We start from the raw sequence: 55,710 nt of genomic DNA, 5'->3' as shown, positions 1-55,710 counted from the left end.
AGCAGCGCCTCCCAGGCAGCCCACGAAGCAGGCGCCCCGGTCGCGCCATACAGCCCGGCCGAGGCCTGGCCCTCGGCGAAAGCAGCATCCTTTTCGAGCGCCGACAAGCCACGCACATAGCGGTGATAAGCCTCGGTAAAGCCGAAGCTGGCCGTCGCATGCACCCAGTCCAATAAGCGCGGATCGTTGGCGTGATAGGCGACACCATCCGGCGTGCTGCCTTCCACATGCGCGTGCATGCGCACCACGCGCGCGATCAGCTGCTCGGTCGCCGTGCGCGGCCCATACACCGTCATCATGGCCGCAAAGCCGGTGCGCCGAAGGCGTGTGAGCGGATCGCGCTGGAAGCTGCTGTGGTCCCAGACGCCCGAACGGACGGAGGGTTCGGCCAGCTCCAGCAGCACCGCCGTCACGCCGCCGATGAACAGCGCCACCGGATTGGCGAACACCCGCCAGGAGACCCCGTCCGCCGGCGTCAGGGCCGGCTCGCCGTGCGGCTGGCTGAAGTCGAAAGCCATGCCGGGCGGCGGAAGCATGAGGTCCTGGATTCGGCTCAGCATCCGTGCTGGATCGTCAGACCTGGACCTGGATATCGCCGAAGAAGCCCAGCTGCAGGCTGCTGGCGATGCGGTTCGCCACCAGGAGCGCCGGGTCGGCGTCCTCGGGACCGAAGACCTCGATCGCGGTCAGCCTGAACAGGGTCAGCCAGCGCACGAAGTGCTCCTTGCCGATGCCGCTCAAGGCCATGTGCTTGCCGAAGACGTTGCCCTGGAATTCGCCGGTGTCCAGCAGGACCTTGGTCCAGAACGCAACCATCCGCGGCATGTGCTCGTGCCAGTGGCCGGCCAGCTTTGCTTCGAACACGGGGCCGAGCACGGCGTCTTCCCTGACGCGGGAATAGAAGGTATCGACCAGCTGGACGATGCTTGAAGCCGTGATGCTCATACGAGATTCTTGGGCGTGCCGGCCGCCCAGGCGTCGATGTTTTCGACCAGCATGTCGGCCAGGGTTTGCATGGCGCCGCCGCTGGCCCAGGCCACGTGCGGGGTCAGGACGAAGTTGGGCAGCTTCAGATTCAGCAGCGGGTTCTCCGGCACGGGCGGCTCCTTGCTCAAGACGTCGAAGCCGGCGCCGGCGATCGTGCCGTTCTGCAGCGCCGCGGCCAGCGCCGCCTCGTCGACCAAGCCGCCGCGGGCGGTGTTGATCAGGATGGCGCTCTTCTTCATCGACGCCAGTTCGGCGGCGGCGATCATGTGGCGGGTCTGCTCGGTCAGCGGCAGGTGCAGGCTGATGACGTCGGAAGTCGCCAGCAGTTCGGCCAGCGGCAGCTGCAGCACATCGTCATCGCTGACGGGAGAGCGCGACGCAACCGCGATCTCCATCCCGAACGCCCGCCCGATCTGCGCCACGCGCCGCCCCAGCGCGCCATAGCCGACGATGCCGAGCCGGCTGCCGGCCAGGTCGCCGATCGGGTGGTCGAGCAGGCAGAAGCGGGTCGACTGTTCCCAGCGGCCGGCGGCGACGTCGGCCGCATAGGCGAGAAGATTGCGCCGCACCGCCAGGATCAGCCCGAAGCAGTGCTCCGGCACCGACACCACCGAGTAATTGCGGATATTGCAGACGGCGATGCCGCGTTCGCGGCAGGCGGCGAGGTCGACGTTGTCGGTCCCGGTGGCGGCCACGGCCACCAGTTTCAGATCCGGCAGCTGGGCGATCTCGGCCGCGCGCAGCGGCACCTTGTTGGTGATCGCGACCGTGGCGCCGCGCAGGCGCTCGACGACTTCGTGCTGCGCGGTGGCCGGGTAGTCCTGCCATTCGTGTTCGAAGGCGGGCGGACGGACGGTGGCGATCAGGCTGTCGCGGTCGAGGAAGACGATCTTGTGCATGGCGGTCCCAAAAACGAAGCAGACCACTATTGTATCGGCGGATCGAGAAACCGTAGCGAGCGGCGGCAGTTTCGTCCGAGAAGCGCAGCCGTACTTACGGTACGGCGAGCATCGCAGGGCGAAAATGCAACGCGCAGCAGGTTTATCGACCGCCCACCACAAAAAAAAGACAGGCCGTGGCCTGTCTTTCGGAGGTGATGGGGCTTGAGCCGCGTGGGCTTAGTGTGCTGCTGCCGCGTCGGCTTTCTTGTCTGCGTGGTCCACGGCCTTGTCGGCAGCAGCCTCCGCTTTGGCCTTCTCGGCCTTCTTGTGTGCTTTTGCCTTGGTCTTGGCGGCGTCGGCCTTGGCGACGGCGACGTCCGACTTGGCTTCGGCTTCTTTCTTCTCTACCTTGGCATCGGCCTTGGCTGCTGCCTTGGTTTCCTTGGCCTCGGCTTTGGCCATGTCCTTGTCTGCTTTTGCATCGGCCTTGGCGGCATGCGCCGTTGCCGGGGCCGGCGACGTTGCGGTCGACTGGGCGGCAAATGCCGAGGTAGCAAACAGACCGGCGATCAGGGTAGCGACGATTTTGCTCATGGCGATGTTTCCTTCAGTTTGTCGTTGATATGGTGGGACATTCCCGGTGTTACTGGTCCCTCAACGCGCCTGTTCGCCGGTCAGTTGACGCGCTTTTACATGTTCTTACAAATAGCTATCACTGCGCCGTCCGCGCGCCGGCAAGCTGGGCGATCGCCGCTAGCGTGGTCTGCGCCGCGTTCAGGCCCAGGAGGTAATCCTTGTCGCTGAAGGTGGCCACCAGGTCGGTCGGCTGGTGCCAGTGCGGATTCCAGCCGGCGCCGATCTGCTGGCCGCGCTCGTTTTCACGCAGCGAGATCGAGGGCACCAGGTCCATGAACGGGGTCGAGTCCGTGTTGGTCATGTGCGGGCCGACCGAGGCGGGGTAGTCCGAAGCGTACTTGTCGTTCGCGGCGCGGAAGGTCCAGGCCAGCTTCTGGGCCCCTTCGGCTTGCCTGGCATTCGCCTGGAACTCGATGTTGACGTCGGCTTCGCGGCGCTGTTCGGGCAGGGGGCTGGTGACCGTCTTGCCGTTCGCGTCGAGGTGCGCCACCGGCATGCCGTGGTCGAACATCATCATGTCGTGCTGGATCATGCCCAGCCAGCGCGGTTCCGGATAGCGGCCGGAGCCCTTCGGCGACTCGATCTCCTGCAGGTCCTTGCGCTGGCTGACGTAGGCCGCGGCGCCGTTCAGCCCGGTCTCTTCGTTGTTCCACAATGCGAAGCGGATGCTGCGCCCGGTCGTCACGCCGGATGCGTTCAGGATGCGCGCCAGTTCCATCACCAGCGCGGTGCCGGACGCGTCGTCGTTGGCGGCCTCGCCATAGCCCATGCCGTCCATGTGGGCGGCGACGATGTACATCTCTTCGGGATGGGTGTTGCCGACCTTGGTGCAGTAGACCTCTTCGCGCGGGCCGCCTTTCGGATCGGGCTGCTCGGCGTTCAGGGCGCGCAGGCGCTCGTCCGGCTGGCTCATGGGGTTCTCGTTGACGCCGGTTGGCGCGCGGGTGCCGAACAGGGTGCTGCCGCCCTGGCCGGACGGACCGCCGCGGCCACCTCCGGTACCTGCCGGGCGCGGGCTGCCGGGCGGACGCGGCGCGGGCGGCGTGTATTCATAGCGGATACGCTCGGTGGCGCAGCCGTAGGACTTCAGCTGGGCCTCGATCCAGTCGATCGCCTTGCGGTTGCGCTCGGTGCCCTGGCGGCGGTCGCCGAAGCGTGCCAGGTTGCGGATGGTGTCCTTGTAGCGGTTCAGGTCGAGCTGGGAGACCAGTTGGGCCACGGGATCGGTGGCCGGCGTAGCAGTCTGAGCGGACGCAGGGACGGCCAGGGCGGCCGCGAAGAAGAGGGAAGGGATGAGCAGGGCGGACGGTTTCACATGAGCTCTCGATCGGGTGCGAAATGGAAGCCAACTATATGCCACGCGCACGATTGATGCATATTTGACAGTGGAAATTATTCCACGGATACTCATTCGGCATTTCCAATTAACCAACAAAATCCATAAACCGTGAAGACCACTTCCATCGCCATCCTGTCCGCGGCCGCGCTGGCCGCGTCCACGCATGCCGCACCGACCGCCCCGGCCGTCAAACCCGCGCCGCCCGCGTCGCAGGCCGTGCAGATCGAGGCCTCCCACCTGTCGCACGACGTCAAGGTGCTCGCCTCTGACGAGTTCGAGGGCCGCGGCCCGAACACCCCGGGCGAAGCCAAGACCGTCGCCTATCTCGTCAACCAGTTCGAAGCGGCCGGCCTCAAGCCGGGGGGCGACCTGGTCGACGGCAAGCGCGGCTGGACCCAGGACGTGCCGCTGGGGCGTTTCGAGATCAAGGGCCCGGTGACGGTGAGCGTCAAGGGCGGAGGCAAGGAAGACGCGCTGACCCAGGGCGAGCAGATCTCCGTGCGCGCAGCGATGACGGGCGCGAAGAGCGTCGAGTTCAAGGATGCGCCGCTGGTCTTCGTCGGCTACGGTGTCACCGCGCCGGAGCGCAAGTGGGACGACTTCAAGGGCCAGGACCTGAAAGGCAAGCTGGCCGTGGTCCTGATCAACGACCCGGACTTCGACATCGGCAAGGGCGAGTTCGGCGGCAAGGCCATGACCTATTACGGCCGCTGGACCTATAAATTCGAGGAGCTGGCCCGCCGCGGCGCGCTCGGCACCCTGATCGTGCACGAGACCGCGCCGGCCTCCTACGGCTGGGCGACGGTGAAAAACTCGAACACCAACGTCATGTACGACGTGGTGCGCAAGAACCCGCTGGAGGCGCACGCGCCGGTCGAAGCCTGGATCCAGCGCGACCTGGCGGTCGACCTGTTCAAGCGCGCCGGCCTGGACTTCGACAAGCTGAAGAAATCGGCGCAAGCGCGCAGCTTCAAGCCGGTCGAGCTGACGGGCGTGTCGATGTCGGGCAAGTATGCGGTCGACGCCCAGACCATCGTCTCGAAGAACGTACTCGCCGTGCGCGAGGGCAGCCAGCATCCGGACCAGTACGTGGTCTACAGCGCCCACTGGGACCATCTCGGCATCGGCCTGCCCGACGCCAAGGGCGACCGCATCTACAACGGCGCGGTCGACAACGCGACCGGCATCGCGGCCCTGCTGGAACTGGCGCGCGTGTACGCGGCCGCGCCGGCGCCGCAGCGCAGCGTGGTCTTCCTGGCCGTGACCGCCGAAGAGAAGGGCCTGCTGGGCTCCGAATACTATGCCTCGAACCCGGTGTATCCGCTGGCGAAGACGGTCGGCGTAATCAACATGGACGCCCTCAGCCCCTACGGCCGCGCGCGCGACTTCACGATCTCGGGCAGCGCCAAGCTGGACCTGCTGGACCGCCTGGTGGCGAAGGCCAAGCTGGCGAAGCTGAGCTATTCGCCGGACCCGAAACCGGAAGCCGGCCACTTCTTCCGTTCCGACCACTTCCCCTTCGCCAAGCGCGGCGTGCCGGCGATTTCCTTCGGTTCGGGCGAGCATTGGGAGCAGGGTGGCGTCGCCGCCGGCAAGAAGGAGTCCGACCGCTACGTCAAGGAGAACTACCACCAGCCCTCCGATGAATGGCATGCGGAGTGGACCTTCGAGGGCATGACGCGCGACCTGGGCATTCTGTACGCGGTAGGCCGCGAGCTGGCCGACTCGAACGCCTGGCCGAACTGGAGCAAGGATTCGGAATTCCGGGCTGCGCGCGATCAGAGCTCATCCGAGCGGAAGTAACTGCTCAGTTGAGCAGAAAGTGAGCGGGGCGCGCGACGGTTAGCTGCCGTACAGTCGCGCCCGCGGCATCGCCGTACATTGGCAACATTGCTGCTGATGTACAGGTGATGCCATGCCCGACGCACTCAAGGAATACAAGGCCAAGCGGAATTTTTCGATCACGTCGGAACCCGCGGAAGGCGGCGACGCCAGCACCGGCGCGCTGACCTTCGTGATCCAGAAGCACTGGGCCACCAGGCTGCACTACGATTTCCGTCTCGAACTCGACGGCACCATGAAGAGCTGGGCCGTGCCGAAAGGCCCCAGTTTCGACAGCCATGACAAACGCATGGCGATCCACGTCGAGGACCACCCGATCTCCTATTCCGATTTCGAAGGCACGATCCCGCCCAAGCAATATGGCGCGGGCGAGGTCATCGTCTGGGACAAGGGCACCTGGGAGCCGATCGGCGACCCTCGCAAGGGCTATGCCAAGGGCGAGATCAAGTTCGAGATCCATGGCCACAAGATGCACGGCCGCTGGGTGCTGGTGCGCCTGCGCGGCCATGAGGACGACAAGCAGGAGCCCTGGCTGCTGATCAAGGAAAACGACGAGTACATGCGCCCGGCCTCCGAGTTTTCGGTGGTCGACGAGATGCCGGACAGCGTCAAGGACTTGCCGATGCCGGGTGCGCCCGGGGATCGGGCGGCGGCACGGGCCAAGGTGGCCGAGTTGAAGGCGGAGGCCAAGTCTGCCAAAAAGCCAGCCGCCAAAGCGGCTGCCAAGACTGCCGCCGCCAAGCCGGCTGCGAAGACGGCGAAACGCGGCGCCATGCCCGAGGGCGCAGTAAAAGCCGAGCTGCCGAAAACGCTGAGCGCCGAGCTGGCGACCCTGGTCGACGCGCCGCCCGAACGTCCCGAGGAATGGATCTTCGAGATCAAGTTCGACGGCTACCGCATGCTGACCCGGGTCGCTGACAAGGGCAAGGACATCCGCCTGATCACCCGCAACGGCAACGACTGGACCGACAAGCTGCGCCCGCTGCAGGAAGAGATCAAGCGCATGAAGCTGCCGGACGGCTGGTACGACGGCGAGATCGTGGTCCACGACGAGAACGGCAAGCCGAACTTCAACCTGCTGCAGCTGGCCTTCGACGGCTCCAACCGCGCGCAAATCGTTTATTTCGTTTTCGACGCGCCCTACATGAAGGGCTACGACCTGCGCGAGGTGCGCCTGGATCAGCGCCGTCCACTGCTCGAGGAAGTCCTGGCGGCGAAGCCGTCCGACACCGTGCGCTTCTCTTCCGAATTCGGCACCGACCCCAGCCAGCTGGTGGTGGCCGCCTGCCAGATCGGGCTGGAAGGCGTGATCGGCAAGCGCCGCGACTCGCGCTACGTGACGCGCCGCTCGCCCGAGTGGATCAAGCTGAAGTGCGGGATGCGCCAGGAGTTCGTGATCGGCGGCTGGACCGACCCGCATGGCGCGCGCACCGGCATCGGCTCGCTGCTGCTCGGTTACTACGACGAGCAGGGCGTGCTGCGCTACGCCGGCAATTGCGGTAGCGGCTTCAACGGCGCCTCGCTGCGCCACATGCGCGAGACGCTGGAAGCCATCGCGACCGAGGAGAACCCCTTCCCGCCGCGCGCGGTGCCCGGCCGCGGCAACCACTGGGTCAAGCCCAACCTGGTGGCCGAGGTCAGTTTTTCGGAATGGACCGCCACCAATTCGATCCGCCACCCCGTGTTCCAAGGCCTGCGCAAGGACAAGCCGGCCAAAAGCGTGGTGCGCGAACAGGCCAGACACGTGCAGGAAAATGGGAAGGAGCGGGCAAGCATGAAACCCGAGGAGCAGGCGGCAGACAGCAAGCCGGCGCCGCGCAAGCGCGCCAGTGCCGCGCCGGCGAAGGCAGCGAAGGCATCGAGCAAGGCAGCGAAAGCCGCGCCGGCGGCCAGCGGTTTGCCGCCAACGTTCAAAGTCACCCACGGCGAACGCGTGATGGACAAGGAGAGCGGCGTCACGAAGCTCGAACTGGTCGAGTACTACGCGCTGGTCGGCGAGCTGATGATGGAACACCTGAAGGGCCGCCCGGTCTCGCTGGTGCGCGCGCCCGAGGGCGTGGGCGGTGAGCTGTTCTTCCAGAAGCACGTGGTCGATCCGCGCAAGATGCCGGGCGTGGGCCAGCTGGACCAGGCCCTCGATCCGGACCACCCGCGCATGACGCGCATCGACAGCGTCGAAGGCATCCTGTCCTGCGCCCAGTGGAACGTGGTCGAGATCCACAGCCAGAACGCGGTCGAAAAGCGCTACGACACACCGGACCGCTTCGTGTTCGACCTCGACCCGGGCGAGGGCATCACCTTCGCCCAGGTGCAGGAAGGGACCCAGCTGGTGCGCGCCTTCCTGCAGGAGCTGGGCCTGAATCCCTTCCTCAAGACCAGCGGCGGCAAGGGCCTGCACGTGGTGGTGCCGCTCAAGCCCAAGCTGGACTGGGACACCGTGAAGGACTTCTCGCATGCCATCGTGACCCACCTGGCGAAGACCCTGCCGGAGCGCTTCTCGGACAAGAGCGGCGCCAAGAACCGCGTGGGCCGCATCTTCATCGACTACCTGCGCAACGGGCGCGGCGCGACCACGGTCGCGGCCTGGTCCGCGCGCACCCGGCCGGGGCTGGGGATATCGGTGCCGGTGCGTTGGGAAGAGCTGATGGACCTGAGGTCAGGGGCGCACTGGACCGTGCGCACCGTCGGGGAGCGGCTGGCGATCGGCAATTCGCCGTGGGAGGATTACGAGGATAGCGCGGTCACGCTGACCAAAGCGATGAAGGCCTTGGGATTCAAGGCCAAGTAGCGCCGTTCACGGCTTGGGCGGCGGGGTCGGATTGATTTCCTGCGACCAGACGACGGACGCAATCTTCCAGCCGGAGTCAAGCCGCACCAGCTGCCAGCTCTCCTTGCCCCAGTTGCTGCGGTGGCTCCCCTCCATGAAGGTGTAGTCGAACCAGACCTGGGCAACGTCGCCATCGGTCTCGATACGCAGGTTCGAGAAGGTCTCCTCGACCGGCGCCGGATCCTTGACGATCATGTCGATGAACCGGCGCGGCGTGCTGGTGAAGTACTTGAAGGGGCGCTTCATCTCGGGTTTGGGGCGGCTTGCGTAGAGCATCTCGATGGAGGCGTCGGTCGTCACGCCGGCCCAGGTGATGTCCTCCTTCATGAACAGCTGCAGGAAGGCTTCCTTGTCCTTCTTGATGAGGGAGGTCCGGAAGCTCTCGACCACGGCCTCGATCTGCTTCCTGCTGTGCGCGGGATCGTCGGCGCGGGCCATCTGCGGCGCGGACAGGCACAGGCCGGCGGCCAGGAACAACATGGGAATTGCTGCTTTCATCGCGTCTCCTTGGTGGTATGCCGCGACGATAAGGCCGCTGTGCACGGCCTGTCCAAGGAGATGCGTTCAGCCGTGCATGGTTCACGGCAAAACGGTTTGACGCGCGGGCCTGCGCTTCACGAGGGCTGGCGGGCCCCGGCCTGGTCGTGGGTTTCGGCCTCCGCCTCCTTGTGGTTGCGGATAATCGCGCGCACGTTCATCGCACACAGCCCCGCCTGCAGCGCGATCAGGGCCCAGGCTCCGTCATGCACGCCCCAGGCAATCCACATGAGGTTCGACACAATGAAGGTATAGAAGCCGAGGATCCGGCGCCGCGCATGGCGGGCGCCGACCAGGAAGGCGGCGCACAGCGTGACCGCCATGGCCGGCCATTGCAGCAGGTCGAGCAAAGTATCCAAATCCACTCAGGCCGCCTTCCTGCGCCTGGCCGGAGCCTTGGTTGCGGCAGCGGTCTTGGCGGCGGCCTTTTTGGCCGGGGCTTTGGCCGCAGCCTTCTTGACAGCCGGCTTCTTGGCCGCAGTGGCGCGCGTATGGACGGTGCCATGCGAAGACGTCGACTTGCGCGCACGCGGCGGCGGGGCGTCCGAGGCATCGTCGTCCTCGTCGCTGGAAGGCTTGCGCGACTTGCGCGGCGGCGGATCGTCGTCGTCATCGTCGTCGCGGTCCGCATGCGCGGGCGCCGCTTTCTTGCCCAGGCTGGCCTGCAGCAGCGAGACCAGGTCGATGACGTTGGATTTCTTCGGCTTGTCCTGCTCCGGTTCCGGCTCCGTGATGGTCTTGGTCTGGTTGGCCTTGATCTTCTTCTTGATCATGGCCATCACGTCTTCGCGGTAGGTGTCGTGGTACTGCTGCGGCTTCCAGTTCTCGCTCATGCCTTCGACGAGGGCCTTGGCCATCTGCAGTTCCTTGGCCGTCACCATGGCCGCCTTGGAGTGCTCGCCCGGAATCTTGAGTTCGTCGGTCGGGCGGATCTCGTCCGGGTAGCGCAGGGTGATGAGGACGATGGCATCGTCGACACAGACCAGCGCCGCCAGGTGCTGCTTGACGCGGATGACGACGTTGGCGATGCCGATCTTGCCGACCTCGCGCAGGGTCTCGCGCAGCAGCGCATAGACCTTGTCGCCGCCCTTGCCGGGGGCGAGATAGTAGGGCTGCTCGTAGTAGAGCAGCGGCACCTGGTCGGCCTCGACGAAGGCCAGGATGTCGATGGTCTGGGTCGCTTCCGGGTTGGCGCGGCGCAGGTCCTCGTCGGACAGCACCACGTATTCGTCGGTCGCGTATTCATAGCCCTTGATGATGTCGTCCCAGGAGACTTCCTTGCCGGTGTTCTTGTTGTAGCGCTTGAAGCCGATCGGCGCGAAGTCGCGCCGGTCGAGCATGTGCAGGTCCAGCGAGTGTTCGCTGGTTGCCGGATACAGCTCGACCGGAATATGGACCAGTCCGAAACTGATTGCGCCCTTCCACATGCTCCTTGCCATTGTCACGCTCCTTTAAAATTATTCCCCGACCGAACCCGTAATCGGAAGAACGACACCCGTCACGTAGCCCGAGCACACGCTCGACGCCAGGTAGACGTAGGCCGGCGACAGCTCTTCCGGCTGCGCCGGGCGGCCGAAGGTGGTCTGCTGGCCGAACTTGGTGATGTCTTCCGGCGACTGGTCGGCCGGGTTCAGCGGCGTCCACACCGGGCCCGGGGCCACGCAGTTCACGCGGATGCCCTTGTCGAGCAGGTTGGCCGCCAGCGACATGGTGAAGGCGTGGATCGCGCCCTTGGTGGTCGAATAGTCGAGCAGCTTCTTCGAGCCCTTCAGGCCCGTCACCGAACCCGTGTTCACGATCGCGGCGCCGCGCTTCATGTAGGGCAGGCAGGCCTTGGCCATGTGGAAGTAGCCGTAGATATTAGTGCGCATGGTCTCGTCGAAGCGGTCTTCGGTCAGGTCCAGCAGCGATTCCGCGTGCTCCTGGAAGGCGGCGTTGTTGACCAGGACGTCCAGGCGGCCGAACTTCGCGACGATCTGGTCGACGGCCTGCTGGCAGAACTCCATGTCCTTGACGTCGCCGGCGACGGTCACGCATTGGCGGCCTTCGGCCTCGATGTAGCGCTGGGTCTCGGCGGCGTCCTCGTGCTCGTTCAGGTAGAGGATGGCGACGTCGGCGCCTTCGCGCGCGAACAGGATCGCGACCGCGCGGCCGATGCCGGAGTCGCCGCCGGTGACGATCGCCACCTGGCCTTCGAGCTTGCCGCTGCCCTTGTAGCCCTCGGCCATGAACTTGGGCTTGAGCTCCATCTGGGCTTCCAGGCCGGGCTTGGCCAGGTGCTGAGCCGGGAAGTCGCCCGAGGGTTGCTGGACGCCGGTCTGGGCGGCGCCGCCCTGATCGCCGCCTCCGCCGCTGCCCTGATCGCCCTTCTGCATGCTGGCGTCGTGCTGGTCCTGGCGGTTCTGGATTGCTTTCTGCTTGTTCGCTACATCGTCCTGGTTGGCCATGCCGATCTCCTTGTCCTAAGCGTGTTACCCGATCCCGCAGTATTCACGCCGCAGCGCGTTCGCTACCGTGCGCTTCCACACACAGCGCCGCATTTGCTGGCCGCGCTAAGTGCTTTGTGGCAAACTTCCGCCTGTAACAGGCCTCATTGAACGGCTATACCAGGAGCGCAGATGTCGCAGCAGGAGTCGCAGCAGGACCAGCAGGACGCAGGATGGACGGGGATCTACGTCAGCCCGATGGCGCAAAGGCGCGCCGGCTTCGACCAGGCCTGCGGCCCGCTGTTCGCGCAACTGCACCTGGCCGACAGCCTCGATGCCGCCGCCAGCCTGCTGGCACAGGCGCCGGCCGGGCTGCTGGTGATCGACCTCGAACGCTTCGAGCCCAGCATCGACCTGGACGCGCTGGGCGGCCTGCTGGCGCGCCGCGGCGGCGAGCCGGTGCTGCTGCTGTGCCCCTTCGCGAACGCGCGCTGGCTGCCGCTGCTGAATGCCTGGGGCCCGGCGGCCTACGCGATGACGCCGATCGAGCCGGCGCGCCTGCAGGCCACGGTTCAGCACTGCCTGGAGGCGCCCGCCGGCTGCGCCCCCGCTGCCGATGCGGATGCGCTGCGCGCACTGCTGGCCTTGCGCGCACGCGTGCAGGCCGCGCTCGACGGACCGGATGAAGAACAGAGCCTGGCCGAACGCCTGTGCCAGGCCCTGCTGGCGTGGCCCGGCGTGCTGCACGCCGCCATGTTCCGCATGAAGCCGGACGGCGACCTGCGGCTCGAGGCCGAGCAGGGCAGGGACCACGCGGCCGGTCTGCGCCTGGCCACCCTCCTGCAGCGCAGCGAGCGCCTGCTGCAGGCGCCGCTGCGCCACGCCTTCCCCGGGCTGCTGGCCGCCGCCACCGGCGAGCTGGCGCTGCTCGACAGCCTGGAGCAGGCCGGGGAGCCGGAGCTGGCGCAGCAGCTGAGCGCCCACGGCGTGGTGCAGGCGCTGGGAATCCCGCTGCCGGCCGACGGTCCGGGCGCCCCGCGCGGCGCGCTGTCGCTGCTGCTCGACAGTGAAGCTGCGCTGGCGCCGGAAGCCCTGGCCACGCTCGCCGATTGTGCCGCGCTGGCTGCGCTGGGCCTGCGCATGGACGACATGAACCTTGAAGCCGAACAGCTGCTGGCGCGCCTGACCTATGTGTCGACCACGGACGCCCTGACCGGCGTCGCCAACCGCCGCCACGGCGAGGAGCTGCTCGAGCGCGAAGTGAAGCGCGCGCGCCGCTATCGTGCGCCGCTGGCCCTGCTGTCCTTCGACATCGACCGCTTCAAGGCCATCAACGACACGTACGGCCATCCGGTCGGCGACGTTGCCCTGCGCACCGTGGCCGACTGCGTGCGTGCGCTGCTGCGCTCGAGCGACGTGCTGGTGCGCTCGGGCGGCGAGGAATTCCATGTGATCGCGCCGCACACCAGCGCGATCGACGGCCTCAGGATGGCCGAAAAGATCCGCCACGCGGTCGAGCGGGCGGAGATTCCCGGCTGCGACCATGTCACGGTCAGCCTCGGCGTGGCCCAGTTGGGCGAACAGGAAAGCGCCGACTCGCTGGTCCAGCGCGTCGAAACCGCGATGGCGCGCGCCAAGCGGGCAGGGCGCAACTGCGTCGAACTGGCGATGCAATGATGCTCGCCTGGGTGAAGGGCTACCGCCGCGCGTGGCTGGCGGGGGATCTGGCGGCGGGCGCCGTGGTCGCCATGATGATGATCCCGCAAGGCATGGCCTACGCGCTGGTGGCGGGGCTGCCGCCGGTCGCGGGCATCTACGCCAGCATCCTGCCTCTGCTCCTGTACGCGCTGTTCGGCACCAGCAGCAGCCAGTCGGTGGGGCCGATGGCGATCATTTCGCTGATGACCGCCTCAAGCCTGGCGCCGCTAGCGGTCCCGGGCACGGCGCTGTACGCCACGCTGGCCGGCCAGCTGGCTCTGTTGTCCGGCCTGGTGCTGCTGGCCTGCGGCTTGCTGCGGCTGGGCTTCCTCGCCAATTTCTTCTCGCGTCCGGTCATGAACGGCTTCACGATCGGTTCCTCGATCCTGATCGCCTGGGACCAGCTGGGCACCCTGCTGGGGGCGGCGCCGCCGCACTGGCACGGACCGAGCGCCGCGCTGGGCCTGGGCGCGCTGGCGCTGCTGATGCTGGCGCGCCGCCACGGCGCCGCGCTGCTGCGGCGCTGTGGGCTGCCGCCGTCCGCCGCCGACATTGGCGCGCGCCTGGCGCCGATGCTGCTGGTGCTCGGCGCGATCGTGCTGGTGGCCCTGCTCGGCCTGGACCGGATGGGCGTGCGGATCATCGGCCCGGTACCCGCCGGCCTGCCGCACCTGAACCTGGCGACGTCGGCCCCGCACTGGCAGCAGCTGCTCAAGCCGGCGCTGCTGATCGGCTTCATGTGCTTCCTGCTCTCGATGTCCGGCGCGCAGGCGCTGGCCGCCAAAAAGGGAGAGAAGCTGCAGACGAACGCCGAGCTGGTGGGTCTGGGCGCGGCCAACATCGGCAGCTTCCTGAGCGGCGCCTTTCCCGTCACCGCCAGCCTGTCGCGCTCCGCCGTGAATTTCTCGGCCGGCGCCAACTCCCAGCTCGCCGGCATCGTGACGGCGCTGCTGCTGGGCGCGGCCCTGGTGCTGCCGACCGGCTGGCTGGCGCTGCTGCCGCTGCCGGTGCTGTCCGCCACCATCATCGTTGCCGTGCTGGGGATGCTGGAAGCGTCGACCCTGCGCACCGCCTGGCGCTACGACCGCGCCGACGCGCTGGCGCTGCTGGCCACCGCCGGCGGCGTGCTGCTGATGGGCGTCGAGGCCGGGGTCGTGGTCGGCCTGCTGCTGTCGATGGGGGCGATGATCTGGCGCGAGAGCCGGCCGCATATCGCGGTGCTGGGCCGGATCGCCGGCACCGAGCATTTCCGCAACGTCGACCGCTACGAGACCGAGACCCGCAGCGGCGTGTTGCTGCTGCGCGTCGATGCCGGACTCTTTTTCGGCAACGTCGAGGCGGTCAACGCCCGCGTCGAGGAAGAGCTGGGGCATCACGAAGGCGTGCGCGAGCTGGTTCTGGTGCTGTCGGCCGTGAACGCGATCGATACCTCGGCGCTGTTCGGCCTGCTGGAGCTGAACGCGGCCCTCGCGCAGCGCGGCGTGCGTCTGCACCTGGCCGAGGTCAAGGGGCCGGTGATGGACCGTCTCAAACAGTCGACCCTGCTCGAGCGCCTGAGCGGCCAGGTCTTCCTCAGCACGGCGAATGCGTGGAATGCTTTAAGCGTCAAGGATTATTGATTGTCAGGCCGACACGGCTGTGGCAATATGATTTGTATCAATACTTCCGGGGGGGAGTCATGTTTAACCGAACCAGCCTGAGCTTGTTGTCGTCCGCGTTTTTCTGCTGCCTCTGCGCCACCCCCGCGCTGCGTTGAGCTTCCCATGCTGTCCCGCATATCGCACAAGCCCGGCATCAAAGCCGGGCTGCTGGCGCTTGCCATCCTCGATGCATACCCGACATGGGCAGGCGATGGCCTGAGCGTGACCGGCCGTATCGCATTTGGCGGCGTCAACCGGCTGGAGGCGCCCGATCCGCTGCTGCTCACCGCCGCCAACTCGGCCGCGATCAGCCTGGTCGGCTATGGCATGGGCGCGAATGCCGACGACGCCAATTTGAACTACGCGCGCCATGACTGGGTGTCGCGCGCATGGCTCGGCAACCTCGACCTGCGCTACGAAGGCGCCACGATGAACGGGGTGGTCCGCGTCAAGGCCTGGTACGACGACGGCCTGCGGCATGATGCCCGGCCCTGGGGCAATTCGATCAGCCGCTACGCCGCTGGACAGCCTCTGGGCGATGCCGGCACGGACAAGCTGGGCCGCTTTTCCGGCGTGGCCCTGGGCGAAGCCTGGCTCGAGCGCAGCATGGCGCCCGGCGGCAACAGCCTGCTGCTGCGCGCCGGCCGCCAGCTGACGCCCTGGAGCGAGCGCGGACCGGCGCTGGAAGCCATGGCGCCGCGCGACTTTCCGGCGTCGCGGCGCGCCGGCAGCCTGCCCCAGGAGACGCGGGTAGCGGCCCCGATGCTGTTCGCGCGCGCAGGCCTGGCGCCCGGCTGGGCGCTGGAAGGCTTCGTGCAGGCTTTCCGGCCCAGCGCGATCGATACCTGCGGCACCTATTGGGCGATCAGCGACTACGCTGCGGACGGTTGCAATGCCGTGATGGCCGGTCCTCCAGGGGGCCTGAGCGATCGTGCACGGATGGCCCAGGGGGCGTTCATGCAGCGCCTGCCGACAGTGAAGCCGGACGCACCGAACCGTGGCCTGGCGCTGTTCTGGCAAGCGGACGGCGATACCGAATTCGGCGTCTACCATGCGCGTTATGGCTGGCGCATGCCCATGCCGAGCCTGCGGCGCTCGACGCGCGTCGGCGCGCCCCTGATCGCGGGCGACCCGGGCGGCCTGAACATGCGCTTCTTTACCGAGTACGTGAGCAACGCAAGCCTGACGGCCTTCACCGCCAGCCACCGTGCCGGCGCCACTACCTACGGCGCCGAACTGTCCTGGCGCGAGCGCATCCCTTTCATGCTGTCGCCGGCCGACGTGCTGCCGCCTTTCCTGAACCCGAGCATACCGGCGATGCTGCGCACCAGCGTCGACGCGGTGCCGCCGGGCGGCATCTTCCCGGGTTACGACCTGTATTCGATGGCCCAGCTTCAGCTGAGCGTGCAGCACCGCTGGGAAGCCTTCGGCGTGCCGCTGACCGGGCTGGTGGAACTGATGGGCAAGCACACGCCGGGCCTGCCGGACCAGAACGTGCGGCGCTATGGCCGCGCCGACGTGTTCGGCCCGGGTCCGGTGAACGGCGTCTGCACGGTAATGACGGGCGACGCGGCGCGCCAGTGCAGCCAGCGCGGCTACCAGACCGCCAACTCATGGAGCTACCGCCTGCGCCTCGACGCGCGCCTGCCCGAGTTTGCACCTGGCCTGGCAACCAAGCTGACGGCCGGCTTCGGCCATGAGGTGAAGGGCTGGTCCGGCGATTTCGCCATCAACGAGGGCCGGCGCATGCTGTCGGCCGGCTGCCAGTTCGAATACCGCAAACGCTACTTCGCCGACCTGCAGTACGTCGGCATCTGGGGCGGCGACTACAACCCGACCTCCGACCGCGACACCCTGGCGCTGTCTGCCGGCGTGCGCTTTTAAGGTCCGCCGGCCGCACCGCCCTGGTGCGCTTTCCCTTTCGGGTGCAGCGCGCAGGCGCCAGGCGCCCCTGATTGCCATGGCACGCATCCTGCTAAACAGGAGGTATGCGCGATTCCTCCCTTTCCACTCCCGTCTTCCAGCCGCCGCCGGCGCCGCCCTGGCGCGCCAGCCTGGACCTGGGCTTCACCTGCGACGGTGAGTTCACGCGGCTCGCAAGCCGTGCGCATGCCGGACCGCTGCGCGTGCAGAAGGCGCTGTATCCGGAAGGGCCGCGCACCTGCCACGTGATCCTCGTGCACCCGCCCGGCGGCGTGGTAGGCGGCGACCGCCTGGAGATCGATGTCCGGCTGGGCGGCAGCAGCAGGGTCTTCGCCACCACGCCCGGCGCCGCCAAGTGGTACCGCGCGCAGGACCGCCTGTCGCGCCAGGACGTTCGCCTGCGGATAGCCGACGGCGCCGCGCTCGAATGGCTGCCCCAGGAAAGCATCTTCTACGACGGCGCCGGCGTCGAGCTCGAACACGAGGTCGAGCTGGGCGAGGGCGCCGCCTATATCGGCAGCGAGATCCTGTGCTTCGGCCGGCGCGCGATGGGCGAGCGCTTCGTGCGCGGGCAGGTTGCCCAGCGCACCCGCATCCGCCAGGCCGGCCGCCTGGTCTGGCATGAGCAGGGCCGGCTCGATGCCGCCGGCCTGGACAGCCCGCTGGGCTTGAACGGGCAGAGCGTGTGCGCGACCTTGCTCGCGGTCGGCAAGCCGCTGCCGGCGGCGGTCGCGGCCGCGCTGCGCGGCGGTGTCCCGGGCCTGGCCCTGAGCCAGGTGAAATCGGTGCTGGTGGCGCGCCACCTGGGCGACGACAGCGAAACCGCGCGCGCCGCCATGCTGCGCGTGTGGCAGGCGGTGCGGCCGCACCTGCTGGGCCTCGACGGCCGCCCGCCGCGCATCTGGAACACCTAGGAGCCGACCATGGACCTGACGCCCCGCGAAAAAGACAAGCTGCTGATCTTCACCGCCGCCCTGCTGGCCGAGCGCCGCCGCGCACGCGGGCTGAAACTGAACTATCCGGAAGCCGTGGCGCTCATCAGCGCCGCGATCATGGAAGGTGCGCGCGACGGCCGCAGCGTCGCCGCGCTGATGAGCGAGGGCGCCACCATCCTGGGCCGCGACGACGTGATGGAAGGTGTGCCGGAGATGATCCCGGAGATCCAGGTCGAAGCCACCTTCCCGGACGGCAGCAAGCTGGTCACCGTCCACCAGCCCATCGTTTGAATGGAGACCGCATGATCCCCGGCGAATACTTTCTGGAAGAGGGCGAGATCGTTCTGAATGCCGGCCGCCGCACGCATGTGCTGACGGTGGCGAACGCCGGCGACCGTCCGATCCAGGTCGGCTCGCACTATCACTTCTACGAGGTCAATACGGCCCTGCGCTTCGAACGCGAGGCGGCGCTCGGCATGCGCCTGAACATCGCAGCCGGCACCGCGGTACGCTTCGAGCCGGGCCAGCAGCGCACCGTGGAGCTGGTCGAACTGGCCGGCGCGCGGGTGGCGGTCGGCTTCCAGGGCCGCGTGAACGGTCCGCTGCCCGGGCAGGAGGCGTCCGCATGACGAGCATCTCGCGCCAGGCCTATGCCGACATGCTCGGCCCGACCACGGGAGACCGCATCCGCCTGGCCGACACCGGCCTGCTGATCGAGATCGAACGCGACTTTGCCGTATACGGCGAAGAGGTCAAATTCGGCGGCGGCAAGGTGATCCGCGACGGCATGGGCCAGTCGCAGCTGCCGCACGCGCAGGTCATGGACACGGTCATCACGAACGCCGTGATCGTCGACCACTGGGGCATCGTCAAGGGCGACATCGGCATCAAGGACGGCCTGGTCGCCGGCGTCGGCAAGGCCGGCAATCCGGACATCCAGCCCGGTGTGACCCTGGCCATCGGCGGCGCCACCGAGATCGTCGCCGGCGAAGGCATGATCGTCACCGCCGGCGGCGTCGACACCCACATCCATTTCATCTGCCCGCAGCAGATCGAGGAAGCGCTGGCCTCCGGCATCACCACCATGCTGGGCGGCGGCACCGGGCCGGCGGTCGGCACCGCGGCGACCACTTGCACGCCCGGCCCCTGGCACATCCACGCCATGCTGGCGGCCGCCGACGCCTTCCCGATGAATCTCGGTTTCTTCGGCAAGGGCAACGTCAGCCGTCCGCGCCCGCTGGAAGAGCAGATCGAGGCCGGCGCGGTGGGCCTGAAACTGCACGAGGACTGGGGCAGCACCCCGGCCGCGATCGACAACTGCCTGGCGGTGGCCGAGCGCATGGACGTGCAGGTGGCCCTGCATTCGGACACCCTGAACGAGGCCGGCTTCCTGGAGTCCACGCTGGCGGCGTTCAAGGACCGCACCATCCACACCTTCCACACGGAAGGCGCGGGCGGCGGCCATGCGCCGGACATCATCGCCGCCGTCGGCCAGGCCAACGTGCTGCCCTCGTCGACCAATCCGACCCGTCCGTATACCGTCAACACGCTGGACGAGCACCTCGACATGCTGATGGTCTGCCACCACCTGGACGCCGCCATCGCCGAGGACGTGGCCTTTGCCGAATCGCGCATCCGCCGCGAGACCATCGCCGCCGAGGACATCCTGCACGACCTCGGTGCGATCTCGATGATGTCCTCCGATTCCCAGGCCATGGGCCGGGTCGGCGAAACCATCCTGCGCACTTGGCAGACCGCGCACAAGATGAAGGCGCAGCGCGGCCCGCTGGAAGGCGACTCGGACCGGAACGACAACGCGCGGGTGAAACGTTACGTGGCCAAGTACACGATCAACCCGGCCATCACGCACGGCATCGCGCATGCGGTCGGCTCCATCGAAGCCGGCAAGATCGCCGACCTGGTGCTGTGGCGGCCCGCCTTCTTCGGCGCCAAGCCCTCGATGGTCATCAAGGGCGGCATGATCGCGGCCAGCCTGATGGGCGACCCGAACGCTTCGATCCCGACCCCGCAGCCGGTGCACTGGCGGCCGATGTTCGGCGCCTACGCCGGCGGGCTGAAGAAATCCTTCACCTTCGTGTCCCAGGCCGCCTACGACGACGGCATCGCCGCGCGGCTCGGCCTGGCGAAGACCGTGATGCCGGTGCGCGGCACGCGCGGCCTGCGCAAGCACGACATGATCCACAACGGCGCCACCCCGCACATGGAGGTGGATCCGGAGACCTATGAAGTGCGGGCCGACGGCCGCCTGCTGGTGTGCGAACCGGCGGCGGTGCTGCCGCTGGCGCAGCGTTATTTCCTGTTCTAGCACGAGGAGCCTGACCATGTTATCCCTGCATACCAAGACTGCGCGCGCTGACTCCAGCCCCGATGTGGCCGTCAATGAGCTGATGGTCCTGACCTGGGACCAGCGCGAGCGCTGCCGCCAGCGCGCCCGCCTGGCGTCCGGCGAAGAAGTCGCGCTGTTCCTGGCGCGCGGCACGGTGCTGCGCGATGGCGACCTGCTGAGCGGCGAGGGCGGCCGCGTGGTGCGCGTGATCGCGGCGCCCGAGCCGACCTATTTGGTGCGCTGCGTCGATGCCGCGATGCTGGCGCGCTGCGCCTACCACCTCGGCAACCGCCATACCCAGGCCCAGGTCGGCCCCGGCTGGATCCGTATCCGCGTCGATCCGGTGCTGAAGGAGATGGTGCTGGGCCTGGGCGCCCAGGTCGACGAAGAGCTGGCCAAGTTCGAGCCCGAGCCGGGCGCCTATGCCGGCGGCCATGGGCACGGGCATGGCCACGCGCACCCCGGCGCGAGCCTGCTGGCGCCGGTGCCGGTGCGGCAGAAGATCCACCGTCCAGAGGCCGCCGCCGCTGCCGGCGTGGAGCGCGCATGAACGCGGCCGGCCTGCTGCACCTGCTGCAGTTCGCGAGCCCGGCGCTGCCGGTCGGCGGCTACAGCTATTCGCAGGGACTGGAAGCGGCGCTGGAAGAGGGCTCGGTGCATGACGCCGTCAGCGCCCGCGCCTGGATCGCGCGCGGCCTGCACGAAGTGATGGCGCAGTGGGACGCGCCGCTGTTCTGGCGCCTGCTCAAGACCTTCGCGGTGCGCGACCATGCCGCGGCCAGGATGTGGAGCGAATGCTTCCTGGCCTCGCGCGACACCGCCGAGTTCCGCGCCGAGACCATCCAGATGGGTTATTCGCTGAGCCGCCTGATCGCCGAACTGGGCGTGGCCGATGCCGGGGTGCTGGGCGAGGAAGCGCCCCTGCCGGCCGCCTTTGCCTGCGCGGTCGACGGTCTGGGCATCCCGCACGAGGAAGCGCTGCTGGCGCTGCTGTTCACCTGGGTCGAGAACCAGGTGCTGGTCTGCGTGAAGTCGGTGCCGCTGGGGCAGGTGGCCGGACAACGGCTGCTGCTGTCGCTGCGGCCGGACATCGAGGCGGCGGCGCGCACCGCCCGCGAGCTGGAAGACGGCGCCATGTCGAACTGGACGCCGGGCCTGTCCATGCTGTCGATGCGGCACGAGGTGCAGCACGGGCGGCTCTACCGTTCATGAACAAGGAAGGAAGAACACCGATGGAATCGAACCCCCTGCGCGTCGGGATCGGCGGACCGGTAGGCTCCGGCAAGACGGCGCTGTGCGAGATGCTGTGCCGGCGCATGCGCGCCGACTACGACATGGCCGTGATCACCAACGACATCTACACCCGCGAGGACATGGACATCCTGCTGCGCGCCGAAGCGCTGCCGCCCGAGCGCCTGATGGGCGTCGAGACTGGCGGCTGCCCGCACACGGCGATCCGCGAGGACGCATCGATCAACCTGGAAGCCATCGCGCGCCTGCAGGCCGAGTTCCCGGCGCTGCAGCTGGTGCTGGTGGAGTCGGGCGGCGACAATCTGGCCGCCACCTTCAGTCCCGAGCTGTCGGACCTGACCTTGTACGTGATCGACGTCGCCGGCGGCGAGAAGATCCCGCGCAAGGGCGGCCCGGGCATCACGCGCTCGGATCTCCTCATCATCAACAAGACCGACCTGGCCCCGTATGTGGGCGCGAACCTCGACACGATGGCCCGCGATGCGAGGGCCCAGCGCGGCAGCCGGCCCTTCGTGTTCACCAACCTGCGCACGGGCGAGGGCGTCGACGAAGTGGTCCACTTCATCCGCGAGCAGGGCCTGCTCGATCACTGACAAGGAGAATCCATGAAGTACACGATGCGAACCGCGGCGATGCTTGCTGCCGGACTGGTGGCGGCGATGACCGCGCTGCCGGCGCTGGCCCACCCGGGACACGCCGCGGACAGCGGCGTAGTAGCCGGCCTGCTGCACCCGCTGACGGGGCTGGACCACCTGCTGGCATTGCTGGCGCTGGGACTGTGGAGCCGGCAGCAGCGGCATGGCGTGGTGCTGCCGCCAATCTTCCTGGTGCTGATGGCGCTGGGGGCGTCTTGCGCGGGGATGCTGGCGGGCGGCATGCTGCCGGCGCTGGAAATGTCGATCGCCGCCACCGTGCTGCTGCTCGGCGCCCTTGCGGCGGCGCCCCTGCGTGTGCCGCCGCAGCTGGCGGTGGCGCTGGCGGGCCTGTGCGGTTTCCTGCACGGTCTCGCGCATGGGCGCGAACTGGCGGGGATGGACAGCGGCGCCGGCTTTCTGCTGGCCAGCGCGCTGGTGATCGGCCTGGGGATGGTCGTGCAGTCCGACGAGCGGCGCCGCCGGATGGCGGGCGCCGCGATCGGCGCCGCGGGCTTATGCCTGCTTGCGGGCGTCGTCTGAACCCGGCTCGGCCAGGCGGATCGGCGCCGCATCCTTCGGGTACTTGGCCTGCACCCCTGCGTAGACGGCGGCGATCGCCGCCATGTCCGTGGCTTCGTCGCCGGTCAGGGTAATCGACCGGGTGACGTCGACGACCTTCCGGCCGTAATCGATCGATACCAGCAGCACCGGCACCTTGGCCGCCAGCGCGATGCGGTAGAAGCCGCTCTTCCAGTAGGGGCGGTAGCCGCGCGTGCCTTCCGGCGTGATCGCCAGCCAGAACCATTTCGAGGACAGCATGTCTTCGGCCAGGCGGCGGATTGCGCCCTGCGGTGCGCTGCGGTCGACCGCGACACCGCCCCAATAGCGCATGACAATACCCATCACGCCGCGGAACAGCGAATCCTTGGCCAGCCAGCGGAAGTGCAGGCCGACCGCCCACTTGGCCAGCAGGCCGACGAAGAAGTCGATGTTCGAGGTGTGCGGATAGACGACGGCGATGCCGTGCGGGCCGGGCAGCGGCTGGAAATACACGTTCCAGCCGATCAGGTTCAGGATGCGCAGGGCGGTGCGCTGGCCCCAGGTTGGCAATGTGGCCGGGCGCAACAGGTGTTCTTGCATTATCAGTCTCTCAAGCGGACGTCTTCATTGCGCCCTGGAAAATAAACGGGGGATTCTATAGCGGGAAAAAACCCGGGACAAGTAAAAAGACTGGAAGCGTTGTAGCGGCGTCGGTATCATCCCTTGCCAATGCAGCAAGCCTGCACTTTGTTCAATTAGGGATTTAACGATGGACATCAAGATTTTTCACAATTCGCGCTGCGGCACCTCGCGCACCACGCTGAATGCGCTCCGCGAAGCCGGCCACGAACCGGAAGTGGTCGACTACCTGGCCAACCCGCCCGGACGCGAGCAACTGAAGAAAATGATCGCGGACGCCGGCCTGTCGGTGCGCGAGGCGGTGCGCAGCAAGGAGGCGCTGTACGGCGAACTGAGCCTGGACGGCGCCGACGACGAGGCCCTGCTGGACGCCATGGTGGCGAATCCCATCCTCATCAACCGGCCCTTCGTGATCACGCCGAAGGGTGTGCGGCTGTGCCGGCCCTCGGAGCTGGTGAACGAGATCCTCTAAGCCTGCGCTAATGCTGGCAGGCGCCGATGTCGACGGCGTCGGTCTGCCCGCGTGACTTGCCGTAGAAGTCAGGGCCGTCGGCGCCATGCTCGAGGCCCTTGCCGATCGCCGGCGAATCCCCTGCCAGGCGGAAGTCCGGCGTGCCGTTGCGCGAGTAGCTGAGGAAGCCGGGCGCGGCGGCGATGGTGCCGGCGTGCCGCATGCCCTCGGCCAGCCGCCAGTCCGCCTCCTTGTTGCCGAACACCAGGTTGTTGCGGTAGCTGTTGTGCTTGCCTGTGGCGCCCTGTTCGGAGATGCCGTAGCGGTTGTCGTACACGATGTTGTTGAACACGTGGGTGTTATCGTTCGGCCCCTTGGTGTGATAAAAATCCCCACCGCCCACCAGGATGCCGGTGTTCGAGGCCGTGATCGTGTTGTTGACCACGATGACCTTGTGCGCGTCGTGCCACAGGTGAATGCCGGCCTCGGCGACGCGGTAGACGATGTTGTTGCGCACCGTCCCCGGCGTGTTCACGTAGATCCCCTGTACGTAGCGGCAGCCCGTCGGGCCGATGTCGTGCACGCTGTTGCCGATCACTTCCGAATACATGCCCTTGTAATAGCTGTCGACCCCGATGCCGGAGCCGCCCTTGCTGGTGCAGGGCAGTGTGGTGGCGATGTGGTGCACATGGTTGGAGGCGATGCGGTTGTAGGAGCCGCCGCTGTAGATGCCGGTGGTCCAGGGCTGGCCCTCCGTGCGCGGCGAGCCGTCGACCTCGAAGCCCTGGATGTCGACGTAGCTGGCGCGGTTGTCCCAGGCCATGTCGCTGCCGGAGATGGGCGGGGGCACCAGCCGCGCCTGCCAGCGCTCCGTCGAGCGGAACACGATGCGGGCATTGGCCATGCCGTTGATGCTGGTACGGAAGCCGCCCTGGTAGGTGCCGGGGAGCACGTTCACGGTGGTGCCCGGCGTGACCAGCTGGGCCGCCCGCGCGAGCGAGCGCAGCGGCGCGGCGCGGGTGCCGGGATTGCTGTCCAGGCCATCCTGCGCCACCCACAGCTCGGTCGGCACCACCTGGGGCGTGACCGCCACCGGGTGGTTGTCCTTCACGGTACAGCCGACCGCGGCGAGAGCCGCGCAGGCGCACAGCATGGTGATCATGGGGGAATGTGTCGGTGTCATGGTCGCGCTTCATGCGGGAGCTAACCGGTCCAGTGTGCGCCTCCCATCTGGCATGCAAAGCCGCCTGCCTCAATCTCGCCCTTGAGCACACGCAAACCCTGGGTTATCGTGGTCGTACAACACAAAGGAGGCCGTCTTGAACAGTTTGCTTTTACCTTCGGGAAGCCGCATCCCTGTGCTCGGCCAGGGCACCTGGTACATGGGCGAGGATCCAGCCGCCCGCAAGGACGAGGTGGCGGCCCTGCGCCTCGGGCTGGACCTGGGCGTGACCCTGATCGACACGGCCGAGATGTACGGCGAGGGCGGCGCAGAGGAAGTGGTGGGCGAGGCGATCGCCGGCCGCCGCGACGAGGTGTTCCTGGTCAGCAAAGTCTACCCGCACAATGCCGACCGCCGCGGCGTGCAGGTCGCCTGCGAGCGCAGCCTGCGGCGCCTGGGCACCGACCGCCTTGACCTGTATCTGCTGCACTGGCGCGGCAACGTGCCGCTGGAGGAGACCCTGGACGCCTTCGTGCGCCTGCGCGAGCAGGGCAAGATCCGCGATTTCGGCGTCAGCAACTTCGACCTCGAAGACATGCTGGAAGCGGCCGCGCTGCCCGGCGGCGAACTGGTGGCCACCGACCAGGTCCTGTACAACCTGACCCAGCGCGGCATCGAGTGGGAGCTGCTGCCGTGGTGCCGCGAACGGGGGATCCCGGTGATGGCCTATTCGCCGCTGGAGTCCGATCCTGCCTCGCAGGCCGGCATGCTGCGCAATCCGCAGCTGACGGAGGTGGCGCGCCGCCATGGCGTCACGCCGGCCCAGGTGGCGCTGGCCTGGCTGCGCCAGGATGGGGTGGTGGTGATTCCGAAGGCGGTGCGGCCGCAGCACGTGCGCGAGAACCGCGCAGCGCTGGATATCGTCCTGACACCCGAGGACCTGGCCCAGCTCGACGCCGGCTTTCCGCCGCCGCGCCGGCGCCGGCCGCTGGCGATGCGCTGAAGCGTGCCGGCGCTCAGGCTGCAGCCGGCAGCGCCGCGCGTAGCCAGTCCAGCAGGGCGGGTGAGGTGAGCGGGCGGCTGAACAGGTAGCCTTGTCCCTTGGCGCACTGCTGGTCGCGCACGGCGGCGGCCTGCGCCTCGGTCTCGATGCCCTCGGCCACCGTGTTCATGCCCAGGCTCTGCGCGACCTTGACCGTGGCTTCGATCAGCACGCGGTGGTGCTGGCTGGTGTCGGCCTGGCAGACGAAGGAACGGTCGATCTTGACCGTGTCCACCGGCAGCTGGTGCAAACTCGACAGCGAGGAATAACCGGTGCCGAAGTCGTCCAGCGCCAGCGTGATGCCGATCGCCTTCAGTTCGTGCAGGCGGTCCTGCACCTGCTGGTCCTGGGCCGCCAGGCTTTCCGTCACTTCCAGCTGCAGCTGCGATGGGTGCATGCCCTCAAGGTCGAGGATGGCGCGCACCGTCGCCGGCCAGTCGGGCTGGCCCAGCTGCGCGCGCGACAGGTTCACCGCCAGCAGGCGCGGCGCCTGCTGGCCGAGCTCGCGCTGCCAGGCCATGAAGTCGCGGCAGGCGCGGCGCAGCACGAAGTCGCCCAGCGCCCCGATCAGGCCCGATTCCTCGGCCACCTGGATGAATTCGAAAGGCGGGACCACGCCGCGCGCCGGATGCTGCCAGCGCACCAGGGCTTCCACGCCGGCCGAGAAGTCGGTGCCGCCGTCCGCGCGCAGGCCCACCACCGGCTGGTAGACCACGAACAGCTGCTCCTCGACCAGGGCCAGTCTCAGGTCCGATTCGATGTCGGCGCGGCGTGCGGCGCGTTCGCGCATGGCCGGCTCGAACAAGGTGCAGTGATTGCCGCCGGCACGCTTGGACTCGACCATGGCGATGCTGGCGTCGCGCAGCATCTCGCCCGCGAAATCGCCGGCGTCGGCGCCCCAGACCAGGCCCATCGACAGCTTGCACGTCACGTCCTGGCCGCTCGGCAGCTGGTGCGGGCGCGCCAGCGCTTCGAGCAGGCGCTGCGCGATCTTCTGGGCATCCTCGCGCGAACGCAGGCCGTCCAGCAGCACGGCGAATTCGTCGGCGCCGATGCGGGCCGCCATCTGGCCGCTGCCGGCCTGCGGGTCGATACGGTCGCTGGGCGGGCGCAGGGTGGCGCGCACACGCTCGCCGATCTGCACCAGCAGGCGGTCGCCGGCGCTCTGGCCGAGGGCGTCGTTGATCTGGCGGAAGCGGTCGCAATTCATGAACAGCAGCGCGAAGCCGCTGCCGCCGGGCGCCCGCCCCAGCATCTGCTGCGCCTGTTCCAGCAGCGCCTCGCGGTTCGGCATGCGGGTCAGGGCATCGGTGCGGGCGGCCGTCTTGAGGCGCTTCGCCATCCTTTCCTGCTCGCGCTGCACCTCGAAGGTGGCATCGGTGACCACCGCCATCAGGCGGCTCGGGTCCAGCTTCAGCACCGACAGCGACAGCCATTGCGGCGCGCCCGGCGTGGCCGCATCGCCCAGCTGCAGGCGCAGGCCTTCGCAGACGGAGCCGGAGGCTTCGCTGAAGCTTTCGGTGAGTTCACGCAGCTGCGGCGCCACGCCCTGCAGCACGGTGAACAGATTGTCCATGCTGCCGTCGCGCACCAGCGGCATCAGCAGGCTGGACGACATCGGATTCAGCATGTCGACCGTGCCGTCGAGGCTGCACTGCACCAGGCCGATCGGGGCACGGTACAGGAAGGCCACCAGGGCTTCGTAGGCGTCGAGGGTATTCGGCTGGTTTTCAGGCTGCATCGGGTTCTCCGCTCCAGCACTCGATTCGGTTGCGGCCCTTCGCCTTGGCGGCGTACAGGGCGCGGTCGGCGCGCTTGATCAGGGTGTCGAGGTCGATGGTCTCGCCGGCGGCGCTGGCGGCAATGCCGGCGCTGACCGTGTACGCAATCGAGGCGCCTTCGACGCTGACCGGCTGGCCTTCGACCAGCTGGCGCAGGCGCTCGGCGACGGCGGCAGCGCCGGCCAGGGTCGAGGAAGGCAGCAGCACGGCGAATTCTTCGCCGCCCACGCGCGCCACCACGTCGACCTGGCGGAAGGTCATCGCCAGCGCGGCGCCCAGCTGGCGCAACACGCGGTCGCCGGCCGGGTGGCCGTGGCGGTCGTTGATCTGCTTGAAGTGATCCGCGTCGAACAGGATCAGGGCAGTCGGGCGCGGCGTGCGGCGGTTGCGCGTCAGCTCCAGTTCGGCCGCCTCGAAGAAGGCGCGGCGGTTGGCGACGCCCGTCAGGTGGTCGCTGAACACCGAGCGGCGGCGCGTGTCGATGGCGTCGCGCTTGTCGCTGATGTCGCGCAGGACCAGGCAGTAGGCCGGCTCGCCGTCGGCGATGGCGTCCGGGTCGCGGTCCGGCATCGGCGAGATCATGGTGCTGCCGAAGAACTCGGTGCCGTCGAAGCGCAGGCGCGGACCTTCGTCCAGGCTCCAGCCGTTGGCATCGGCTTCGCGCAGGCGGTCGAGGACCAGGTCCGGGGTGGTCGACCCTTCGGGATAGAACACGGAATAGGGCTGCCCGACCACCGCGTCCGTGAAACCGGTGACGCGGACGATGGTCTCGTTCCAGTCGCTGACGCGGCCTTCACGGTCCAGGCCCACCAGCGCGTAATCGCTGATGCTGGTGAGGAGGGCGTTCAACCAGGCGTCGCTCTGGCGCAGCTGGCGTTCGCGGCGCACCTGCTCGCTGACGTCCGACAGCACCGCCATCAGGCGCGCGCCGTCCAGCTTCAGGAGGCTGAGCGACAGCACCTGCGGCACGCGCAAGCGCTTGCGCGGGCCGCCGCTGTTCAGGTGGATGTGCAGGCCGTCGCAGATCATGCCGCTCGGGCGGGCAAACTCGGCGCACAGGTGGCGCAGTTCGGGCGCGACGTCTTCGAGCGCGGTGAACAGGTTGGTGAGGCAGCCGTCGCGCGACAGCGGCATCAGGAGCTGGGCCGAGATCGGGTTGATCATCGCGATCTCGCCGTCGATGGCGGTCTGCACCAGGCCCACCGGGGACAGGTACAGGAACTGGATCAGCGCCTCGTGCTCGGCCGCCAGCTGGGCGTGCGCGTCGTCGCTCACAGCTTGCGCTGCACCAGTACGTAACGTTGCTCGCTGCCCGGCTCGGCCAGCAGGCGCAGCTTCACCTTCACCGGGCGCATGCGCAGGGTCAGCACGTAGTCGATGGTGTCGTCGAGCGTACTGCCTTCATCCTGGGCATCCTCGAAGCGCTGGGCCACCATGAAGTTGTTCAGGCAGGGCGCGACGTTGGTGAACAGCGGCTGGCCCAGCACGCGCGGCGCGGTCAGGCCGGCGGCATCGGACTCGGTCTGGTTGTATTGGCAGACCTTGGTCTCGCCGTCGAAGGCGATCACGCCGAAGTCGAGGCGGTCGAGTTGTTCGGGGTTCAGTTGCGCCAGCTGGCCGTGCAGGCCGGGTGCAGCGAAAGTCAGGTCGGTGGCGGCATTCATGGCGGCTTTTTAGGAAAAGTAGAAGTGGTGTTGCAACTAAGAAACGAATGGTGACATGGCGGTATGGGTCTGTCAAATCAATCGTGCGCGCCTGTGACATTGATGCAAGAGGGCGCAGATTGACAGGCGGCCGGGCAGCCTGCACCATCTGCGGCGCTCTGGATAATATAGACAACACATGACGAATTTCGACTGGTGGGAGAACGAGCACGCCGTGCTGCGCGTCGTGAGCGACGTGCTGGCGGCGGAGCTGGCGCAGGCCAGGCCCGGACGCATGACGGCGCCGCAGCCCTGGCCGCGCGAACTCGACTTCGTGCGCGAGCTGGGCGCCGATTCGCTGGAGCTGCTGGGTATGGGCACAGCGCTGGCCGAGGCCCTGCACCTCGAGCGCGCCGGGGTGGACGAGCGCCTGCTGGCGCGGCCTCGCCTGGGCGACTGGGTGGATTCAGCCCGGGACAGTCTGCGGCTTGACGCGGGTGCGCTGACATTCCGCACCTCGGGCAGCGCCGGCAGCCCGAAGCGCTGCACACATACTCTCGCGCTGCTGTGGCAGGAAACCCAGGAACTGGCGCGCCTGCTGCCGGGCCGCCGCCGCATCCTCAGCCAGGTGCCCAGCCACCACATCTACGGCTTCCTGTTTACCGTGCTGCTGCCGCGCGCGCTGGGCATGGCCGGGGAGGTGCTCGACCTGCGGAGCGCGACCCCGGCCACCGCCCTGCGCGAGGCGCGGCCCGGCGACCTGATCGTGGCCCATCCAGGCTGGTGGGAGCAGGCCGCGCGCCTGGGCCCGCGCTTTGCCGACGACGTGATAGGCGTAAGTTCGACCGCGCCATGCCCGGACCCGCTGGCGCAGGAACTGGCGGATGCCGGCCTGCGCCTGCTGCAGGTGTACGGCAGTTCGGAGACTGGCGGCGTCGGCTGGCGCTTCGAGGCGGGCGCCGCGTTCACCCTGCTGCCGTACTGGTCGCGCGTCGATGCGCCGGCCGAGCTGGCGCGCACGCTGCCGGATGGCGGCAGGGCGCGCTATCCGCTGCAGGACAAGCTGGCATGGGACGACGAGCGGCGCTTCCAACCGGCGGGACGAATCGACGCGGCGGTGCAGGTGGGCGGCGTGAACGTGTTTCCGTCCTATGTGGCGGAGGTCTTGTGCATGCATCCGCGTGTGGCCGAGGCTGCGGTGCGTTTGATGCGGCCGGACGAGGGGCGCCGCCTGAAGGCCTTCGTGATCCCACGGGATGCCGCCGATGACGCCGGCCGCAAGGCGCTGCGCGTCGAGCTGCTGGCCTGGTGCGCGGAGCGTTTGAACACCGCCGAGCGGCCGGCCGCGATCAGCTTTGGCGAGCGCCTGCCGCGCCAGGCCAACGGCAAGCCGTCCGACTGGATTATTGATTCGATATAGGGCCGGAAACGATCGCCGGCATGTAAGCATCCAAAAACTCCGGCGGCATGCGGCGCGGCTTGCCGGCCGCGATGTCGATGCAGACCAGGTCCCAGCGCCCGCGCAGCACCGTGGCGCCGTCGCTGTTGCGCACCAGCTGGAAGCGGCGCTCCATCGCCAGCTTGCCGTCCCCGCTCACCAGCCAGGTGGCGAGGGTGAGTTCTTCGCCCGCGAAGGTCGGCAGGATGTAGTCGTATTCGCCGCGCCGGATCGCCATCGCGCGGTCCAGGCGCCGGTAATCCTCCAGGCTCAGTCCCAGTTGCTCCGAGTGGGCCCAGCCGATCTGCTCGCACCAGCGGACGTAGACGGCATTATTGGTGTGGTTCAGCCCATCGATGTCGGCGGCCTCGGGCACGCGCGGCAGTGTGAAGGGGTGCGGATAATCCCAGTTCAAGATGCTTCCTTCCTGGCGGTTGCGGTCGGGCCGGCCATTCTACAGGCCGTCCATGCCACACGCCAGGAAGCGGTTTCCGACCTTGGCAACAGCACCGGCGCCGCCTAGCCGAGCTCCAGCAGCAGCGGCTGGTGGTCGGAGCCGCGCGCCATGTCGCCGATGCGCAGCCCGCGCACGCGCGGGGCCAGTTCGGCGCTGACGAAGGCATAGTCGAAGGTGAAGGGCGATCCGCCGCTGTCGTACAGCCCGACCGTGGGCTCATGCGGACGGCCGGGATGCGCCAGCGCCCAGGCGTCGCGCCAGGGCGGTGCATGATCGCGGGTGTCGTCCTCGAAAGGCGCAAGCAGGGCCTGGTGGGAGCCCGAGCCCGGCAGCATGTTGAAGTCGCCGAGCAGCAGCGCCGGCGCGGGCCGCGGCACGAAGGCGAAGGGCGAGTCCGGATCGCCGCCGGGCCCGGCGTCGCTGCGCGGCTGGCGCGCGTGCGACCAGGCTTCGCGCTGCAAGGCGCGCAAGGCCTCCACCTGGGCCAGGCGCTGGCGCTCGGAAGAGTACTCGAGGTGGGCGTTCAGCAGGCGCAGCCGGCCCAGCGGCGTGTCCAGCGTCACCTCGAGCACCACCCGCGGCATGCTGGGCACGGCGTCCGCCGGCCATGGCAGGCTGTGGCGCAGCACCTGGACGATGGGCCGGCGCGAGAACACCATGCTGCCCAGCCTGCGGCGGCTGCCGTTCGGCGCCAGGGTGTCGACCGCATAGGCGCTCGCGCAAGGCCAGTCGGACAGGCGCCGCGCGAGGCCGGCGAACTGGTCGCCGCCGGGACTGCCGTCGCGCGCCCTGAAGCCGCAGGCCACTTCCTGCAGGCACAGCACATCGGCATCGGGGGCGAAGCGGTCGAGACAGGCCAGTACGCCGTCGAGGTCGGCGCCGCCGGCCGGTGAGCGTGCGGACTGGATATTCCAGGTGAGGACACTGAACATGGCTGCGCCTTGAAAAACGTCGAGGCCCTCAGGCTAAAACATGGCGCGCGAACGGGGCTGATCCGGCTCAGGCGTGCGCCGGGGAACATCCGGACGCTTATGTGGTCAAGCATTCGTCCATTGCAGGAGTATCGATGTACACGATGATTTTGTTGCTGTACCTGCAGTCGGGCCTGGACGTGACCCTGGACCAGGCCAATCTGCACGGCGAGTTCAAGAACAAGGCGTCTTGCGAGGCCATGGCGGAAAAACTGCGCGGACCGATCCCGATTCCGCGCAACGTCCAGGCCGCATGGCAGGACGTCATGTGCATCAAGCTGAACCCGAACGTGAGCGTCAATCAGATGAAGCCGGTCGAGCTGGGCCGGCTGCTGCAGCAGAACCCGCCGCTGGGCTGCCAGGCGGAAGGGGCGTGGGCGCGGGTGGCCGAGATGTGCGCGGGGCCGGCGACGCCGCAGGAGCCGCCCGCGCCCGAGCCTGAGCGCGGGGGCAGGCGCTGAGCACGGCTTACAGTTTCAACTCCAGCGTCGCGCGCAGGGTCGGCGAACCGAGATACACGGTGCGGCTGCGCTGGGTGCCGTTGCCGGCCACGGTGTAGCTGCTCTCGTTGATGTAGTCCTGGCCCAGCAGATTGGAGGCGGCCAGGCGCAGCTGGGTCGTGGGGTTCAACTTCCACAGTCCGTACAGGTCGAGGTCGCGGCGCACGCTCTCGTAGCTGACCTGGCTGGCCGACACCCGCACTTCACCGCCGTTCTTGAAGACGAAGCTGCCGCCGGCGCTGAATGCCCCTCGCTTGTAATCGGCGCCCAGCGTGGCGGACAAAGGCGTCTGGTCGAGCAGACGGTTGTTCGGTCCGGGAACGCCGTCGACGCTCGACCAGTTGCGCGACAGGTTGGCGCGCAGGTCGAGCGCAGTGCCGGTGTCGATCACGGCCTTCAGCGGAAACTTGGTCTCGAGCTCGAGCCCGCGCGTGCGCGCATGGCCGGTGTTCACGAGACGCGACACCCAGCGGCTGTCCTCCAGCACGGTCAGCCTGCGCGTGTTGTTATCGATGTTGCGCGCCGAGGCGCTGACCGATACCAGCGCGCCCTCGGCCCAGTAATGCTCCCAGGCGGTGTCGACGCCGAGCGCCAGCTCCGGTTTCAGGTTCGGGTTGCCGATCGAATCGGGATCGGTCTGGCTGTTGTTGACCGCGTTGAAGCGGCGCGGGATCAGGCTTTGTACGACCGGCGCGCGGTAGGTGCGGGTCAGGGCGAAGCGCAACTGGTCGCCCTTGGTTCCGGGGATCTTGTACAGGGTCTGAAACAGGGGACTGAGCACCTTCGAGCGGTTATGCACGGTGGCGAAGGTGTGGCCCTCGACCCGGGTCCGGATGCCTTCCCAGCGCGCGCCGAGGTAGACCGACCACTGCGGCGTGACGTTCCATTCGTCCTGGCTGTACAGCGCCAGGCGCGTGAGATTCGCGGTGTTGTACTGGTCACCGTCAGGCAGGGATACGTCGGGCTGGTAGTAGTCGCGGTCCAGGCGGGAGTCAGGTGAGGTCAGGTAGCCGCCGTCCCAGCCGAAGGCGAGCGCGTGGCCTTCCCAGCTGGCGCTGGTGAACTTGCCCAGCGTGCTCAGGCCGTGCACGCTGTTGTGCACCAGGAGCACCTCATGCAGGGCGCCCGCATGGTCGCTGCTGGCGCCCGTGCGGTATCTCGCAACGGGGTTTTCACCTGCGGTCGCCGTCAGTTTGGCGTCGAGCTTGGCGCCGGAAGCATACTTGTGCGTCCAGTTGACTTCCTGGCGCAGCAGCTTCTGGACGGCGCTCGAGGTCTCGACCAGGTCCGGATAGGCCGGCGGCATCCCCAGCACGGTGTCGACCAGGGTATGGACTTCGTTGTGGAAGCGGTTGACGTTGGCGAGGGTCTGGAAGATCAGGGTGTCGCCGTTCTCGAACTTCCAGATCAGGCGCGGATTCAGGTTGAGCATCGTGATGCCGCCGCTCTCCGGTAGTTGGGCCAGGCGCAGGCCGTCTTCGATGCCGGCCGGATCGGTGTGCTCTTCGACGTTGTGGACGGTGCGCGAGAAGTGCTCGCGCCTGACGCTGGCCGTGAGCGACCAGGACAGCGCGCCCGCCTTGTCGCCGAGCTGCAGGTCGATGTTCGGTCCCTTGAAGTCGCGCGCATGGGAATAGCCGAGCTTGAGTTCACGCTGCCCGGCCTTGACGGTCTTCTTCAGCACGATGTTGATGGTGCCGGCAATCGACTGGGTCGAGAACTCCGCGCTGGCGGCGCGCAGCACCTCGATGCGTTCGATCAGGTCAGGGGCCAGGGTATCGAGCGTGAAGCCGGGCGGCGCTTTCTCGCCGTTGATCAGGATCTGGGTGTAGCCGCCACCCAGCCCACGCATGCGCACCTCGCTGCCGCGCCCGCCGCTGCCGCTGACCGTCACGCCGGGCACGCGCTTGAGGACGTCGAGCAGGTTGGTGTCGCCGTACTTCAGGATTTCGTCGCGGTTGACCACGATCTTGGCGGCGGTGTCGTCCCGGCGCGGATCGTAGGCTTCGAGCGCACCGTGCACCTGGACCTGCTGTGTCTTGTTGTCCCTGGCCGCGCCGTCGTCCTTGGCAGTTGCGGTCTGTTGCGCGTGGACCGGGGCGGTGCCGAGGGTGGCCGCGACGGCTGCGGCAAGCAGCTTCTTGCGAAGCAAATGGGGGGCGCTGGACACGATGCCTTAAACCTCGGGGAAGTTGAGTATGCTGAACAGTAGCATTCAACATTGCTATTAGCAAGAACTCAATACTTCCAGCTCATGTGGCTCGCGCTTAGTCCTTTTTCCACTGCGCGCCCTTGGGGCAGGGCACGTCGCCCGCTTCATTGGGAAGCAGCATGCCGCGCATTCCGAGCGGGCCGATGCTGCCGCTGCGGCGGCAGATGGTGGCGTTGCCGATGCGCTTGCGATAGGTGATCACGCCATCCGGCGAGGTGTAGCTGTCTTCGTAGACGGCTTTCGAGCGGTCGTTGTAGGCCTGTTCCAGACCGCGCCGGAAGCGGCCCATCGGCGTGTCCGGCTCGTCCGGAACGCCGGATTTCCCCTTGCGCAGCTCGCGGTCGATGCGGCCGGCCTGGCGTTTGGCGAGATTGAGGCCGAAGCCGCCCTCGGCTTCCTTCTGCTCGCGGATCGCATCCTGGACGGTGGCGGGTGCGCGCGCATCGTCGAGCGCGGGCGCGGGCGCGGGCGCGGCCGTCGTCGCGGCAGGACCCGGGGCAGGTGCAGCAGGCGCGGCTGTATCGTCGGAGGGCAAAGCTTTGAGGGACGCTGGCGGCCCGTTGAGGAAACCGGTTGGCGGCGGCAGAGCTCGGGGCCGTGGCGGCGGAAGGGATGTTTCTACGGGTGGGGGAGCGGGCTTGGGCTGAGTCGCCGGAGGCCGCAGCAGGATGGACACCACCTGCGGCATATTCGGCACAGGCAGGGACACCGGCCGCTGCCGCATCCAGGCAAACAAGGCCAATATATGCATGCAAAAAATCAGCGCCAGCGCAGTCCGGTTCCTGTTCGGGAAACCTGCCGCGCCGGCGCCGTAGTGCATGCGGCGTGTCCGCTTACTTCGCCGTCATCGCCTGCTTGATGGCGACGCAGCGCTGGTCTTCTTCCAGCGTGCCGGTCAAGGCGCGGCGGGTGCCGGCGGACAGGTCCTTCATCTGCTCGCTGGCCGCCTGCAGGCGCTTGACGCTGGCCGGGGTGCAGCTGGCCGGGATCATGCTCGGGCCGTAGGAACGCATGAAGACCGGGCCGGCGGTCTTGTCCAGTTCCTGCAGCTTGGCCAGGCGCTGGTCGGCGGTCTGCTCGGCCAGGGCCTTCTGCTCGGCCGGATACAGGCTGCCCATGGCCGTACGCACCTTCGAGAAGGGCAGCTTGGTCTTGGTGTCCTGGATGGTGCCCAGCCACTCGGCTTTCACCGCCGGGTCAGGGCGCAACACGGTTGCCGCCAGGGCCGCGGACTGGCCGCTGTCCGACTTGTCGCGTTCCTGCTCGGCCTTCACCAGCTCGGCCGCACCCGGATAGTCGAAGCGGTTCAGGCGCGCGATGATGGACCAGCGCAGGTCCTGGTTGATGGTCAGGCCGTCGAGGGTCTGCTTGCCGTCCAGCAGTGCGGCGAGGCGGTCGAGGGCCGGGCGCGAGCTGGACATGCCGAGATAGGTGCCGAACCAGCGGCGCTGGAAGTCGTCATTGCCCTTCGCGGCGACGGCGGCATTCCAGGCCATGTCCTCGAGCTGGCGGCCGGCCTGCTGGGTGTAGGCGCCGTTCGGGTCGCCGGCGGTCAGGTAGTACTTGGCGGCGCCGACCTTGCCCAGCACGTCGCCGAGCAGGGTGTAATCCTTCTCCTGCGGCGCGTTGTTCAGCGCGGTGGTGATGAATTCGTTCAGCGGCAGCTTGGCATCGCGCACGCCGTCCCACAGGCTTTGCCACAGCATCGCGCGCAGCAGCGGATCGTCGACGCCGGCCAGGCTGGCGCGCGCGGTGTCGAAGGAGCGCTTGTCCAGCTGGACCTTCACGAAGCCCCAGTCCTCGAAGTTCGGGTAGACCAGGTCCGGGCAGGACGCGCCCACCATGCCCGGCACCGTGGTCTTGGCGCCCTTGTAGATGATGGCGATCTTCTTGTCGAGCTTGAGCTGCTTGCCGTCCATGCGGAAGCTGGCGACCTGCACGCGCTGTTCGCGCAGGGTCGGGAACTGCTTGGTGCCCGATTGCTCGAGGCTGAAGGACTTGATCTTGCCGCCGCTGCAGCTGTAGTTGGCGGCGATGGTGTTCACGCCCGGCTGGTACAGCCATTCCTTGGTCCAGCCTTTCAGGTCGCGGCCGGCGGCTTCGCCCAGGCTGCCGATGAAGTCGTCCAGAGTGGCATTGCGGAACTGGTACTTGACCAGGTAGTTATGGACGCCCTTGCGGAACACATCCGCGCCCAGCAGGTGCCGCAGCTGCATCAGGGTCGAGGCGCCCTTCGAATAGGTGATCGCATCGATGTTGTCGAAGGCATTCTGGGTGGACGGCACCGGTACTTCGATCGGGTGGGTGGTCGAGCTCTGGTCCTGCACGTAGGCGCCTTGCTTGCCGGTGGAGTAGAAGGAGCGCCAGGCGTCCTTGAACTCGGTGCTTTCGGCGGTCGCCAGGGTGCCCATGAAGGAAGCGAAGCTTTCGTTCAGCCACAGGCCGTTCCACCACTTCATGGTCACCAGGTCGCCGAACCACTGGTGGGCCATCTCGTGCATGATCACCGACGCCAGGCTCTGGCGCTGCTGCGAGGTCATGTCGGCCTTGTACATGAAGCCGGCTTCGGCAAAGGTGATCGCGCCGGCGTTTTCCATCGCGCCGTACAGGAAGTCCGGCACCAGGATCTGGTCGTACTTCTCGAACTGGTAGGGGATGCCGAAGTAGTCGTCAAAGAAAGCCAGGCCGGACTTGGTGTACTTGAACCACTCGGCCGGCTTGATCTGCGCGGCCACCGACTGGCGCGCGAACAGGCGCATCGGGTACTTGCCGCTGTTGTCTTCCCATTTCTTGTAGGGACCGGCGTGCATCGAGAAGTTGTAGGGGCTGAGCTTCTTGGTCTTCGGGAAGGTCCAGCGCTTGGCCTCGCCGTCCGCTTCGACCTTGGTCTCGCGCGTGGTCGAGATCACTTCCCAGTCCGCCGGCACCGTCACGTTGACTTGATAGGTCCCTTTCAGGTCGGGCTGGTCGAACACCGCGAACATCTGGTGCGCGGCGGCCGGCTCGAAGTGCGAGTAGGTGTAGACGCGCTTGTCGACAGGGTCGACCATGCGGTGCAGGCCTTCGCCGTTGGTGCTGTGCGGGCGCTCGTAGACGATCGACACCGTATTGCGGCCCTTGACCAGGTCCTGCGCGGCCAGGGTGACGAACCAGCCGTTGTACTGCGGGGTGACGCTCTTGCCGTTGACGGTGACCGACTTGACGGTGGCCTTGTCGAGGTCGACGGTCAGCGGGGTCGATGCGTCGTTCAGGTCGAAGCTCAGGTTCGTGGTGCCGCCGAAGCTTTCCTTGCCGGTCAGGGTGAAGTCGAGCACGTAGTCGACGTTCGAGACGCGGGCCGCGCGGGCGGCGGCGTCACCCTGGGACAGGAAGGCGTTCTCGGCGCGGGCGGCCATGGTAGTGGCTTGGGCGGCGGGGGTGAAGGCCAGCGCGGTGGCGATGGCGAGCGGCAGCAGACGAAGAGCGGAGATGTTCACGGCGGTCCTTGCGAGGATTAACGAGGAATGGATCGCACAAGAATAGCATGTCAGCAACATTATTCGTATCGGTATGGGAGCCCGAACGGCGAATTTTTGCTAGCTTCAACGGCTGGAAAGGGAAGACGCGACCTTTCGATATATGCATGCATATATCTTGGCGCCATCTTGCGGCGCGGTTGGCTTTCCCTTATGCTTGCGTCGTCGAAAAAGGTGGACCGGCGTGGTGAGCCCCGGTCAGCTCCTGCAGCAGCGGGAGTCAAATTCCAGCCCTGAGGGGCCGCGGACCACGACGGAAGGCGGACGCGCGTCCACTTCCCGTCGACAGGCCGGCCCTCGCCCGATTCGCCGTCCTTCCGTCCCGGGAAGCCTCGCTCGTCCTTCGCCGTGCCTGCGGCATCATCGACAAGGACGATTCATGCAATCCCATCTTTCTACCCATACCCCCGAACGCACCGACGTACTGATCGTCGGCGGCAGCCTGGTCGGCTTATCGGCGGCCCTCTTTCTCGCCTGGCGCGGCGTGTCGACCATCGTGATCGAAAAACACCACGGCAGCGCGGTCCATCCGCGCGCCACCGGATTCACCGAGCGCACGCTCGAGTGTTACCGCGCCGTCGGTATCGGCGATCGGATTCCGCAAGTCGCGCCGGGCATGCGCCTGCGCCGCGTCCGCGCAGTCAGTCTGGCCGGCGAGTGGTACGGCGAGTCCAGCTGGACCCCGGGGCAGGACGGCGCGCATGCCGGCACGGCCTCGCCCTGTAGCGGCGCCGCGATCGCGCAGGACAAACTCGAGCCCATCCTCCGCGCCGAAGCGGCCGTACGCGGGACCGACCTGCGCCAGGGCGTGGAGATGCTCGGCTTCGTGCAGGATGCCGATGGCGTCAGCGTCGAGGTGCGCGAGCGCGACAGCGGAAGGACCTGGACCATTCGCACGGCCTACCTGGTCGCCGCTGACGGCGCGGACAGTCCCATCCGCGAAGCCCTCGGCATCCGGCGCCGCGGCGTCGGCCACCTGCGCACCCTGCGCAGCGTGCTGTTCAGGTGCCGCGAAGCCGAGCCCTTCCTGGAGCGTGGCGTCCAGCAATTCAATATCGAACAGCCTGACTTCCGGGCTTTCCTGACCTCGTACGGCGACGGACGCTGGGTACTGATGTTCGACGACGACAGCGGGCGCGACGAAGTGGAGCTGCGGCGCCTGGTTGGCAGGGCGCTCGGTGCGCCCTTTGCCATCGAGATCCTGGCTACTGGCTGCTGGGAGATGGCCGGCCGCATCGCCGAGCGCTATGCCGAGGGCCGCGTCTTCCTGGCCGGCGACGCCGCCCATCAGCTGCCGCCCACGCGCGGCGGCTTTGGCGCCAATACCGGTATCGAGGATGCGTGGAACCTGGCCTGGAAACTCGAGTGGGTGCTAAAAGGACACGCGGGGCCGCGCCTTCTCGGCACCTATCAACAGGAGCGCGAGCCGATCGGCTGGCTGCGGCATCAACAGACGTTCGCGCGCCCCGACTATGCGTCCTGGGCTGGTAATGCCTTGGGGAATGAAATCCTGTACGGCAACGAGGCAATGGAACTGGGGCAGCTGGTGCGCTCGTCGGCGGTCATCGGCGCAGGGCCGGCGCTGCCGCCGGCGGCACATCCGGATGAGTGGGCGGGGCAGCCAGGCACACGGGCGCCGCATGTGTGGATAGAGCGGGATGGGGCACGCGTGTCGACCCTAGACCTGTTTGGCCGTTCGCTGGTGCTGCTGACGCGGGAGAAACGCTGGATGCAGGCGGCGGCTGAAGTGGCCGGCCGCATGCGGCTGCCGTTCACGGCAATCCGTGTCTGCACGGATGTGGACATCCCGGCGGACGGCAGCTTCGAAGTGCGCTACCGGCTGGGCGAGGAGGGGGCGATGCTGGTGCGCCCGGACGGCATCGTCGCCTGGCGCTCGACGGACCTGCCCGCCAACGCGGGCGAGGTCCTGGAATCGGCGATCAGGCGCCTGATCGATCAGGCCTGAGCCTGCAGCGCCGGATAGTCGATATAACCTTCGGGGCCCGGGGCGTAGAACTTCTCCGGGCGCGCCGGGTTCAGCGGCGCGTTCTGCTTCAGGCGCGCCGGCAGGTCCGGATTGGCGATGAACCACTGGCCCCAAGCAACCGCATCGGCATCGCCCTTGCTCAGCAGCTGCTCGGCGGACTCTTTGGTCATCTTCTCGTTGGCAATGTAGACGCCACCGAAGGCTTTCTTCAGTTCAGGACCGAGCGAGTCGCCACCGACCGCTTCGCGTGCGCAGATGAAGGCGATGCCGCGCTTGCCCAGCTCGCGGGCGACGTAGCCGAAAGTTTCCAGCGGGGTCGAATCGCCCATGTCGTGCGCGTCGCGGCGCGGCGCCAGGTGCATGCCGACGCGGTCGGCGCCCCACACGGCGATGCAGGCATCGGTGACTTCCAGCATCAGGCGCGCGCGGTTCTCGATCGAACCGCCGTAGGCGTCGGTGCGCTGGTTGGTTTTATCTTGCAGGAACTGGTCGAGCAGATAGCCGTTGGCGCCGTGGATCTCGACGCCGTCGAAGCCGGCTTTCTTGGCATTCTCGGCGCCCTTGCGGTAGGCGGCGACGATGCCCGGGATCTCTTCCAGGTCCAGTGCGCGCGGGGTCTCGTAGTCCTTGGTCGGACGGACCAGGCTGACGTGGCCGGCCGGCTTGATGGCCGACGGTGCCACCGGCGTGTCGCCGTTCAGGAAGAGCGGATCGGAAATGCGGCCCACGTGCCACAGCTGCAGGAAGATGCGGCCGCCGGCCTTGTGCACGGCGTCGGTCACCAGTTTCCAGCCTTCGACCTGCTCGTCGGACCAGATGCCCGGGGTGTCGGCATAGCCCACGCCCATCGGGGTCACCGAGGTCGCTTCCGACAGGATCAGGCCGGCCGAGGCGCGCTGCTCGTAATATTCGGCCATCAGGGCGTTCGGCACGCGGCCTTCGCCGGCGGCGCGCGAGCGGGTCAGCGGCGCCATTACGATGCGGTTCGGCAGTTCCAGAGCGCCGACTTTCAAGGGATCAAACAACGTAGTCATCAGTACTCCTGTTCTTGTTGACTGGGAATTCAGTAAGGAGCCGCCATCTTACGACACACGAAAAAATCCTGCCGAGACTGCTCCATTTTTGCTTGGGAGTCACAAATTCCGTGTGGCGAGCGGTGCTATACTTGCCGGCTTTTGTTTGCGGATGAACGGAGAAGATGATGAGTTGGGCGTATCTGGTGATCGCCGGCCTGCTGGAAGTGGGCTGGGCCGTGGGCCTGAAATACACGGCCGGATTCACCCGGCTGTGGCCGTCCGTGCTGACCCTGGCGACGATGGCGGGCAGTGTCGGCATGCTGGGCCTGGCGCTGCGCGCCTTGCCGCTCGGTACAGCCTATGCGGTCTGGACCGGCATCGGCACCGTCGGCACCGCCGTGTTCGGGATGGTGATGCTGGGCGAGCCGGCCGGGGCGCTGCGCCTGCTGTCGATCGGGCTGATCGTGGCCGGTATCGTCGGCCTGAAACTGCTGGCGCCGGCCTGAAGCTTCAGGGCTGCGCGGCCCAGTAAGCAAAGATGCGATCCAGTTCGCCATCGGCCTTGAGCTTGTCGATGGCGGCGCCCAGCATGGGGGCGAGGGCCGGATCGGCCTTGCGGCTGACCCAGAAATAGGAAGCTTCGGCGCCCAGCACCACCGGCAGAACGCGCACGCGCGCCTCCAGCTTTTCGCTGCGCAGGTAATGTTTCAGGGTCAGCTCGTTGACATAGGCAAAGCGGCCATGCCCGCCCAGCATCTTGTGCAGGTTGAGGCGGTTGTCGTCGCTGGCGTCGTCGACGCGCACGCCGGCCGCCTTCAGTGTGTCCGTGAATACCGAGCCGCGCTGGCTGGTGACCAGCGCCCCCAGGCGCACCAGGTCCTGCATGTCGCGCACGGCGGCGGGATCGCCGGCGCGGGCCGCCAGCATGTGGCGGGTGAGGTACACGGATTTGCCGACCGGCACCGCGATCGCGCGGCGCCGCGGTGAGGGGATCAGCGCGCAGGCAGCGTCCAGGCTGCCCGTTTCCAGGCCGTTCTCGATCCCCGGCAGCGAGCGGCTGCGGCGGTAGCCCGTGAAATGCAGGCGCGGCTCGACCCGTTCGATGGCGGCCATGATGTCCGGGCAGATGCCGGCCGCCCGCTCCGGCAGCTGGAACCATTTCGGGGCGATCGCCTCCTGGGCCGCGACGCGCACGTCCATGCCCGACGTGGCGCCGCTTGCCGCCAGGCCGAGGGCGAACGCGAGCCGGCGCCATGCCGCATTTTTATCATTCTTCATTGTTATCGTTCTTATTTTTGCAAGCCGCAGGATTGTCGCACGAAGCGCCTATACACTGCGCGCCAATCAATTTATCCGGGGCCTGCAAGCGACAGCCGCACCCCGCGCACATTTGATCCGTTCGGCATAAACACCTCAGCAGCTCCCTAAACTCGGTGGCGAATCCCATCCGTGGACCGAGGAGACTTCGATGATCCTGTTGACCGGCGTGGCCGGTTTCATCGGCATGCACCTGGCGCGGCGCCTGCTCGCCGACGGCCATGAGGTGGTCGGCATCGACCACCTCGGACCCTGCGCCGCCCCCGGCCTGAAGGAGCGCCGGCTGGCCGCGCTCGGCAGCCATGCCGGCTTCCGCTTCCAGCGCCTCGACCTGACCGAGGGCGCGGCGCTGGAAGCGCTGTTCCGCGAGCATCGCGTCAAGCTCGTCATCCACCTGGCCGCGCAGACCGGCGTGCGCTACTCGTCCGAGCACCCCCACGAATCGGTGATGAACAATGTGGTGGGCTTGACCAACGTGCTCGAATGCAGCCGCTGCCACGGGGTCGAACACCTCGTCTACGCCAGCAGCTCCAGCACCTATGGCGCCAACTGCCGCCTGCCATTCAACGAGCACGACCCGGCCGACCACCCGGTCAGCGTGTATGCCGCCACCAAGCGCAGCGGCGAGCTGCTGGCGCACAGCTACAGCCACCTGTACGGCCTGCCGACCACCGGGCTGCGCTTCTTCACGGTGTACGGGCCCTGGGGACGGCCGGACATGGCGCCGATGCTGTTCGCGAACGCCATCGCCGCCGGCCGGCCCATCGAGGTCTACAACGGCGGCCACATGCTGCGCGACTTCACCTATGTCGACGACGTGATCGAAGCAGTGCTGCGGCTCGCGGCGCGTCCGGCCGAACCCTGGCCGGACTTCGATCCGCTGCATCCCGACCCGGCCACAAGCCATGCACCCTTCCGCATCTACAACGTCGGCAACCAGCAGCCGGTGCAACTGTCCGACTTCATCGACGCCCTCGAGGAGGCGCTCGGGCGCCGCGCCGAGCGGGTGCCGCGGCCGATGCCGGGCGCCGACATGGCCGCCACCTGCGCCGATACCCACGACCTGCAGCAGGCGACAGGCTGGACCCCGGCCACGCCGCTGCGCACCGGCATCCTGCGCTTCGTCGAATGGTACCAAGAGCATGGGGCCTGCCATGCATAGCCTGTCGCTGGTGGTGCCGATGCACGACGAGGAAGACAATGTGCTGCCGCTGACCACCCAGGTGCAGGCGGCGATGGCGGCCTCGCCCTGGCCATGGGAGCTGATCCTGGTCGACGACGGCAGCCGCGACCGCACCGCCGCGCGCATCCGCGAAGCCGTGGCCAGCAGTCCACGTCATGTGACGGCGGTGATCCTGCGCCGCAACTTCGGCCAGACCGCCGCCATGCAGGCCGGCATCGACGCCGCCCGCGGCAGTGTGATCGCCACCATGGACGGCGACCTGCAGAACAACCCGCACGACATCGTGCGCATGGTGCGCCGTCTGCTGGACGAAGAGCTCGATCTGCTGGTCGGCTGGCGCCGCGAGCGCAAGGACGGCTTCTGGATGCGCCGCTTGCCGTCGATGGCGGCGAACCGCCTGATCGCTGCCGTGACGGGTGTGCGCCTGCACGATTACGGCTGCTCGCTGAAGGTCTACCGCAGCGCGGTCCTGCGCCAGGTCCGGCTGTACGGCGAGATGCATCGCTTCATCCCCACCTGGATGGCGACCGTCACGGCGCCGGAGCGCATCCGCGAGGAAGCGGTGAGCCACTTCCCGCGCATCCACGGGCGCTCGAAGTACGGGCTGTCGCGCACCTTCAAGGTCCTGCTCGACCTGCTGGCCATGTACTTTTTCGTGCGCTTCCGCGCCAGCCCGGGCCACTTCTTCGGCCGCATCGGCCTGGCCTGCGGCTTCGGCGGGCTGGCGGCGCTGGGCTGGCTGGCCTGGCTGAAGCTGGGGGAGGGCGAGGCCATCGCCAGCCGCCCCTTGCTGCTTCTGGCGGTGCTGCTGGTGGTGATCGGGGTGCAGTTCGTGTGCACGGGCATCGTGACCGAAATGCTGGCGCGGACCTATTTCGAGGCCGGCTCGGCGCGGACCTACCTGGTGCGCGAAACCCTGGGCGGCCTCGGCGGCAGCGGCTTCGGCGGCGCCGGCAGCGTCGACGGCCGCCTGCCGGGCAGCGTGGAGCGGCGATGAGGAGCGGCCCGGCGCGCGGCGCCGCGTCTCTCCTGCGGATGCAGGGCACGCGCGAACGCCGGCTGGCGCGGCGCGCCTTGCTGCGGGATGCGGCCTTGCCGCTGCTCCTGACTGCAGCCGTGCTGCTCGGGCTGTTCCTGAATCTCGGGACGATGCCGCTGTTCGACGTCGACGAGGGCGCCTTCGGCGAAGCCACGCGCGAGATGCTGGCGCGCGGCGACTACGTCTCCACCTGGCTGAACGGCCAGCCGCGCTACGACAAGCCCATCCTCGTCTACTGGCTGCAGGCCGCGTCCGTCACGATGCTGGGCTTGAACGAATTCGCGCTGCGCCTGTCGTCGGCGCTGGCGACAGCCGCCTGGATCGCGGCGATCTTCGCCTTCGGGCGCCGCTTTGTCGACCGCGACACCGCCTACGCCGCCGCCTTCATCGCCGCCAGCACGGCCGGCGTCACGGTGATCGGGCGCAGCGCCATCGCCGATGCGCTGCTGAACCTGTTTCTGGCCCTCAGCATGTTCGACATCGTTCGCTATGCCGTCGATCCGCGTCCGGCGTGGCGGCGCCGGGCCTTCCTCTGGATCGGCCTCGGGCTGCTGACCAAGGGCCCGGTGGCGCTGCTGGTGCCCGGCGCCGCCAGCCTGCTGGCCTTCACGCTGCAGGGACGGACGCTCGACTGGTGGCGCGCGGTGCGCGATCCGGCCGGCTGGGCGATCCTGCTGGCGGTGGCCTTGCCCTGGTATCTGCTGGAATATGCGCAGCGCGGCGACGCCTTCCTGGCCGGCTTCTTCATGCGCCACAACGTCGAGCGCTTCCTCTCGCCGCTGCAGGGACATGGCGGCGGGCCGCTGTACTACCTGCCGGCCGTCCTGCTGCTCTTGCTGCCCTATACCGGGCTGTTCCTGCGGACGCTGCCGGCGCTTCGGCGGATGCGGGAGACGCCGCTCGACAGCTTCCTGTGGAGCTGGTTCCTGTTCGTGTTCGTGTTCTTCTCGCTGGCCGGGACCAAGCTGCCGCATTACCTGCTGTATGGCGCGACGCCGCTGTTCCTGCTGATGGCGCAGCGGCGCGGCGTGCTGCGCTCGACCCTGCTGGCGTTTGCGCCGCCCTTGCTCTTTCTCGCGGTGGTGGCCGCATTGCCGCAGCTGCTGCAGCACTACGCGCCCGGCATCGCCAACCCCTACCTGCGCGAGGCGCTGGGGCAGGACGATGTGTTCGGCCCACTGTGGCAAACGGGAGCCCTGGCGCTGCTGGCGGCCGTGCTCGGCCTGGCCCTGTGGCGCGGTCCGCCGCTGTGGCGGCGCCTGGGCGCATCTGGACTGCTGTGCTCGCTGGCACTGGGCGGCCTGCTGTTGCCGGCGGCGGCGGCCATCCAGCAGGGGCCGGTCAAGGAAGCGGCGCTGCTGGCGCGCAGTAACGGCTGGGCCGTCCACAGCTGGCGCATCAACGTGCCCAGCTTCTCGGTTTACCGCGGCGCCGTCACGCCGGCCACACGGGCACCACGCCCGGGGCAGGTGATCCTGACCCGCAGCGACGCCCTGGCCGCGCTCGAGCCTGTGCAGCTGCTGTACCGCAGGGGCGGCATCGTGCTGGTTCGCATCCCGGAGGGCGGCGGATGAGGCCGCCGCTGCGTTCGCCCTGGGCCTGGCTGCCGCCCGCCACCGCGCTGGGGCTGCTGGCCCTGCTTCTCGCCACCGGCGGCAACCAGCCGGTGTTCCTGGCGCTCAACCACGCCGGCCATGCGCTGGCGCCGGTCGTCTGGCTGCACCTGACGATGTTCGGCGACGGCGCGGTGGCCCTGGCCCTGGTGCTGCCTTGCGTCCGGCGCCTGCCGCACTGCTTCTGGGCGGCGCTGGCGGCGGCCATCTTCGCCGCACTCTGGACCCAGGTCACCAAGCAGGTCATCGACCTGCCGCGTCCGCTTGCGGCGCTGCCGGTGGAGCAGTTCTACCAGGCGGGGCCGGCGTACCGCCGCGTGTCCTTCCCGTCGGGGCACGCGGCGGCGGCATTCGCGATTGCCGGCATCTGGGTCATGGGCGTGCGTGGCAATACGGCGCTGCGCGTGCTGGCGCTGCTGCTGGCCAGCCTGGTCGGCCTGTCGCGCATCATGGTGGGCGTGCATTGGCCGGTGGACGTCCTGTGGGGCATGCTCGGCGGCTGGCTGGGCGCCTGGACAGGATTGGCGCTGCACGCGCGCTGGGGCCGGCCGAGCTCGGGTGTAGCAGGCTTGCTGGCAGGCCTGGTGCTGGCCGCGGTGGCGGCGACGCTGCTGGTGAGCAGGCATATCGGCATTCCGGCCGTGCTGCCGGCGCAGCGTCTGGTCGGCTGTGTCAGCTTGCTGTGGGGCGGCCGGGAAATGGCGCACATGCTGCAGCGTTTGCGCCGGCGGCGGACCGGACAGCGGCCGCAGCGCGGGAAGGCGTCGCTCCCGGAGGCGGCGGTCAAGGAGAAGGCGGATGGGTGAGGAAGCCTGGTGGCTGCTGGTCGGCTTTGGCGGCCAGGCATTGTTCATGGGGCGCCTCGTGATCCAATGGCTGGTCAGCGAGCGCCGGCGCCGCAGCGTGATTCCGGTGTCCTTCTGGTACCTGAGCATCCTGGGCGCACTGGTGCTGCTCGCGTATGCGGTGCACCGGCGCGATCCCGTGTTCGTCGCCGGGCAGGGTCTGGGGGTGGGGATTTATTGGCGCAACCTGCAGCTGGTGAGGGCGGAACGGATGCAGGCGCCGCAGGCCAGCGGCAGACCGTGATTTTTGGGGAGTTTCTTGCACATTGGCAGCAGTTAAGATGGTTGTTCCGTCCACTGTCCCGGAACTCGCATGCTCCGATACCTTCTTGTCGCCGCGCTCGCGGCCAGTACTGGCGCCACGGCGGCGCCGTCCGTCGAACCGGCCGCGGCGAAGCTGCCGCAAGCGCCCGCCACTGCGGCCGAGGCCGGCTCCCAGATCCAGCGTGCGCGCAACCTGGCACAACAGGCGCTCAAACCCGGCGCCACGTCCGAGCAGCTGCGCCAGGGCGCGGCCGAGCTCGAACGACTGCGCGCGCTGCTGGACCAGCAGCCCTACCGCGATTTCGCCGCCGCCAGCGGGCATGTGCACTCGGAGCGGCTGAACATCGCCGCCGCGCTGGCCGATTTCCGGGCGCGCCTGGGCGACCGGGACGGCGCGCTGCAGGCGCTCGAGGCCACCACAGGCGTGGCGCTGATCCCCGTGGTCGGCGATGCGTTCGAGCGCGACGAGCATCTCGTCTCCCTCAGGGGCGAGCCGCGCTTCAAGGCCGTGGTGGCGCAGCACCGGCGCGGCGCCATCGTCTCGCGCAAGGGCTTCGCCAGCCCCTACGCCGATTCCTTGACGCGCGAGCAGCGCATCGCCGGCCTGTCCCTGTTCTGGTCCGAGGTGCGCCACAATTTCGCCAACGTCGACCTGATGCCGCAGCTGGACTGGGACGGCGTCTATCTCGACTACCTGGCCAAGGTCGAAAAGGCCGACACCACAGCGGCCTACTATGCGGTGCTGATGCAGCTGGCGCCGCTGCTGCACGACGGCCATACCAACATCTATCCGCCGCAACAGCTGGTGTCCCACTTCTATTCCAGGCCGCCGCTCGATACCGCCCTGGTGGAAGACGCGGTCGTGGTCACCGCCGTGCACGATCCGGACCTGAAGCAGCGCATCCGGCCCGGCGACCGCATCCTTGCGATCGATGGCGCGCCGGTCAAGACCTATGCCGAACAGCGCGTGCGGCCGCTGGTCAGCAGCTCGACCGCCCAGGACCGCGACGTGCGCACCTACGGCTACCAGCTGCTGCACGGCGACGCGAATATTCCGGTCGCGCTCACGCTGGCGGACGGGCAGGGGCGCGAGACCACGCTCAGCCTGCCGCGATCCGGCCGCCGCGGCGACGCCGGGCCGCGTTTCCCGTTCAAGCTGCTGCCCAGCGGGGTGGCCTACCTGCGCATCGACGATTTCGAAAGCGATGGCGGCATCAAGGCCTTCGAGGCGGCCTGGCCGGAGATCCGCAAGGCCAAGGGACTCGTCCTGGACGTACGCACGAATGGCGGTGGCTCCACCAACTTCGGCACACGTATCCTGGCCCGCCTGAGTAACAAGCCCATCGAGGGCACCAGCAGCCGGGTGCGGTTTGAAGACCAGAGCGTCCGCGCCCAGGCCGGCGACATGGTGGGCTGGCAGCCGCTGGCGAACAGGAGGCCGGGCCAGATACTGCCGGCGGACCAGGTGTACGCTGGGCCGGTGGCGCTGCTGATCGGACCGCGGACCTTTTCGGCGGCCGAGGATTTCGGCGCCATGTTTGCGCAGGCCAAGCGAGGCGCCCTGGTCGGCGAAGCGACCGGCGGCAGCACCGGACAGCCGTTGATGCTCGACCTGCCGGGCGGCGGCAAAGCCAGGATCTGTGTCAAGCGCGACACCTACAGCGACGGCAGCGATTTCGTCGGCCGCGGCATCCTCCCGACACTCGAGGTGAGGAACACGATCGCCGCGGTGCGCGAAGGCAAGGATCCGGTACTCGAGGCCGCCGAAAGCCTGCTGCTCACGCACCCGGAAAGCTATGCGCTGGCGCCCTGAGCGCCGGCCTTGGCAGTGATTACTCGCGGCCGAACTGCGGGTTCGGGCGGGTCAGGTAATACCACTCGGAGTTCGGGCCGGCGTTCGTGTCCGGGAACAGGATGCGGCCCGAGAACTCGGCGGTGACCGGGCTGCCGTCGGCGCGCACGCCGATCTGGTCGCCTTCCTGCACCGGGTCGAAGCTGGCCCAGGTGCGGGTGAACTTGTCGCCGGCGTCCAGCTTGTCGTGCACCACGACCATCTGCAGCGCTTCCATCTCCTCGAAGGGGACGGGTTCCGGCGCCGGCGCCTCGATCAGCTTCAGGTGGGCGAGGGTGTTCATGATCGCGCGGTAGGCGACTTCCGGCGCCTGCGGGTCGAGGTGCTGGCCGCATTCCAGGGTCAGCGCATAGCCGCCGGTGCTGCGCATGTATTCGGTGGTGCCCATGCCGTAGCGCAGGACCGTTTTCAGTTCGGCCGCATCGCCGCGCGAACGGCGCTGTACGCCGCCGCCGTAGGCCGCCATCCAGCCGGTCACGAAGCGGCGCACGCCCAGGATGCGCGCCAGCGCGCGTTCCTCGCGCATGTGCTTGAAGGGTTCCAGCGTCCCATCGTTGTCGAGCGGGCCGACCATCACGAAAGGCTCGCCGTGGGCGGCGTTGAAGGAGTGCAGGTCGAGCAGCACGTCATGCTGGGCCAGCAGCGGGCACAGCCAGTTGGCGACGCGGTCTTCGAAGTCCTGCGGGTTTTCCTTCGGCGACAGGTCGCGGTTCAGGTTGCGGTCGCCCGAACGCGTGTTCTTGGCGTAGGCCAGCGGATTGACGATGGGGACGAAGGTGACGCTGCCATTGGCGATACGCAGGGCGCCGGCGTCGAGCTCCGCCATCACGCGGGTGATGGCCTGGGTGCCGCAGATCTCGTTACCGTGGGTCGCGCCCATGATGATGACGCGCGGGCCCGGGCCCTGGCCCGTGTAGTTGACGGATTTGAAATGCGACAGGCTTGCTGCGGAACTCATGCTTTTGATCCAAGGAAATATCGATCCGGCCATTTTATCGGGATTTCCTGGCACGAGGGAGAGCCGCGTGGCATGATCCGGCGTTTTCGGCCACGATGTCCCACATGAGCCACGCGTCATTACGCGCATCGAAGCGTATCTACGGTCTCGACACCCTGCGTGCGCTCGCCGTCACGCTGGTGGTGCTGCACCATTACGTGCTGTTCGTGAGCGATGCGGATACCTTCGGCTGGGTGGGCGAGATCGGCTGGGTCGGCGTCGACCTGTTCTTCGCGCTGTCCGGCTACCTGATCGGCAACCAGATCTTCGGGGCCCTGCGCCACCCGCTAGGACTGTCCTTGCCGCGCTTCTACGCGCGCCGCCTGCTGCGCACGCTGCCGAATTTCTACGTCGTGCTGGCGCTGTATGCGCTGTGGCCGGCCTTCCGCGGCAGCACGCCCATGCTGCCCCTGTGGCAGTACCTCAGCTTTACCCAGAACATCGGCCTGGAACCGGGCACCGCCTTCTCGCACGCCTGGTCGCTGTGCATCGAGGAGCAGTTCTACATGCTGCTGCCGGCCTGCGCGCTTTTGGCGGCGGCGCTTGCGAAACGCGGCGCCGGCCTGCGCCTGGCATGGACCGCGGTCGCGCTGGCCTTCGCCGCCGGAATGGCGATCCGCGCCGGCACCTGGCTAGAGGGACAGGACACGGGCAACTGGATGCACTTCTACTACAAGCACATCTATTACTCGAGCCTGTGCCGCTTCGACGAATTGCTGGCCGGGGTCGCGCTGGCGCTGCTGATGCACATGCATCCCGCCGCCTGGACGCGGCTGATGGGGCAGGGCAGGCTGCTGCTGGGCGCGGGCCTGGCCGCTAGCGCGCTGGCGCTGCGCTGCTTCCTGGTCGACCACTACGGCCTGTTGACGACCGTGTTCGGCTTCCCGCTGCTGGCGCTGGGCTGCGCGCTGCTGATCCTGGCGGCGCTGGCGCCGGATTCGCCGCTGCACCGCATCCGCGTGCCGGGCGCGTCCAGCCTGGCGCTGTGGTCCTACGCGATCTACCTGATTCACAAACAGGTCAGTATCCTGGCCGGGCAGGCGATGGGCGAGGCCGGCTACGGCGCGGAACACCCGCTGACCATCGCCGCGGCGCTGGCGGCCTCGGTGCTGGCGGGCTGGCTGCTGTACCGCCTGGTCGAGGCGCCCTTCATGCGCCTGCGCGAACGCTATGTGCCGGGGAATGGACCGGCGCCGCGGCTCAGGGGCGCGCTTCGATGACGTCGAAGGCGGCCGGCATGTCCGCCAGCCAGGCCGCAAGGTGGGCGACCCGCATCGACGGGTCGTAGCCGGCCGTAGAGTCGATGGCCGCCCGCAGGCCGGGCATGGCTTCGGGCACGCGCGGGCTCGCATGGGCCTCGATCAGCATCGCCAGCAGGTCGTTGGGCAGGGTGCCGCCGCGGCGCAGGCGCGCATGGATCACGCTCAGGAGGGCGCGCTGCATGCGCGGGGTCGGGTGCTCGATGTAGGCGAACACGCTGGGGGTATTTGCGATCGCGTCGGCCATGGCCTGCTCGATCCGCTCCGGCTTCCAGTCGGACGGGATGTCGAAATAGGCCTTGTCCCAGCGCGTGTGGGCGTAGCGGTGCCCCGGCGGGAAAGCGTCGACGGTTTCGAGCCCGAGCGCGCGGCTGGCGCGCCCGAGCAGGTGTGAGATGGTGTCTAGCAGCGGCATGCCACTAGTTTAGCTGATTCGGCACCGGGCGATCAGATGAAGCGGCCGGCCCGGAAATCCTCTACCGCCTGGAACACCTCGGCATTCGTGTTCATCACGAAGGGACCGTACTGCGCGATCGGCTCGTTCAGCGGGCGGCCGGCGATCAGGATCAGGCGCGTGTCCTCGGTCGCCTTGATGCGCACGCCATCGGCGCCGGATGCGTTGTCGAGGATCGCCATGCGCGCCTGCGGCACCGCCTTGCCGTCGACCACGATTTCGCCGCGGTAGACATAGAAGAAGGCATTGTGCCCGGCCGGCAGCGGCTGCTCGAATTCCACGCCCTGCGGCAGGTGGATGTCGAGGTAGAGCGGCTGGGTCGCCTCGCGCTGCACGGCGCCAGCTACGCCATGCGTGCTGCCGGCGATCACCTGCACCGCCGCGCCGGAGGGCAGCGTGAAGCGCGGCACTTCCTCGTTCGGAATGTCGCGGTACCAGGGCTCGCACATCTTGTCCCTGGCCGGCAGGTTGAGCCACAGCTGGAAGCCTTCCATCAGGCCCTCGCTCTGCTCCGGCATTTCCGAGTGGGCCACGCCACGGCCCGCGGTCATCCACTGCACGCCGCCATCGCTGACCACGCCTTCGTTGCCGGCGCTGTCGCGGTGGCGCATGCGGCCGGCCAGCATGTAGGTGACGGTCTCGAAGCCGCGGTGCGGGTGCTCGGGGAAGCCGGCGATATAGTCGCCCGCCTTGTCGCTGCCGAAGGCGTCCAGCATCAGGAAAGGATCGAGACGGCGCTGCAGCGGCTGGGTCAGGACGCGGTTGATCTTCACGCCCGCGCCATCCATCACGAACTGGCCGCCGAGCACGCGCTCGATGCGGCGGCTGTGTTCCACACGTTCAGGGGCGATGTCCATTGCGACTTGCTGTTCCATCTCGATCTCCTGTTAAAACGGACAAGCGGCCCGAAGGCCGCGAAGCTTCTTAGGCCAGTGCGGCGACCGTCGCGTCGGCGTCAGCCTGGCCCTTGCTTGCCGCATCCGGGCCCATCGCCTGGCCGTTCGAGTACACGAAGGTGGCGCCGGTCATGCCCAGGAAGTTCAGCAGCATGCGGATGTGCGGCACTTGCGGGTCCGCGTCTTCCGGGTAGATGCCGCCGCGCGAGGTTGCCACGAACACCTTCTTGTTCTTCAGCAGGCCTTCCGGACCGTTCTCGGTATAGCGGAAGGTGACGCCGGCGCGGGCGATGGCGTCGAACCAGGCCTTCAGCTGGATCGGCATGCCGAAGTTGTACATCGGGGCGCCGATCACGACCACGTCTGCAGCCTGCACTTCGGCGATCAGGGCGTCGTCCAGGGCCACGCGGGCGGCCTGTTCCGGGGTACGCTGGTCGGCCGGGGTGAACAGGGCGCCGAGGGCGGCTTCATCCAGCACCGGGTGCGGCTTGGCGCCGACGTCGCGCAGGGTCACGATGGCGCCCGGGTTGGCGGCGCGCAGCTTGGCGACGATGTTGCCGGTCACGCGGTTCGATTCGGAATTGGCGCCGCGCAGGCTGGAATTGATCTGCAGGATGTTCATGTTGTGTCCCTTCATGTTGGTTGGTGTGTCGATGGAGACACTTTAACGGTTCCATCTATCGTGCGGAAGGCGCTAGAATGGATAACATTATTCAACCAGTGGAACAATCATGCACCTCGAACCCAACGATATGCTGCTCTTCGCCCGCATCGTCGAGGCCGGCAGTTTCAGCATGGCGGCGCAGCGCCTGGACTTGCCGAAATCGACGGTCTCGCGCCGCATCGCCCTGCTGGAAGCCAGTCTCGGCGAGCGCCTCCTGCAGCGCACCACGCGCAGGCTGGTGCTGACGGAATTCGGCGAAAGCCTGCTCGAGCACGCGCGCAAGGTGGCCGAGGAGGTCGAGGCGGCAGGGGCGCTGGCCCAGCACCGCCAGGCCGAACCCAGCGGCAAGCTGCGGATCTCGATGCCGGGCGACTTCGCCAATCTCGGCATGACGGACATGATGGCGCGCTTCCTGGCGCGCTACCCGGCGGTGTCGCTGGAGCTGGACCTGTCGCCGCGCCGGGTCGACCTGGTGGCCGAGGGCTTCGACATCGCGATCCGGATGGGCGACCTGCCCGAGGATTCGACCCTCAACGCGCGCCGCGTCTCGCTGGAGCGGCTCGGCCTGTACGCCGCGCCTTCCTACATCGCCCAGCGCGGCCTGCCCGAGCATCCGGACGACCTGGTGAATCATGACCTGCTGTGCCTCCTGAGCCGAAGCGGTGGCGCCACGCAATGGGTGCTGGAACGCGGCAAGACGCGCTGGGAGCGGCCGGTGCAGGCGCGCCTGACGGCGAACTCGCCGGAGCTGCTGGCGAAGATCGCCTGCGGCGGGGCCGGCATTGCGGCCAGTTCCGACCTGTTCACGGGGCCGATGTTGAAGAAGGGGGAACTGGTGCGCGTGCTGCCGGACTGGGACCTGCCGGCGGCCACCGGCTGGGCGGTGTTCCCGGGGCGGCGCCTGATGCCGGCCAAGACCCGGGCCTTCCTCGACATGCTGGACGAGGCCTGCTGCGCGCGGGCGCGGCAGCAGGAGGAGAGCAGGGCGGCCTGACGCCGGTTCGCCCGATGTCAGCGCGGCTGCGCCGGATAGTCGACGTAGCCGCGTGCGTCGCCGCCGAAGTAGCCGGCCGGATCGCCGCTATTCAGCGCGGCGCCGGTCTGCAGGCGATGCGGCAGGTCGGGATTGGCGATGAAGGGCCGGCCGAAGCCGACCAGGTCCGCCCAGCCCTTCGCCAGCGCTTCTTCGGCGCGCGCGCGATCGTAATGGCCGGAATAGATCGTCGCGCCGGAATACACCAGCCGCAGGGCTTCCTTGAACGCGGCCGGCATGGGCGGCGCGTCGTCCCAATCGGCTTCCGCGATGTGGAGATAGGCGACGCCGATCCCATCCAGCAGCCTGGCCGCCGCCAGGTAGGTGGCTTGCGGGGTGGCGTCGACCGCGCCCTGCAAAGTCGTCAACGGCGACAGGCGCACGCCCACGCGGCCCGGCCCGGTGACATCCGCGACTGCCTGCGCCACCTCCGCCAGAAAGCGCAGCCGGTTGCGCAGCGAGCCGCCGTAAGTGTCGGTGCGCAGGTTGGCGCCGGAGTCGATGAACTGTTCGATCAGGTAACCGTTTGCCGCGTGCAGCTCGACCCCGTCGAAGCCTGCTGCCAGCGCCTGCCTGGCCGCGTCCGCAAATTCCTGCACGATCTGCGCCACCTCCGCCGTCTCCAGCGCACGCGGCGCCGAGTGCTGCACCTTCTCGCCCTGGGCGGCGCGCGCCCCCAGCCCTCGCGGATCGATGAAGACCTGGACCCCGTCCGCGACCAGCGCCGATGGTGCAAGCGGCGCCGCGCCGCCCGGCTGCAGGCTGACGTGCGACAGCCTGCCGACATGCCACAGCTGCGCGTAGATGCGGCCGCCCGCCTCGTGGACGGCCGCGGTGACCTCGCTCCACCCACGCGCCTGCGCCGGCGTGTGCAGGCCCGGCGTCCAGGCATAACCCTGGCCCGCGGGACTGACCTGGGTACCCTCGGTGACGATCAGGCCCGCCGAGGCGCGCTGGCTGTAATACTCTGCCATGAGCGGGGTCGGGACGCCGCCGCTTGCCGCACGGGCGCGCGTCATCGGCGGCATGACGATGC

At 68.1% G+C, this 55,710-nt stretch carries 53 protein-coding genes (2 of these 53 running past the window's edge); 27 read left to right on the top strand and 26 right to left on the bottom strand.

Going from position 1 to position 55,710, the window contains the following annotated elements; all coding sequences use genetic code 11:
* From AC07PE_RS25260 to AC07PE_RS25240, 5 genes are all read right to left on the bottom strand, one after another.
* Positions 1–560, bottom strand: the 5' portion of a protein-coding gene (locus tag AC07PE_RS25260; protein ID WP_498769745.1) for an oxygenase MpaB family protein. Its footprint begins 319 nt before the window's first position; 560 of the gene's 879 nt are visible here — the first part of the coding sequence; its start codon is at positions 558–560; its stop codon lies beyond the left edge, outside the window.
* Between the two features lie 13 nt (positions 561–573).
* Positions 574–945: a group III truncated hemoglobin gene (locus AC07PE_RS25255; protein ID WP_498769743.1), complete on the bottom strand. Its 372-nt coding sequence runs from the start codon at positions 943–945 to the stop codon at positions 574–576.
* Positions 942–1,886, bottom strand: coding sequence for a D-2-hydroxyacid dehydrogenase (locus AC07PE_RS25250; RefSeq protein ID WP_498769741.1), 945 nt, complete (start codon positions 1,884–1,886; stop codon positions 942–944). Before AC07PE_RS25250 ends, AC07PE_RS25255 begins: the two co-directional genes overlap by 4 nt.
* A 219-nt stretch (positions 1,887–2,105) precedes the next feature.
* Complete coding sequence (locus AC07PE_RS25245; protein WP_498769739.1) at positions 2,106–2,462, bottom strand: hypothetical protein; 357 nt, start codon at positions 2,460–2,462, stop codon at positions 2,106–2,108.
* A gap of 118 nt (positions 2,463–2,580) precedes the next feature.
* On the bottom strand, positions 2,581–3,819 hold the full coding sequence (locus AC07PE_RS25240) for a M28 family metallopeptidase (protein WP_498769737.1): 1,239 nt from the start codon (positions 3,817–3,819) through the stop codon (positions 2,581–2,583).
* A 132-nt stretch (positions 3,820–3,951) separates the two neighbouring features.
* Between AC07PE_RS25240 and AC07PE_RS25235 the strand changes: the two genes are divergently transcribed.
* Positions 3,952–5,646, top strand: coding sequence for a M28 family metallopeptidase (locus tag AC07PE_RS25235; protein WP_498769735.1), 1,695 nt, complete (start codon positions 3,952–3,954; stop codon positions 5,644–5,646).
* Positions 5,647–5,758: 112 nt separating this feature from the next.
* Positions 5,759–8,473, top strand: coding sequence for a DNA ligase D (gene ligD / locus AC07PE_RS25230; protein WP_498769733.1), 2,715 nt, complete (start codon positions 5,759–5,761; stop codon positions 8,471–8,473).
* A 6-nt stretch (positions 8,474–8,479) separates the two neighbouring features.
* On the opposite strand, the gene AC07PE_RS25225 is transcribed toward ligD, so the two are convergent.
* The 4 genes from AC07PE_RS25225 to AC07PE_RS25210 all read right to left on the bottom strand — a co-directional run bounded on the left by AC07PE_RS25225 (position 8,480) and on the right by AC07PE_RS25210 (position 11,496).
* Positions 8,480–9,010 (bottom strand): nuclear transport factor 2 family protein, encoded by a 531-nt coding sequence (locus tag AC07PE_RS25225; RefSeq protein WP_498769731.1) that lies wholly within the window; start codon positions 9,008–9,010, stop codon positions 8,480–8,482.
* Positions 9,011–9,126: 116 nt separating this feature from the next.
* Positions 9,127–9,414: a hypothetical protein gene (locus AC07PE_RS25220; RefSeq protein WP_498769729.1), complete on the bottom strand. Its 288-nt coding sequence runs from the start codon at positions 9,412–9,414 to the stop codon at positions 9,127–9,129.
* Entirely contained in the window at positions 9,415–10,488 is a 1,074-nt protein-coding gene (gene ku, locus AC07PE_RS25215) for a non-homologous end joining protein Ku (RefSeq protein WP_498769727.1), read from the bottom strand.
* Positions 10,489–10,506: 18 nt separating this feature from the next.
* Positions 10,507–11,496, bottom strand: a complete 990-nt coding sequence (locus AC07PE_RS25210) for an SDR family oxidoreductase (RefSeq protein WP_498769725.1) — start codon at positions 11,494–11,496, stop codon at positions 10,507–10,509.
* 171 nt (positions 11,497–11,667) lie between these two features.
* Here AC07PE_RS25210 and AC07PE_RS25205 point away from each other — a divergent pair, with 171 nt between their 5' ends.
* From AC07PE_RS25205 to AC07PE_RS25155, 11 genes are all read left to right on the top strand, one after another.
* Entirely contained in the window at positions 11,668–13,152 is a 1,485-nt protein-coding gene (locus tag AC07PE_RS25205) for a GGDEF domain-containing protein (protein WP_498769723.1), read from the top strand.
* Complete coding sequence (locus AC07PE_RS25200; protein WP_498769850.1) at positions 13,152–14,792, top strand: SulP family inorganic anion transporter; 1,641 nt, start codon at positions 13,152–13,154, stop codon at positions 14,790–14,792. The genes AC07PE_RS25205 and AC07PE_RS25200 overlap by 1 nt, the downstream gene beginning before the upstream one ends.
* Before the next feature lie 144 nt (positions 14,793–14,936).
* Complete coding sequence (locus tag AC07PE_RS25195; RefSeq protein WP_498769721.1) at positions 14,937–16,697, top strand: DUF1302 domain-containing protein; 1,761 nt, start codon at positions 14,937–14,939, stop codon at positions 16,695–16,697.
* Positions 16,698–16,801: 104 nt separating this feature from the next.
* The gene (locus AC07PE_RS25190; RefSeq protein ID WP_498769718.1) at positions 16,802–17,650 is read left to right on the top strand and encodes an urease accessory protein UreD; all 849 of its coding nucleotides are present in this window, start codon (positions 16,802–16,804) and stop codon (positions 17,648–17,650) included.
* A gap of 9 nt (positions 17,651–17,659) precedes the next feature.
* The gene (locus AC07PE_RS25185) at positions 17,660–17,962 is read left to right on the top strand and encodes an urease subunit gamma (RefSeq protein ID WP_498769716.1); all 303 of its coding nucleotides are present in this window, start codon (positions 17,660–17,662) and stop codon (positions 17,960–17,962) included.
* Positions 17,963–17,973: 11 nt separating this feature from the next.
* Positions 17,974–18,300, top strand: coding sequence for an urease subunit beta (locus AC07PE_RS25180; RefSeq protein WP_498769714.1), 327 nt, complete (start codon positions 17,974–17,976; stop codon positions 18,298–18,300).
* Positions 18,297–19,997, top strand: coding sequence for an urease subunit alpha (ureC, locus tag AC07PE_RS25175; protein WP_498769712.1), 1,701 nt, complete (start codon positions 18,297–18,299; stop codon positions 19,995–19,997). The genes AC07PE_RS25180 and ureC overlap by 4 nt, the downstream gene beginning before the upstream one ends.
* Positions 19,998–20,013: 16 nt before the next feature.
* Entirely contained in the window at positions 20,014–20,568 is a 555-nt protein-coding gene (ureE, locus tag AC07PE_RS25170) for an urease accessory protein UreE (RefSeq protein ID WP_498769710.1), read from the top strand.
* Positions 20,565–21,230: an urease accessory protein UreF gene (locus tag AC07PE_RS25165; protein ID WP_498769708.1), complete on the top strand. Its 666-nt coding sequence runs from the start codon at positions 20,565–20,567 to the stop codon at positions 21,228–21,230. The genes ureE and AC07PE_RS25165 overlap by 4 nt, the downstream gene beginning before the upstream one ends.
* A 20-nt stretch (positions 21,231–21,250) precedes the next feature.
* A complete protein-coding gene (gene ureG / locus AC07PE_RS25160) occupies positions 21,251–21,862 on the top strand; it encodes an urease accessory protein UreG (RefSeq protein WP_498769706.1) in 612 nt (203 codons plus the stop codon).
* 12 nt (positions 21,863–21,874) lie between these two features.
* Positions 21,875–22,444, top strand: a complete 570-nt coding sequence (locus tag AC07PE_RS25155; RefSeq protein ID WP_498769704.1) for a HupE/UreJ family protein — start codon at positions 21,875–21,877, stop codon at positions 22,442–22,444.
* Here AC07PE_RS25155 and AC07PE_RS25150 read toward each other — a convergent pair.
* Positions 22,418–23,044 (bottom strand): 1-acyl-sn-glycerol-3-phosphate acyltransferase, encoded by a 627-nt coding sequence (locus AC07PE_RS25150; protein WP_498769702.1) that lies wholly within the window; start codon positions 23,042–23,044, stop codon positions 22,418–22,420. The genes AC07PE_RS25155 and AC07PE_RS25150 overlap by 27 nt on opposite strands.
* A gap of 169 nt (positions 23,045–23,213) precedes the next feature.
* Between AC07PE_RS25150 and arsC the strand changes: the two genes are divergently transcribed.
* Positions 23,214–23,555, top strand: a complete 342-nt coding sequence (gene arsC, locus AC07PE_RS25145; RefSeq protein WP_498769700.1) for an arsenate reductase (glutaredoxin) — start codon at positions 23,214–23,216, stop codon at positions 23,553–23,555.
* A 7-nt stretch (positions 23,556–23,562) separates the two neighbouring features.
* Here arsC and AC07PE_RS25140 read toward each other — a convergent pair whose 3' ends face one another.
* Positions 23,563–24,717 (bottom strand): DUF1565 domain-containing protein, encoded by a 1,155-nt coding sequence (locus AC07PE_RS25140; RefSeq protein WP_498769698.1) that lies wholly within the window; start codon positions 24,715–24,717, stop codon positions 23,563–23,565.
* A gap of 136 nt (positions 24,718–24,853) precedes the next feature.
* Between AC07PE_RS25140 and AC07PE_RS25135 the strand changes: the two genes are divergently transcribed.
* Entirely contained in the window at positions 24,854–25,699 is an 846-nt protein-coding gene (locus AC07PE_RS25135) for an aldo/keto reductase (protein WP_498769696.1), read from the top strand.
* 13 nt (positions 25,700–25,712) lie between these two features.
* Here AC07PE_RS25135 and AC07PE_RS25130 read toward each other — a convergent pair whose 3' ends face one another.
* From AC07PE_RS25130 to AC07PE_RS25120, 3 genes are read right to left on the bottom strand one after another with little or no spacing between them, the layout of a single operon-like run.
* Positions 25,713–27,479: a putative bifunctional diguanylate cyclase/phosphodiesterase gene (locus AC07PE_RS25130; RefSeq protein WP_498769694.1), complete on the bottom strand. Its 1,767-nt coding sequence runs from the start codon at positions 27,477–27,479 to the stop codon at positions 25,713–25,715.
* Positions 27,469–28,794 (bottom strand): sensor domain-containing diguanylate cyclase, encoded by a 1,326-nt coding sequence (locus AC07PE_RS25125; protein WP_498769692.1) that lies wholly within the window; start codon positions 28,792–28,794, stop codon positions 27,469–27,471. The genes AC07PE_RS25130 and AC07PE_RS25125 overlap by 11 nt, the downstream gene beginning before the upstream one ends.
* A complete protein-coding gene (locus tag AC07PE_RS25120) occupies positions 28,791–29,183 on the bottom strand; it encodes a phosphonate transporter (RefSeq protein ID WP_498769690.1) in 393 nt (130 codons plus the stop codon). The genes AC07PE_RS25125 and AC07PE_RS25120 overlap by 4 nt, the downstream gene beginning before the upstream one ends.
* Before the next feature lie 178 nt (positions 29,184–29,361).
* Here AC07PE_RS25120 and pcl point away from each other — a divergent pair, with 178 nt between their 5' ends.
* Positions 29,362–30,582 carry a 4-coumarate--CoA ligase gene (gene pcl / locus AC07PE_RS25115; protein ID WP_498769688.1) on the top strand — a complete coding sequence of 407 codons (1,221 nt, stop codon included), beginning with the start codon at positions 29,362–29,364 and terminating at the stop codon, positions 30,580–30,582.
* Here pcl and AC07PE_RS25110 read toward each other — a convergent pair.
* Together AC07PE_RS25110 and AC07PE_RS25105 are read right to left on the bottom strand one after the other, a co-directional pair.
* Positions 30,566–31,015 carry an acyl-CoA thioesterase gene (locus AC07PE_RS25110; RefSeq protein ID WP_498769686.1) on the bottom strand — a complete coding sequence of 150 codons (450 nt, stop codon included), beginning with the start codon at positions 31,013–31,015 and terminating at the stop codon, positions 30,566–30,568. The genes pcl and AC07PE_RS25110 overlap by 17 nt on opposite strands.
* 104 nt (positions 31,016–31,119) lie before the next feature.
* A complete protein-coding gene (locus tag AC07PE_RS25105) occupies positions 31,120–31,989 on the bottom strand; it encodes an endonuclease/exonuclease/phosphatase family protein (protein WP_498769684.1) in 870 nt (289 codons plus the stop codon).
* Between the two features lie 134 nt (positions 31,990–32,123).
* Here AC07PE_RS25105 and AC07PE_RS25100 point away from each other — a divergent pair, with 134 nt between their 5' ends.
* Positions 32,124–32,489, top strand: coding sequence for a hypothetical protein (locus AC07PE_RS25100; protein ID WP_498769682.1), 366 nt, complete (start codon positions 32,124–32,126; stop codon positions 32,487–32,489).
* Positions 32,490–32,496: 7 nt separating this feature from the next.
* On the opposite strand, the gene AC07PE_RS25095 is transcribed toward AC07PE_RS25100, so the two are convergent.
* From AC07PE_RS25095 to pepN, 3 genes are all read right to left on the bottom strand, one after another.
* Positions 32,497–34,698, bottom strand: coding sequence for a TonB-dependent receptor plug domain-containing protein (locus tag AC07PE_RS25095; RefSeq protein WP_498769680.1), 2,202 nt, complete (start codon positions 34,696–34,698; stop codon positions 32,497–32,499).
* Between the two features lie 97 nt (positions 34,699–34,795).
* A complete protein-coding gene (locus AC07PE_RS25090) occupies positions 34,796–35,275 on the bottom strand; it encodes a hypothetical protein (RefSeq protein WP_498769678.1) in 480 nt (159 codons plus the stop codon).
* A 298-nt stretch (positions 35,276–35,573) separates the two neighbouring features.
* Positions 35,574–38,216: an aminopeptidase N gene (pepN, locus tag AC07PE_RS25085; protein WP_498769676.1), complete on the bottom strand. Its 2,643-nt coding sequence runs from the start codon at positions 38,214–38,216 to the stop codon at positions 35,574–35,576.
* Positions 38,217–38,634: 418 nt separating this feature from the next.
* Here pepN and AC07PE_RS25080 point away from each other — a divergent pair, with 418 nt between their 5' ends.
* Positions 38,635–40,221, top strand: a complete 1,587-nt coding sequence (locus tag AC07PE_RS25080; RefSeq protein WP_498769674.1) for an FAD-dependent monooxygenase — start codon at positions 38,635–38,637, stop codon at positions 40,219–40,221.
* Here the strand turns inward: AC07PE_RS25080 and AC07PE_RS25075 are convergent.
* The gene (locus AC07PE_RS25075; protein ID WP_498769672.1) at positions 40,212–41,276 is read right to left on the bottom strand and encodes an alkene reductase; all 1,065 of its coding nucleotides are present in this window, start codon (positions 41,274–41,276) and stop codon (positions 40,212–40,214) included. The two genes, AC07PE_RS25080 and AC07PE_RS25075, sit on opposite strands and share 10 nt — an antisense overlap.
* Positions 41,277–41,443: 167 nt before the next feature.
* Here AC07PE_RS25075 and sugE point away from each other — a divergent pair, with 167 nt between their 5' ends.
* Positions 41,444–41,764 (top strand): quaternary ammonium compound efflux SMR transporter SugE, encoded by a 321-nt coding sequence (gene sugE / locus AC07PE_RS25070; protein ID WP_498769670.1) that lies wholly within the window; start codon positions 41,444–41,446, stop codon positions 41,762–41,764.
* Between the two features lie 4 nt (positions 41,765–41,768).
* Here the strand turns inward: sugE and AC07PE_RS25065 are convergent, their stop codons facing one another.
* Positions 41,769–42,536 carry a substrate-binding periplasmic protein gene (locus tag AC07PE_RS25065; protein WP_498769668.1) on the bottom strand — a complete coding sequence of 256 codons (768 nt, stop codon included), beginning with the start codon at positions 42,534–42,536 and terminating at the stop codon, positions 41,769–41,771.
* A gap of 190 nt (positions 42,537–42,726) precedes the next feature.
* Here AC07PE_RS25065 and AC07PE_RS25060 point away from each other — a divergent pair, with 190 nt between their 5' ends.
* The 6 genes from AC07PE_RS25060 to AC07PE_RS25035 all read left to right on the top strand — a co-directional run bounded on the left by AC07PE_RS25060 (position 42,727) and on the right by AC07PE_RS25035 (position 49,332).
* On the top strand, positions 42,727–43,737 hold the full coding sequence (locus tag AC07PE_RS25060) for an NAD-dependent epimerase/dehydratase family protein (protein ID WP_498769666.1): 1,011 nt from the start codon (positions 42,727–42,729) through the stop codon (positions 43,735–43,737).
* Positions 43,730–44,755, top strand: coding sequence for a glycosyltransferase family 2 protein (locus tag AC07PE_RS25055; protein WP_498769664.1), 1,026 nt, complete (start codon positions 43,730–43,732; stop codon positions 44,753–44,755). The genes AC07PE_RS25060 and AC07PE_RS25055 overlap by 8 nt, the downstream gene beginning before the upstream one ends.
* On the top strand, positions 44,752–46,371 hold the full coding sequence (locus AC07PE_RS25050; protein WP_498769662.1) for an ArnT family glycosyltransferase: 1,620 nt from the start codon (positions 44,752–44,754) through the stop codon (positions 46,369–46,371). The genes AC07PE_RS25055 and AC07PE_RS25050 overlap by 4 nt, the downstream gene beginning before the upstream one ends.
* Positions 46,368–47,216 (top strand): phosphatase PAP2 family protein, encoded by an 849-nt coding sequence (locus AC07PE_RS25045; protein ID WP_498769660.1) that lies wholly within the window; start codon positions 46,368–46,370, stop codon positions 47,214–47,216. Before AC07PE_RS25050 ends, AC07PE_RS25045 begins: the two co-directional genes overlap by 4 nt.
* Positions 47,209–47,499, top strand: coding sequence for a lipid-A-disaccharide synthase N-terminal domain-containing protein (locus AC07PE_RS25040; protein ID WP_498769658.1), 291 nt, complete (start codon positions 47,209–47,211; stop codon positions 47,497–47,499). Before AC07PE_RS25045 ends, AC07PE_RS25040 begins: the two co-directional genes overlap by 8 nt.
* Before the next feature lie 69 nt (positions 47,500–47,568).
* Positions 47,569–49,332: a S41 family peptidase gene (locus tag AC07PE_RS25035; RefSeq protein ID WP_498769656.1), complete on the top strand. Its 1,764-nt coding sequence runs from the start codon at positions 47,569–47,571 to the stop codon at positions 49,330–49,332.
* Between the two features lie 19 nt (positions 49,333–49,351).
* On the opposite strand, the gene AC07PE_RS25030 is transcribed toward AC07PE_RS25035, so the two are convergent.
* Positions 49,352–50,329 carry a M14 family metallopeptidase gene (locus AC07PE_RS25030; RefSeq protein ID WP_498769654.1) on the bottom strand — a complete coding sequence of 326 codons (978 nt, stop codon included), beginning with the start codon at positions 50,327–50,329 and terminating at the stop codon, positions 49,352–49,354.
* Between the two features lie 104 nt (positions 50,330–50,433).
* Here AC07PE_RS25030 and AC07PE_RS25025 point away from each other — a divergent pair, with 104 nt between their 5' ends.
* Positions 50,434–51,588 carry an acyltransferase family protein gene (locus AC07PE_RS25025; protein ID WP_498769652.1) on the top strand — a complete coding sequence of 385 codons (1,155 nt, stop codon included), beginning with the start codon at positions 50,434–50,436 and terminating at the stop codon, positions 51,586–51,588.
* On the opposite strand, the gene AC07PE_RS25020 is transcribed toward AC07PE_RS25025, so the two are convergent.
* The 3 genes from AC07PE_RS25020 to AC07PE_RS25010 are packed head-to-tail and all read right to left on the bottom strand — an operon-like array spanning position 51,569 to position 53,599.
* A complete protein-coding gene (locus tag AC07PE_RS25020; RefSeq protein WP_498769650.1) occupies positions 51,569–52,042 on the bottom strand; it encodes a hypothetical protein in 474 nt (157 codons plus the stop codon). The two genes, AC07PE_RS25025 and AC07PE_RS25020, sit on opposite strands and share 20 nt — an antisense overlap.
* Positions 52,043–52,074: 32 nt before the next feature.
* On the bottom strand, positions 52,075–52,956 hold the full coding sequence (locus AC07PE_RS25015) for a pirin family protein (RefSeq protein WP_498769648.1): 882 nt from the start codon (positions 52,954–52,956) through the stop codon (positions 52,075–52,077).
* Between the two features lie 49 nt (positions 52,957–53,005).
* Entirely contained in the window at positions 53,006–53,599 is a 594-nt protein-coding gene (locus tag AC07PE_RS25010; RefSeq protein WP_498769646.1) for an FMN-dependent NADH-azoreductase, read from the bottom strand.
* Positions 53,600–53,708: 109 nt separating this feature from the next.
* On the opposite strand from AC07PE_RS25010, the gene AC07PE_RS25005 reads away from it, so the two are divergent.
* Positions 53,709–54,635 carry a LysR family transcriptional regulator gene (locus AC07PE_RS25005; protein WP_498769643.1) on the top strand — a complete coding sequence of 309 codons (927 nt, stop codon included), beginning with the start codon at positions 53,709–53,711 and terminating at the stop codon, positions 54,633–54,635.
* 17 nt (positions 54,636–54,652) lie between these two features.
* On the opposite strand, the gene AC07PE_RS25000 is transcribed toward AC07PE_RS25005, so the two are convergent.
* Positions 54,653–55,710, bottom strand: the 3' portion of a protein-coding gene (locus AC07PE_RS25000; RefSeq protein WP_498769641.1) for an alkene reductase. It continues 55 nt past the right edge of the window; only the last 1,058 of its 1,113 coding nucleotides appear in the window; its start codon lies beyond the right edge, outside the window — the gene reads right to left on this strand; it ends in the stop codon at positions 54,653–54,655.

It is taken from the genome of Telluria sp. GW821-FHT07G12 (genome assembly GCF_059418525.1).
The sequence above is the reverse complement of the archived record's forward strand: the minus strand, read 5'-3'. Positions and strand labels throughout refer to the sequence as shown.

Coding starts and splice junctions, on each gene's coding strand:
- AC07PE_RS25180 (WP_498769714.1), top strand. CDS start 17,974: ATGATCCCCGGCGAATACTTTCTGGAAGAGGGCGAGATCGTTCTGAAT.
- AC07PE_RS25005 (WP_498769643.1), top strand. CDS start 53,709: ATGCACCTCGAACCCAACGATATGCTGCTCTTCGCCCGCATCGTCGAG.
- AC07PE_RS25030 (WP_498769654.1), bottom strand. CDS start 50,329: ATGAGTTCCGCAGCAAGCCTGTCGCATTTCAAATCCGTCAACTACACG.
- AC07PE_RS25205 (WP_498769723.1), top strand. CDS start 11,668: ATGTCGCAGCAGGAGTCGCAGCAGGACCAGCAGGACGCAGGATGGACG.
- AC07PE_RS25155 (WP_498769704.1), top strand. CDS start 21,875: ATGAAGTACACGATGCGAACCGCGGCGATGCTTGCTGCCGGACTGGTG.
- AC07PE_RS25055 (WP_498769664.1), top strand. CDS start 43,730: ATGCATAGCCTGTCGCTGGTGGTGCCGATGCACGACGAGGAAGACAAT.
- AC07PE_RS25025 (WP_498769652.1), top strand. CDS start 50,434: ATGAGCCACGCGTCATTACGCGCATCGAAGCGTATCTACGGTCTCGAC.
- AC07PE_RS25045 (WP_498769660.1), top strand. CDS start 46,368: ATGAGGCCGCCGCTGCGTTCGCCCTGGGCCTGGCTGCCGCCCGCCACC.
- AC07PE_RS25245 (WP_498769739.1), bottom strand. CDS start 2,462: ATGAGCAAAATCGTCGCTACCCTGATCGCCGGTCTGTTTGCTACCTCG.
- AC07PE_RS25210 (WP_498769725.1), bottom strand. CDS start 11,496: ATGGCCAACCAGGACGATGTAGCGAACAAGCAGAAAGCAATCCAGAAC.
- AC07PE_RS25140 (WP_498769698.1), bottom strand. CDS start 24,717: ATGACACCGACACATTCCCCCATGATCACCATGCTGTGCGCCTGCGCG.
- AC07PE_RS25150 (WP_498769702.1), bottom strand. CDS start 23,044: ATGCAAGAACACCTGTTGCGCCCGGCCACATTGCCAACCTGGGGCCAG.
- sugE (WP_498769670.1), top strand. CDS start 41,444: ATGAGTTGGGCGTATCTGGTGATCGCCGGCCTGCTGGAAGTGGGCTGG.
- ureG (WP_498769706.1), top strand. CDS start 21,251: ATGGAATCGAACCCCCTGCGCGTCGGGATCGGCGGACCGGTAGGCTCC.
- ligD (WP_498769733.1), top strand. CDS start 5,759: ATGCCCGACGCACTCAAGGAATACAAGGCCAAGCGGAATTTTTCGATC.
- AC07PE_RS25075 (WP_498769672.1), bottom strand. CDS start 41,276: ATGACTACGTTGTTTGATCCCTTGAAAGTCGGCGCTCTGGAACTGCCG.
- AC07PE_RS25020 (WP_498769650.1), bottom strand. CDS start 52,042: ATGCCGCTGCTAGACACCATCTCACACCTGCTCGGGCGCGCCAGCCGC.
- AC07PE_RS25165 (WP_498769708.1), top strand. CDS start 20,565: ATGAACGCGGCCGGCCTGCTGCACCTGCTGCAGTTCGCGAGCCCGGCG.
- AC07PE_RS25250 (WP_498769741.1), bottom strand. CDS start 1,886: ATGCACAAGATCGTCTTCCTCGACCGCGACAGCCTGATCGCCACCGTC.
- AC07PE_RS25195 (WP_498769721.1), top strand. CDS start 14,937: ATGCTGTCCCGCATATCGCACAAGCCCGGCATCAAAGCCGGGCTGCTG.
- AC07PE_RS25080 (WP_498769674.1), top strand. CDS start 38,635: ATGCAATCCCATCTTTCTACCCATACCCCCGAACGCACCGACGTACTG.
- ku (WP_498769727.1), bottom strand. CDS start 10,488: ATGGCAAGGAGCATGTGGAAGGGCGCAATCAGTTTCGGACTGGTCCAT.
- arsC (WP_498769700.1), top strand. CDS start 23,214: ATGGACATCAAGATTTTTCACAATTCGCGCTGCGGCACCTCGCGCACC.
- AC07PE_RS25035 (WP_498769656.1), top strand. CDS start 47,569: ATGCTCCGATACCTTCTTGTCGCCGCGCTCGCGGCCAGTACTGGCGCC.
- AC07PE_RS25065 (WP_498769668.1), bottom strand. CDS start 42,536: ATGAAGAATGATAAAAATGCGGCATGGCGCCGGCTCGCGTTCGCCCTC.
- AC07PE_RS25100 (WP_498769682.1), top strand. CDS start 32,124: ATGTACACGATGATTTTGTTGCTGTACCTGCAGTCGGGCCTGGACGTG.
- ureE (WP_498769710.1), top strand. CDS start 20,014: ATGTTATCCCTGCATACCAAGACTGCGCGCGCTGACTCCAGCCCCGAT.
- AC07PE_RS25120 (WP_498769690.1), bottom strand. CDS start 29,183: ATGAATGCCGCCACCGACCTGACTTTCGCTGCACCCGGCCTGCACGGC.
- AC07PE_RS25225 (WP_498769731.1), bottom strand. CDS start 9,010: ATGAAAGCAGCAATTCCCATGTTGTTCCTGGCCGCCGGCCTGTGCCTG.
- ureC (WP_498769712.1), top strand. CDS start 18,297: ATGACGAGCATCTCGCGCCAGGCCTATGCCGACATGCTCGGCCCGACC.
- AC07PE_RS25040 (WP_498769658.1), top strand. CDS start 47,209: ATGGGTGAGGAAGCCTGGTGGCTGCTGGTCGGCTTTGGCGGCCAGGCA.
- AC07PE_RS25050 (WP_498769662.1), top strand. CDS start 44,752: ATGAGGAGCGGCCCGGCGCGCGGCGCCGCGTCTCTCCTGCGGATGCAG.
- AC07PE_RS25190 (WP_498769718.1), top strand. CDS start 16,802: ATGCGCGATTCCTCCCTTTCCACTCCCGTCTTCCAGCCGCCGCCGGCG.
- AC07PE_RS25105 (WP_498769684.1), bottom strand. CDS start 31,989: ATGTTCAGTGTCCTCACCTGGAATATCCAGTCCGCACGCTCACCGGCC.
- AC07PE_RS25200 (WP_498769850.1), top strand. CDS start 13,152: ATGCTCGCCTGGGTGAAGGGCTACCGCCGCGCGTGGCTGGCGGGGGAT.
- AC07PE_RS25185 (WP_498769716.1), top strand. CDS start 17,660: ATGGACCTGACGCCCCGCGAAAAAGACAAGCTGCTGATCTTCACCGCC.
- AC07PE_RS25255 (WP_498769743.1), bottom strand. CDS start 945: ATGAGCATCACGGCTTCAAGCATCGTCCAGCTGGTCGATACCTTCTAT.
- AC07PE_RS25015 (WP_498769648.1), bottom strand. CDS start 52,956: ATGGAACAGCAAGTCGCAATGGACATCGCCCCTGAACGTGTGGAACAC.
- AC07PE_RS25060 (WP_498769666.1), top strand. CDS start 42,727: ATGATCCTGTTGACCGGCGTGGCCGGTTTCATCGGCATGCACCTGGCG.
- AC07PE_RS25010 (WP_498769646.1), bottom strand. CDS start 53,599: ATGAACATCCTGCAGATCAATTCCAGCCTGCGCGGCGCCAATTCCGAA.
- pcl (WP_498769688.1), top strand. CDS start 29,362: ATGACGAATTTCGACTGGTGGGAGAACGAGCACGCCGTGCTGCGCGTC.
- AC07PE_RS25130 (WP_498769694.1), bottom strand. CDS start 27,479: ATGCAGCCTGAAAACCAGCCGAATACCCTCGACGCCTACGAAGCCCTG.